Origin of the sequence: Microcoleus sp. MON1_C1 (assembly GCF_036701945.1) — a bacterium.
Taxonomy (GTDB): Bacteria; Cyanobacteriota; Cyanobacteriia; order Cyanobacteriales; family Microcoleaceae; genus Microcoleus.
In genome coordinates, this window is record NZ_JAUBRO010000003.1 from 1 (window position 1) to 57,671 (window position 57,671).

Consider the following 57,671-nt stretch of genomic DNA (forward strand, 5'->3'; position numbering starts at 1 on the left):
TGGTTTACCGCTTTGGGTATCTCCACGATGGCTTTCAACTTGAACGGTTTCAACTTCAACCAATCGATTATCGACTCTCAAGGTCGTGTCATCAACACTTGGGCTGATGTCATCAACCGCGCTAACTTGGGTATGGAAGTGATGCACGAGCGCAACGCTCACAACTTCCCTCTCGACTTGGCTGCTGGTGAAACTACTCCCGTAGCAATGGTTGCTCCTTCTATCAACGGCTAAGTTTTAGCTTTTGATTAACAAAAAGCGCTCCTAGTAATAGGGGCGCTTTTTGTTTGGGGAAAAATATTTTTACTGCGGGGATTGGAAGTATAGCAGTCGCTAAGGCAGTTAGGACGCTTGACCTAAGACATCTTCAATTACCAGAATGTAAACAATCAAACTGTTCCAGTTGTTGGCGGCTTCGACTCTTTAATCAAGACTCTTCTTGGCTCAATCTTCTTTAGGTAGAGGAGAATATGGTGGTAAGTACACTAATGTTTCAAAAAAAATTTTGTTCAATAAATAACCATCAATAGCTGTGCGATCGAGCTTTTTAATTTTCCCATCCCTGAAGTGCTACGAAGCTACTGCAAAATCTGTGTACTGCCGCATCCCAGGCTCGTGAAATGCCAAAACAATATCTTCCTTGGGAACTCCAGCGCGCACCAAATCCGTTGCAATCCCATCTTCAGTCCAGTCTTCCTCAATCCAGAATTTGCGATCGCGAATCCGAACGTACACAGTGATACCGGTAATGCGATCGCCCTTTTGCCAGCCCAGATTCATCCACATATAATTACCGTTTTATTCGTCGGTAATTAAGAATATTTCCTCGCCATCCGGCCCAAGCCTGCATTGCAAGCCCGCATGAGCGAACTGCTCGATCGCCATAAACATGGTATGCTCGATCGCTCGGAAGAAGTCGAACTCGATCGATACTTGCTCCTAGAACATTGGGTGCGTTTAGCCAAAGCTCATGCTTATAAACACTTACAGACAGCAGCATGAGTTCCGAAATGGCACTACCCGTCTTTCTAAAAGCTGTTTTCTTGCTTTTTCAGTAAGCCCTAATTATAATCAAAGTGTCAATGTCGATTGTAAAGAGTAGATTCAACCATTTTACATAAAAAAATTCAGCGCGTAGATAAAGGATTCGATCGATTTATTGGGGAGATATCAACGGGAATATATCGGGAAAACCCTGATTTAAAACTGTTGTTAATTTCGGAACAATGATATTGCATACTGCAACAAATAAAAGTATGAAAGCATTTATAAGTCATAGCAGTGTAGATAAACCATTTGTCGAGCGTCTGGCAACAGATTTACGCACCCGCGAAGGAATTGATGCTTGGTTAGATAAATGGGAAATTCTCCCTGGTGACAAGATACCTGAGAAACTTGAAGAAGGTCTTTCTAGTGCGGACATTTTTATTTTGGTACTGTCACCGGAAAGCGTCAACTCTCAGTGGGTTAGCTACGAGAAGGACGCATGGTTGACTGCACAAGTAAACGAGGAAGTAGCCGCTAAAAAAGAGTCGCGTACCCCCAACCGCCGCTTGATACCTGTCCTTTATAAAGACTGTGAAAAGCCATTTTTTCTCCAATCTTTTTTACACGTAAGCATAAACGACCAAAACTATGAGGATGGTTTTCAACAACTTGTCAGAGGTATTCGGGGTGAGTCTGGCAAGCCACCTCTCAAGGGTGAGACTACGGCTACACCTGTTTCTCCATTACCTGAAGGACAATTTGACTCCGGTGTTGCGCCGAGAATACTAGCTTTTAATCTGCTCAAAAGCCTCTTAACATCGCAGTTTGACGAAGTTATTTTCCGCTACGATATAGACGAATCTCAACTACCAACGAATGTGGCACAAGTGCAAAAGGCTACAGATGTTATTAAATTTGCCCGTCAAAAAGAAGGAGGGTCTCTTTCAGGATTGCTAGATGCTATTTATCAAGTTGCTCCACATTTGAGGAAGTAGGCTGAATGGCCGATCGAAATGAGCTATTAAACCACCTTAAGAAGTTGAGTCCTGCTCAATTTGAGGAAGTGTTGTTCCGTTTAAACATTGACCTCTCGATTATTCCAAGCCCTTGGGCAGAGCAAAGCCTTAGAGCTATCAGAGTCATCCAAAGGCTCGAGCAAGAGCAGGATGGACTCGTTCGCCTAGAAAAAACGCTTGCTGAACCCGCAATCTCAATCGTTGGCAAGCAATATATCGGATATGAGATTGAAGCTCAAGTAAGGCAAATTGTCAGCGATTACACCCAACAGCCATTTGAGGGACGCGAAGAAGAAAAGCGTCAACTAGATGAATTTTTGACAAACAATTCTAGTGGCGTGTTGTTGGTAACGGCTGCTGCTGGCTTTGGGAAATCAGCTCTATTATCTCACTGGCAAAAGACGCGACAGGATGATTTTTTTATTGCCTATCACTGTTTTAGCAACCGTTACGAAAAAACGCGATCGGTTTCTGAAGCCTATCGCCATTTGCTGAAGCAACTTTATTATTATTACAAAATCAGGAACGGGCAGTACCCGAATGATGAGTATAGGATGCGGGATATTCTTGTGGGGATGCTGCGCGAACCTGTTTCGGAAGATGGCAAACGCCTAGTGATAGTTTTAGACGGGTTAGATGAAGCAGACAAAACTTTTGAGCCGTTTTTTACCTCTCTACCTGCTGGTGTATTTGTCATTGCTTCAGCACGAGCCGAAAAAGGGGAGAAGCCAGAATACCTGCGTAACTGGATAGATAATGCCCAGCAGATATTACCCCTTGAGTGGCTACCTCGTGAGGCAATTCCTAAGTGGCTAGAGAAAATCAGCGAGTTAGCTACCTATTCGCAAGATGGCGATTTTGTCGCAAGACTGGCTAAGACAACGGATAGATTCCCGCTCTACCTACGTTATCTCATTGATGATTTGAGACAGGCGGCCATAAAACGTCAGGATGTGCAAGCGGTACTTAAAGATAGTCCAGGAGGCTTCAAAGATTATGTGAAAGAACAGTTTCGGCAACTGGCAAAAATAAAGGAGATAAAGCGGCAACCGGAAGTGCAGGAATTGTTCGCCTTACTGTCAGTAGCACTGGGAGCGCTATCAGAGCATGATATTCAGCATTTAACCAGTCTGACTGTATGGGATTTGGCAGATTTACCCTGGCAGGCAACACGGTGGTTCAGTATTCAAGCAGGTATCTACAGCTTTGCTCACCCATTACTAGCCCAAGAGTTTTGCGGTGTGCTAGGGCCTCAGGCTTCCTCGGCTGAAGGCAAGTTAATTGAATACTGTGCTAAATGGCAGGAAAAGCATAGTGATTATGTGTTGCGGCATTATGCCGAACACCTGAGAAAAGCGAAGCGCTGGGAAGAGTTGTATAAACTCGCACGGGATGAAGAGTTTGCATCTGCCCAATTGCAACAATTACTTGATGAACCCGATCTATCTTTGAAAACTGTGCAAACTGCTTTGCTGGGTGCTGCTGAGGAAGACAAGGCAGAGATAATAGCCGAGTTTTTGCTATTACACGCACGGCTTGTAGATTCGCCAGAATCACCACTAGAGGGGCTACGATCTCGTAGTTTAGAAAGAGCATGGAGACTAGCGGATGGATGGGAAATTGAACGCTGCATCCTGTGGTATCTGCTGCTGACGTGGGAATTGAAGGATGAGGGCAAATTAGAGCAAGCACGGGAGACTTTGGATAGATTGCAGCAGCAGAATTTGCCACGTTTTCAAATAGGGACCGCCACCCATTGGCAAGGTGATTATGCTGCTTATCTTCTAGCCCATATTTTTGAAGTAAATGAGGAAGCCTGTATTGCTTTGCAGCAGAGGCTTTTTCAATATATGACTCGCTACCGACTTTGCCAAATTCTCATCAATCGCGAAAGACTTCAAACGGCGCTGAAAATTGCGGAAGGAATTCTTTTAGAACTTAAGCAGTGGTATCCATTACGAAATATATTAAAAGCGCAAATAGAGAAAGGAAATACTCAAGAAACAAAATCTATCTTGGCAAAATCCCTTGAGATTACTAGGAAAACCTTTCCGAGGCAGTTGTGGCTATGGGGGATGGGTGATGTAGCTAAAGCACAAATGGAAGTGGGACAGATGGAGGAAGCAAAAGCGACCTTTGCCGAAGCTATTGAAACTGCTGAGAATTTAAAGGCAAAGGCTCGAACGAATATCTTGATTGCGATCACAAATTTACAGGCAGATGTAGGATTATTTTTGGATGCCCGCGAAACGCTGCAACGTATTGATATGCAAGGTGCATCCGCAGCTTCCTGGATATCTCTTGCCGAGGTACAAGCAAAAATTAGGGATAAAGAACAGGCAATAACTTCACTGAGTCAAGCGAAACAATTAGCCAGAAATAATGAGGATAAAAACTCCTTTTATCATATTCTTAATACCATAGCCAGCAAGCAGTCACAAATGGGTCGATTGGCAGAGGCGAATGAGACTATTGAAGAACTTGCAAGTCTTCAACCTTTTAACCAACCGCACGATCCGGCTGAAATATTTGAAAAAATTCCAGAAGATCGAGACTCAGCACTGTTGAAAACCGTGCAAGAACATTTAGCAGCAGGACAATTGGAGGAAGCACTTAAAACTAGCAGTGACATTCAAGAACAAAGTACACAAGAGGATGCTGCGGTACAAATAGCCATAGCATACGCTCATGCTAAAAACTTTAGTAAAGCGATCGAGATTGCTAATCAACTATTTAATCAAGTCAAAAAGGTTGAACTTCTACAGTCGATCGCTATAATACAGCTACAAGCTGGCCTAGTCCAAGAATCACGAGATACATTGGCAATGGGAATCAAAGTTTCCTTTGCTTCTGAGCTTTCATATCAACAAGCTTTGGCTTTGGTAAATTTGGCAGATTTGCTTGTAGAAAATCATCACAACAAGCAAGGTATAGATTATGCTAATGATGTCTATAAAATTACCAGTCAAATTCATAATAAGAAAGACAGAGTAAAGGTTCTAGCATTATTAGGCGAAGTATACGCTAAAGCAGGTCAAAAAAATAATGCCAAAGATATCTTCGCTGAGGCGATTGAGATTATACAGACGGTTGAAAAGCAAAATTCTCCCAATTCTGTTAACGAGTCTGTTGTTAAACTGTTTGCAACAATAGGTATAGCACAGGCAAGAGCAAGAGAGTTTAATGGTGCTTTAGAGACAGTACAAAAAATTGAAATTATTGGTATTAAAGCCCAGGTACTTAAAACACTAGCACAGGTACACCCAGATGCAGAACAAGAGGAAATATTAAAGACAGCCCTTGCGACTACTTATGAAGATGCTCTCAGTTCTTTTAGTTTGGTATTTGACCATTTAGCGACAACTCTAAGTTCCATAGCAGTGGCTCAAATGGCACTTGGAGATAGAGAAGTAGCATTAGCTATTTTTTCTGAAGCCCTTGAGATAGTAAAAGAGGATACAGCCCAAGGAATCAAGACAAATCCAGACTCACTTCTATCAAGAATAGCAGCAGACCAAGCAGAGGTAGGAGAGATTACTCTTGCCTTGGAAAATGTTAACAAAATTGAGGATAGATTGGAACAAGTAATAACACTGTATTATAGTGCTGCATTTCAATGGAATAAAGGAGACAAAGAAGAGATATGGAATACACTTAATGCTGCTATTAAAGCCCAAGAAAAAATTACAGATGAAGACAAGCAACTTCAAGCAATTGAGCGGATTGCTTACATACAGGCAATGGCAGGACAAGTGGAACAGGCATTCCGTACAGCAGGAAAAATCTTAACTAACCGTCATCAACTATTGTGCAACATTGCTGCTATCCTTGTCCAAATTCAAGACAAAGATAACTTCAAAAAGCTGTTAATTTCCTGTGTTTACTCCTCCGATACTGCCTATAAAATGTGTACTATTCTAGCGAGGCTGTATCCTAACAAGGCAGAATCGGTCGCTGAGAAAGTAAAAAAATTATCTTGAATTAAATCGATAAAATAGTAAATCTATAAAAGGAATAAACCAATGCCAAAACAAGACCCAGCCAAATTAAAAAAAGTATCTGTCAACCTTCCCTTCGGCATCGGTGGCGCAGAGTGGGAAGCTGATGTAACCGAACGAAAAGCAGCATGGGCGCTTTACGTGGAACTGGTAACTCGCATTACTGTAGAATCGCTTCAATCCGACCAAGGACTGTTACGAGAAGCTCTAAATTCGCTCTACAAAATGTTTGAGATTACACGTCAAATTCTCAGAGAAGCTGGCCCTGATGTAGGCATATCATATAACTCTGTTGGCGGAATTGCTATTGCTGTACTCAATCAAGGTTTGCGTCCATTTCTGTCTAAATGGCATCCTTTACTACAGGCATGGGAGGCACAGTGTCCCCCCAATACTAGCCCTAAAGAACATGAAAAAAACTGGTCACAGGAGCCTCAGTTGCGTCAAGAATTGCGATTACTCAGTGAAAACTTAGATGAATATGTTAAAGCCTTGGCACAAATTGTAGGAGTAAAAAAATAATTTTTTCTATTTCTTTAAATTTATCATCTGTGTTCTAAATCATTCTTTCGTACAGACTCACAGTACACGTCTTTTTAGAAAAGAATGCTTTTGAGCTTAAAATATCCGATCTGGCAAGCTGAATAATCGCATTTACTCAAATAGTCAAAAGGATGCCATTCATTTTTACTAATGGCTTCAAAGTAAGAACCATCTTGCTGTGCAGTATGGGGTTGTATATTGCTAACATCAGCATAGTACATATAGCAAATTTCGTTCGTTTGAGTGCCAACAATATATTTACCTAACGGCACAACCTGAACAGAAAACCCAGATTCTTCATCTACCTCTCTGATTGCTGCTTTCTCTGGTGACTCGCCCGTCTCTATCCCCCCAGTAATGGGGCAAGGATAGAGCGGAAGTTCTTCATTTAGCTCGGAACTATCGATACAGAGGGGTTGCTGTCTAATCAGGACTTCATATTCTATTTCTCTTCCAGCAACATTGCTTTTTCTGACTAAGAATATAGCTACTGAGTCTTTTCCTTTTCTTTCCAAGTAATGAAATCCCCTGGCAGTTTGCTTCACAGTAATCCAATTGGTCGTAAAAATATTTTTTTCCTGGCTCATTTTACTGATTCCAAACTTACCTAAAACAGCAGAAGTCCCGCGCCTAACCGATATAGTACCGCGATCGAAAGCTTTAACGAGGAATAGGTAATTGGCGGCTGTAACAGCCATTACCCATTCCTCATGCTAAACCCTAGCTGCCGCCAATCCGAGCGACATCGCGAGCATTTTCTTCAAATGCAGCCGTCAGCGCATCATCACCGCTTAAACCCGATGCGATCGCCCTTTCAATAGCCTGCAACACCCGCTTATAATCCCTCGGCATCACCTTCACAAACACCGGCACCATCTCATCCCACGCAGCCAGAACCTTCGATGCCTTCGCACTTCCAGTCAAATCAACGTGAGTCTGAAGCATTTGCCGCAAATCGCTAATTTCCTCAACATCCTCCAATTTTTCCAAATCCACCATCGACATATTGCAGCGAGTTGCAAAATCCCCCGCCTCATCCAAAATGTAAGCAACACCGCCACTCATACCCGCTGCAAAATTGCGCCCGGTTTCACCCAAAACTACAACTTTGCCGCCAGTCATGTACTCGCAACCGTGATCGCCCACACCTTCAACTACTGCATTTACGCCGGAGTTACGCACCCCAAAACGTTCGCCCGCCATCCCTCGGATGAAAACCTCGCCGGATGTCGCGCCGTAAAGCACTACGTTACCGACAATCACGTTTTCTTCCGCGACAAAGGTAGAATCTGGCGACGGATATAGGATGATTTTGCCGCCGCTGAGCCCTTTGCCGAGGTAGTCGTTAGCTTCGCCTTCGAGCTCCAGGGTGACTCCCTTGGGCACGAATGCCCCAAAGCTTTGCCCCGCGCTGCCTTGGAAGTGCAGGTGCACCGTGTCATCCGGCAAACCTTCCCAGTTGCGTTTGGTGATTTCGTTGCCGAGAATTGTGCCGACAACGCGGTTGACATTGGTAATCGGCAGTTTGGCGTGTACTTTTTCGCCATTTTCGATCGCACCTTTGCACAAATCCAGCAGTACACTCATGTCGAGAGACTTCGACAACCCGTGATCCTGCGCCATCTGACAATAGCGCCCGACATCCGCCCCAACCTCCGGCTGATAAAGGATTTTCGAGAAATCCAAACCCTTAGCCTTCCAGTGTTCCACAGCTTGCTGAGGTTCCAAAACATCAGTCCGCCCCACCATTTCATTCAGCGTGCGGAAGCCCAACTGCGCCATAATTTCCCGGACTTCCTGGGCGACGAAGGTCATAAAGTTTACCGTGTGCTCGGGGTCGCCGGTAAAGTTTTTCCGCAGCAGCGGGTCTTGCGTCGCCACACCCACCGGGCAAGTGTTCAGGTGGCAAACGCGCATCATGATGCAGCCCAATGTCACCAGCGGCGCGGTCGCAAAACCGAATTCCTCAGCGCCAAGCAGTGCAGCAATTACTACATCGCGGCCGGTTTTCATTTGACCGTCAGTTTCTACGACAATTCGGCTGCGGAGATTGTTGAGAACCAAAGTTTGGTGAGTTTCCGCCAGTCCCAATTCCCAAGGTAATCCCGCGTGTTTGATCGAAGTTTGGGGCGAAGCGCCGGTACCGCCGTCGTAGCCGGAAATCAACACGACATCGGCGTGGGCTTTCGCAACCCCGGCCGCGATCGTCCCGACTCCAACTTCCGACACGAGTTTCACGCTGATCCGCGCTTCCCGGTTGGAATTTTTCAAGTCGTGAATCAATTCGGCCAAATCTTCGATCGAATAAATGTCGTGGTGAGGAGGAGGCGAAATCAATCCCACACCCGGAGTCGAGTTTCGTACCTTCGCAATCCACGGGTATACTTTTTTACCGGGCAACTGTCCGCCTTCACCTGGTTTCGCGCCTTGCGCCATCTTGATTTGCAGTTCCCGCGCTTGGGAAAGGTACAAGCTGGTAACGCCGAAACGCCCGGAAGCAACTTGTTTGATCGCGCTGTTTTTCGAGTCGCCGCGATCGTTCGTCCAAGTGTAGCGTTCCGGATCTTCTCCGCCTTCACCGGTGTTCGATTTGCCACCAATGCGGTTCATCGCTACTGCTAGCGATTCGTGGGCTTCTTTAGAAATCGAACCGTAACTCATCGCCCCAGTTTTGAAGCGTTTGAGAATAGATTCGATCGGCTCAACTTCCTCAATGGGTATCGATTCCCGCTGTTTGAATTGCAACAAACCGCGCAAGGTAAAATGCTGCTGGTTTTGTTCGTTTACGAGTCCAGAATACTGTTTGAAAAGCGTATAACTGCCCTCGCGCACTGACTTTTGCAGCGCGTGAATTGTCTGCGGACTAAACAAATGCGCTTCGCCTTCTTTCCGCCACTGATATTCGCCGCCGACATCGAGAGTATGTCCGCTGGCTGGGCGATCGGGGAATGCGTGATTATGGCGTAAAATTGCTTCTTGGGCGAGGACTTCGAGGTCTACGCCTTCAATCCGCGAGGCTGTCCAAGCAAAGTATTTATCGACTACGGATTTGTTTAAGCCGATCGCCTCAAATATCTGTGCGCCACGGTAACTTTGAATTGTGGAAATACCAATTTTCGAGGCAACTTTCGTCACGCCTTTAGTTGCGGCTTTGATGTAGTTTTTGCAAGCTGTTTTGTACTCGACATTTAGCAGCAATCCTTCGCGGATCGAATCGGCGATCGTCTCAAAGGCCAAATACGGATTAATCGCGCCGCAACCATATCCAATAAGTGTCGCAAAGTGATGAACTTCGCGCGGTTCGCCGGATTCGAGAACGAGTCCCGCCCGCGTGCGCGTACCTTTACGGATCAAGTGGTGGTGCAGGCCCGCAACTGCCAGCAGCGCCGGAATTGCAGCTTTGTCTGGACTGATCCCCCGATCGCTCAAAATGATGATATTCACCCCGGAGGCGATCGCGCTGTCTGCTGCTGCAAAAACCTCTTCTAAAGCCTGTTCAAGACCTTTCACACCGCTTTTGGGGTCAAACAAAATCGGCACGGTGATGGACTTGAAATTGCCCTCATTTACGTGTTGGAGCTTAGCTAATTCTTCATTGCTGAGAATTGGCGTTTTCAGTTCAATTAAATGACAGCTTTCCGGTTCTGGTTTGAGCAAATTGCGTTCAGCGCCGATCGTAGTTTCGGCAGAAGTCACAATTTCTTCGCGGATAGAATCGATCGGCGGATTGGTAACTTGAGCAAACAACTGCTGGAAGTATTCATAAAGCAGTTTTGGCCGATTGGAAAGCACCGCCAGTGGCGTATCCGCACCCATCGCGCCGACAGCTTCCACGCCATCTTTTGCCATCGGTGCTAACAGTAACCGCAGTTCTTCAAAGGTGTAGCCAAAGGCCATTTGCCGCTGCAATAATGTTTCGGGATGAGATTCTGCTACTGCAGGCGCATCTTTGAGTTTGGCGATTTCGACCATGTGCTGGTCGATCCACTGGCGGTACGGGTGTTCTGTGGCGATTTTGGTCTTAATTTCCTCGTCAGAGACGATGCGGCCTTCCTCGGTATTTACCAGGAACATCCGCCCCGGTTGCAAGCGACCTTTTGATACAATTCGTTCTGGGGCGATCGGCAAAACTCCAGCTTCCGATGCCATAATTACCAAGTCGTCTTTGGTAACGCAGTAGCGGGAAGGGCGCAAACCGTTGCGATCGAGCACTGCCCCGATCGAAGTACCATCGGTAAAGGCGATAGAAGCTGGGCCGTCCCAAGGTTCCATCAAGCAAGAATGGTATTCATAGAAAGCCTTTTTCTCGTCACTCATCGACTCGTGGGCTGTCCAAGGTTCGGGAATCATCATCATTACGGCGTGAGGCAAAGAACGCCCGGCCAAAGTCAGCAATTCCAAAGCATTGTCAAAAATCGTCGAGTCGCTGCCTTCGATATTGATTAAATTGGGGATTTTCTTTAAGTCATCGCCGAATAGTTCCGACTCGAACAGCGATTGCCGCGCGTGCATCCAGTTAATGTTGCCGCGCATCGTGTTAATTTCGCCGTTGTGGGCGATGTAGCGGTAAGGGTGCGATCGTTCCCAACTCGGAAAAGTATTCGTGCTGAAGCGCGAGTGAACCAGGGCTAGAGCGCTTTCCATGTCGGGATCGTGCAGTTCGGGATAGTAATCTCCCACTTGCACCGGCATTAACATACCCTTGTAGACGATCGTCCGGCAGGAGAGTGTGGAATTATACCAGTATGGGTCTGTGTTAGTCCTGCGAATCGCATTGTGAGCACGCTTGCGGATGACGTACAGTTTCCGCTCGAAAGCCTCCTCGTCGATACCTGCGGCCCGCCGGAGGAACACTTGCTGCATGAAGGGTTCGCTAGATTTGGCGGTGTCGCCGAGGGACGAGTTGTTGGTGGGAACATCGCGCCAGCCCAGCACTTCCTGGCCTTCTTCTGCGGCGATTTCCTCAAAAATGCGTTTGCCGTTTTCGCGTTCAGTTTGATTTGGCGACGAGTAAATCGCGCCAACGCCGTACTCGCCGGCTTCTGGAAGTTCGATGTTTAGGGCCGCAGTTACTTTCTTGAGAAACTTGTGGGGTACCTGCATCAAAATCCCTGCCCCGTCTCCGGTGTTGGGTTCGCAGCCGCACGCGCCCCGGTGGTCGAGGTTCAAGAGGATTGTCAGTGCCTGCTCGACAATTTCGTGGGATTTGTTACCCTTCATGTGTACGATGAATCCGACTCCGCAAGCGTCGTGCTCGAACTGCGGATCGTACAGACCTTGCTTTTGTGGCAGTCCGTTGCTGTTCATTTTGATGCTCCTGTCAAAGTGGCGAAAAGATGTTGATCTAGAGTAGAGGATGGGATGCCGATCGCTCTAGTATCATGTATTATATGTGGATCTACTCAATTGGGTAGAGCTACCAAAAAATCCCAACTTATTCGATCCGAGTAAAAAAATAGTTAAAGCCGATAACTTAACTATGGAACCCGGAGATTAAAGATTTATGCTTAAAGACTCTTCAATTATTAGCGTATCTCCTGAGATTATGGGCGGAACCCCAGTATTTGCTTGTACGAGGGTTCCGGTACAAACACTTCTGGACTATCTAAAAGCAGGAGAATCCATTGATGATTTTTTAGATGGATTTCCAACCGTAACTAAAGAGCAAGTTATCGCGTTGCTGGAACAGGTAGAAAAACAGCTCGTTGGCATGGTAGCATAACGAATGAAGCTTCTTTTGGATGAGTGTATAGATCGCAGATTTGCCAGAGAATTTGTTGACTATGAGATAAAAACAGTTCCACAAATGGGATGGGCAGGTGTAAAAAATGGTCAACTTCTTGCACTTGCAGAAGCAGAGTTTGATCTTTGCATCACCGTCGATCGCAACTTATCATTTTAACAAAATTTACCACAGTTTGATATTGCGGTAATTGTTCTACAAGCACCATCTAATCGCTTGGCTGATTTGAAGCCTTTAGCTTCAAAAGTTTTAGCGATTTTAGCAAGGGCAACTACTGAACAAGTTACGATTGTCAGTGCATAGTTTTAATAAATACGGTCTATGCAGTTATTCCCAACTACTCAATCCCCGATCGCCAATTAACTCTATCGCACTGTTAGTCCGACTTTATCCTCAGCGTCTGGGTGACATTCTCCACCAGCATTTTGCTTTCTCATCAGCGATGAATGTTTCTGAAAAATTGCAAAAAGTCGATCGACTCAAAGCGTGGTTAGATAGCTTTCGGTCGCTTTCTCCCACCCTGGTTGCAGAATTGAAAAAACTCTATGACGTTTGGTTTACTTATCACTCCAATGCGCTGGAGGGAAATACTTTGACACAGCGCGAAACCGAATTAGTTCTAAAATCGGCATCACTGTAGGTGGCAAAACGAAAGCGAGAACACCTAGAAGTCATCGCACATCGAGATGCGATCGACTACATTGAAATGCTAACGCGATCGGACACTGCGATCGGTGAATGGGAAATTAAACAAATTGACAACTTAATTATAAGGGCGAGCGCCCCGGAGGAAGCTGGACGCTATCGGCAGTTAGAACTCAAAGCCGCCGGTACCGAATACCTCTATCCGCCTCATTATTTGCTTTCGGGTTTGATGCGGGAATTTATCCAATGGCTCAACAGTGATAAAATCAGATCGTTACATCCGCTAGAGTTGGCAGCTAAAGCACATCTTCGCTTTGTTTCGATTCATCCATTTCGGGATGGTAACGAACCCAACGGGCGGCTATTGATGAATCTGCTGCTGTTGCGGGCGGTATATCCCATGGTCATTATCTCTAACCAGATGCTAGAAGTTTGGCAGCAGCAGTCTCAAGAGGTGGAGTAGGATTCACCTTTAATCAATATTCAAGAACCAGCGCCCTTTCTATGAAGATTTGATGTAGATTGGGGCGATCGAGCGAATACCGGGTGACAACAGCTATGTTGGTTTTGCTATGGTTGTTAAGGCAAGTCGATCGGGCCAAGCAGACAAAAGTGCAAAAATCTACAGTCCCCTAAGCGGTTCCCGCAGGTGGGCTTCGGTTTTAACTATAGATTAGTTAATCTCAAAAAACAACGTCCTTTACCAAAGGATTCAGCAAGCAATCCTCAAGGAGTAAAAATCATGGTTCAGATTCAAGAAATTTCTCAAGTATCTACTCTGCACGCACCTGCAGCACCCAACGCAGTAGCCGCTACAGAATTGCGGCCTTGGGGCTCATTTACGACTCTAGAAGAAGGCCCCGGATATAAAATTAAGCGGATCGAAGTTAAGTCAGGACACCGCCTCAGCCTGCAAATGCACCACCACCGCAGCGAACACTGGATTGTGGTTTCTGGTACTGCAAAAGTTACTTGCGGCGAAACTGAACAAGTTCTGTTTACAAATCAGTCTACCTACGTTCCTCAGTGCACTTCTCACCGGCTGGAAAATCCGGGAGTTATCCCCCTGGTTTTAATTGAGGTGCAGAATGGCGAATATCTGGGAGAAGATGATATTATCCGCTTTCAAGATGATTATGCTCGTAATGAAAAGGCTAAGTAACTCAAGTTGCTAAAAATATAGAGGTAACGTGCGCGGCAGAAGTGCACCTTAAATTCTGCGGGTAAGGTATACTTCTGCCGTGTACCCTACATTCTCAAGACTCAACACTACTCCCAAATTACCAATTACCAATTACCAATTACTCATAGTCAGGAACCTCAGCCTAAAGGCATGAGGCTTGAAAGAGAAATCTAACAAGCCATCCTGACGGGCCTAAGTCTTTACTGACTACGTTTTTTGAGTCACGATACCGGAGAATGCGAAGCTAGTTTTCTGCTCTATCGCTTGCAACTAAACAGTCTTAAGGTCACTGAGACAGTGTTGCTAGCCGGCGCAAGCTCACTAAACATTGGCGAAGCTAACTTTACCCCAGAAATGGGAGCTTGAGGCAACCATACCTCACGCCTTGGGGCAACCATACCCCTCCACCCCGCAAGGGGATTCAAATTAAATGTAAAGCCGTGCTAAAAGCACGGGGTTTCTACCCATTTTTCTGATGATTCATCTGAGCAAAACAGCAGCAACAGAAGTAACGCGCCTCAAGTCGAAGCATCCGAACCCCAATGCTTTATTTCGTCTGGGCGTGGAATCGAGCGGCTGCTCGGGTTTGTCTTATACAATGGCATTTGACGATGCGCCAGCCCCAGAAGACGCTGTATGCGAGTCGGAGGGAATTTCCGTTGCGATCGACCCCCAGCACTTAAAATATCTCAATGAGCTCACCTTGGATTATTCAGAAGACTTGATGGGCGGAGGTTTCCGATTTCACAATCCCAATGCCGCCCAAAGCTGTAGCTGCGGCAACTCATTTTCGGCTAAGGAATAATAAATAGGATGACACTCAAAGACTTATAAAAAGTCCAAAAAACCTTCAAATAAGCCGATCGAGACTACCAATATCGACGCCTGTTCAGGATTAGGAATTGACGGCAATATCGCACTCAGAACTCCCGATACTTACCTTATTAGGAGTAAAGCCAACTTTCACAAATAGGGGTTGAAATTTAGGTATGTAGTTGCGCTTCAGCGCTCTTAACTTAGAGAAGAGCGCTAAAGCGCAACTACATACCTTTGTGTAATGTGCCAGTTGCGTAAGTCCTATATACCTAAGTTCCTAGAAAACCATTATGGTAAGGTGCGTCGCCCGAAACAATCTGCAAGTGTCATCGAACATCTAACACTTCTGCACCTACATATAGCCTTTCTCATAAAGATGAGGTACAATAACAGCAGTGAGTAAACCAATTCCAAAGATTTTCTGATGTAACTTCATTAAATGCAAACTCTATGGCTTTTGCTAACTCTTGATAATTAGTCGTCTTGATAGAACGGAGAATATTTTTAAGTTTTGACCATAAATTTTCAATGGGGGAGAAGTCCGGCGAATAGGGCGACAAGTATATTAATTTTGCCCCATTCTTTTTGATGGCTTTTTCTACTTCTCCTCCGGTATGAATAGTACAATTATCCATCACTACACAAGCACCTTTCCATAATTTTGGTACGAGCTTTCGGATGATAAAAGCCTCAAATGTAATTGCATCGGTTGTACCTATTAAATTGACTGATGTTAGGACTTTATTGACCGATATAGCCCCAATTATTGAGACATTTTTTCCGCGTTTATTCGGTTTTGGACCCTTGGCTCTTGAACCTTTTAGAGACCGAGCATATAACCTAACCATTGCCAAGTTAACTCCAGATTCATCAATGAATATTAAGTCTTTGAAACAAACTTCTCGGATTTTTTGCCAGAACTCATATCGCAGGTTCCGAACTCTCTCAGTACCTTTATCTGAGGGGAAAAGACTTTTTTTTTAAAGTTATGTTTAAGAGTTTTGCCATTCTTCCCATCGTTGCTATGCTGATGGTAAAACCAATTTTTTGGTACAGTAAATAACGGAGCTCGTCGAGAGTTGCATCATTATTTGCTTCAATCAATTCCGCTAAAATCAGCAGTTGTTCTGCATTCAGTTTTAATTTGACTCCGCATCGCTCAGTTCGAGGAGCAATATTTTGGGTTTCACGATACTGTTTAATCAGTTTTTGGACGAAACTAAGGGCTACACCAAAACGGTTGGCTATTGCTCTTTGTGACAGCGGTTCATTATGGTACACATCCATAATTTTTTGTCTAAAATCAATCGAATAAGTTTTCATTTTTACTAATGTGTGATACTTTCTACAACCATTGATAGTTGTCAGTCGAGTGAATGCTGTGGGTCGAGCCAATGCTGTGAGCGCTCATTTAATTAGAGCTGCATGACATTTTCGGGTTCTATATTTTTTACTTCGTTCAAGTCAGTTACATGATACCTCATCTTTCTGATAAAGGCTATATCAGCACCACATAATATATCCTTGATGAGTACAATTAGGTGTATCTCACCTCCCTGAAAAGCGCTATAGATTGTTGGTAAAACCCGCGTTTACGATCGCGCAAATTATACTATCACGAATCAACCAAGAATGATATAAAAGCTCGCTCGACTATCAACACAATCAAGCTGGCGTACCGAGAATAGTCCACTGCATTAACTGCTGCCACTCGCGAGATTGAGCTAATAAATCTGCATCGAATTCATTTCCCGCATCCTGCGAAAACTCGGCGAAAGCTTCCGCCCAATTAATTACTGTTTCCACAGGCAAATAAGGCGTATAATTCCAAGAACGCTGCAAAAACTCTACCATCTCAACAGAATGACCGGTGCGGTACAAGTACCAAGCAATCCAAACTAAGGTACTGTACTTGATTTGCTTTTCCAACAAACGTATTTTATCCGGCAACTCGGGGCGGGCAAAAAAATTGTCCATCACTGCGGCGAGGGATTTAGCCTGCGGTAAACCTTTGTACATGGCGCTTTGTTCGTGCTGGCGGTAGCAAACAGTTACTTGCTGCAGCCACTCTGCTTCGCATCCCATTAAGGCTAAACGCAGCACTAAATCTGTATCTTCCGCCGGTGGAAATCGAGGATCAAATCCGCCAGCGCGCTCTAACCACTGACGGCGAAATACCATCGCGCTGGGTAAAACTGGTTTCCACCGCAGCCACATTTCTAAGTCTAATTTAGGGACATTTTGCCAGGGTTTGACATCTTTTAGGGGTTCGCCTATACTATTAACTAGACGCCAGCCGCTGTGGACTATTCCTAGATTTGGTTGCGCTGCAAATACAGCCATTTGTGCTGCTAATTTGTCGGGAAAAAAGTAGTCGTCAGCATCGAGAAAGGCGATAAATTCTCCTCGCGATAGCTGGATACCGTGATTCCTGGCAATCGAAACTCCTTGATTTTGTTGGTAAATGTAGCGAATTCGATCGCCATATTTCTCTAAAACTAACTTGGTATCGTCTCGGGAGCCGTCGTCTACGACAATAATTTCCCAGTTAGCATAGGTTTGGTGCAGAACGCTATCTACGGCTTGGCCGACGTAAGCAGCGCAGTTGTAAGCCGGAATTACTACGCTCACCTGCGGGGTGCGATCGCTCATAATTAATATCAAGTTTTATGGATTATACCATTTTAGATTTTAGATTTTAGATTTTAGATTAAAAAACTGGAAATGACTGATGAGCATCTGGCTTGGAACTTGCCTACAGTTGCATTCTTTTTGTCAACTGGTTGGAACTGGTATTATAATCAATACGCGCTGAGCTGGTTTACGGAAATCCGCGCTTTGAAATCAAGAAAAACCATGCAACCGCTCCTACAAGATTTATTGGTAAAATCCGGTTGCGTCTTTATTGTACAATACTTATCGGGTGACCCGGAGGCTCACGCACCCGATAAGTGAGGCTTTATGAGCATAATTTGCGTTCAAGAATTTGCCAAGGTAAGTTGTCGTGAATTGAGTAAATCTTGGGGGCGAATTGCTGAAGGGTAGGAATCGCCTTTTACCTTCAAATACTTGTCAACTATTTGCACAACCTGTTCGGGATTGGCTGGCTTGCTCAAAAAATCGGAAGCACCTGTCAATTTCGCTCGCGTGCGGTCAATTATACCGTCTTGACCGGTCAAAAACACGATCGGAGTTTCCCGAAAAGCAGGCGTCTTCCGCAAAAAATTGCACAAAGCAAAGCCACTTGTCTTCGGCATCACCACGTCCATAAAAATTAAAGCCGGCTTTTGTTTGGCGAGGATGCCGACTCCCTGCATGGGGTCTTGAATTTTTAGGACTCGATATCCCTCCGGCAATAAAATTTGCTCTAAAAATTCGCACACTGTCGGACTGTCATCGATACAGGCAATCAAAGGGCGACCCGGCCCAGCGATCGCCGCGGCAAGGCGCCACTGTTCTATAGGCGACGGCAAGTCTGGTACTGTTCGGAAATTTACTAAACCCTGCTTGATGTAATTAACTAAACCGCGAGTTGCCACTGTCACGCACTGCTTTTTCTTAAATGCAATATCCCAAAGAGTATTCTCGCCGTTGAATACGTTACCCAAAGCGATCAAAGAATTAGAACTAAATCGATTTTGCTGCAACTGGGCCGACGGTTTTAAAAGCGGTGCTTGTTCTGGATCTACCAACCACAAACCCATTCCTTTCCACTTCTGCCAAATTTCTTCTGTACAACACAGAACTTTCTCTACTTCTGTTAAAGACAGCAGCAAAGAAGAGGTAATTGTAGAAAAATATTTCTGGGACGGACGCCACTCCCGGCGCAAACCCGATTGACCGATCAGAGCAAATAACACTTCGGAAAGGCTGGTGTGGACGATCGCCCTAGCTTGTTCGAGACTCATTTCGCTGGCTGCTATCCCTCGCTGAAGCAGTTGATATTCCCACAGTTCTCCAGCATCGAGGTTTCTGAGATCCACTTGAAAGTTTCGACAGTGTTGCCCGATCGCTCTGTACCAGCGCCTCGATCTGTGCGCTCCTCCCGTGGCATACACCAAACTACCCTGAAAAAAGTAAAGTTGCCATTGTTGCTCCCCTTGCTCTAACAGCAGTTTCCCCGTTGCTTGTTTCTGGCTGAGTACAGCCAGAGTATGGGACAACATTTTGTATCCGATTGCGGTAGCAGACATATCAACTCGCATCCCCTGTACTCTGTTTGTACCATTATATAGCTGCTGAGTTTTGAAAGATAACAGTAATATTACTGAAGTTAGGTTAAAAAACACCACTAATCCTGCGAATTTAACCGTCTTAGGGAGTGATTCCCCTCGGTAGTTTTAGCCATGAGGATGCAACGCCTATTTGCACTATTAACTAATAACTAAAATACTGTTTGTGACTAATAACTAATTGCCCTCGCTATCTTTGGGAGGTACTGGATCGTAACCCCCTGGATGAAAAGGATGACAGCGCAAAATCCGCTTAACCGCCATCGAGCTGCCGCGGGCCGGCCCAAATCTTTCTATTGCTTCGATCGCGTATTGGGAACAAGTTGGCTGAAATCTACAGGCGTTAGGCAGGTAAGGAGAAATCCCCATTTTGTAGCCTCGGATTAATCCGATCAGCAATATTTTCACAATTTTTACCTCAGCGATTGATTAGATTAATAGCAAAATATCGTCGCGTACCGCTGTAAGCTAGGTGAATCTAGGGCATTCCCAGCGGTTAGACTTATGCCAACTTTTACAGTACCAATTATACCTATTTTCATTTTTATTTTAGATAGTTAAAGCACAATTTGAGGAGATAATATGGTACTTGTCTCTGAGTTCGCTACTTGACCGATACCTAAAAAATTGCCGTCTCGATCGTAAACCTGCAACGGATAGGGAGGTTGGGGTATTGGGTTGTGGGGGGGATTGTTCGTACTTTTCTCCTCTCCCCCGATCGGCGTTTCTGGAATCGGGAGGCGCTGTCCTTGAAACCAGCGTTTGGTATATTCAGGGGAAAGGACGATCGCCCCTAAATGCCCCAAAACCGCTGATGGCAAAATCGGGCAGAATTTATTCTCCTGCAATTGCAGTTCCAATTGTTCAAAACTGAGACTTTCCTCGATCGAAAAACCGCTACTTTCGGTGCGAGTCAAACAAGCCAAAGTACCGCCTGCATTCAACACAGCGCCCAAATCCCGCGCGATCGCCCGAATGTAAGTACCCGCCCCGCAGGCGATCGACAAATCCAATTCAGGAAAATCCCCCGATCGCCAATCCAAGATTTCCAGCCGAAAAACCTCGACATTCCTAGCAGCAACTTCTACAGCTTCCCCTTTTCTAGCTAACTCATAAAGGCGTTTTCCTCCCACCTGAACCGCACTAAAACTCGGCGGAAATTGCTCGATTTTTCCTAGGAATTTTGGTAGTGCAGCTTGCACTTTTTCCAAACTCAACTCTGGCACCGGTCGAGAATTGATAATTTCTCCTTCTAAATCGTCAGTAGCAGTAGTTAAGCCAAACCGAATCGTGCCTCGGTAAGCTTTATTGTGTTGGAGATATTGCAGCAGTCTGGTTGCTTTGCCCAGGGCGATCGGTAAAACGCCAGTCACAGCAGGATCGAGGGTTCCTCCGTGTCCGACTCGCTTCAGTTTCAATAGCCGGCGCACTCGCCCCACGCAGTCGTGAGATGTCATGCCGGCAGGTTTGTTGAGATTGAGAAAACCGTCAGTAGTCATTAGGAAGAAGGAAGAAGGAAGAAGGAAGAAGGAAGAGGCAAGAAGGCAACGAAGCAGTGTACGGCATTTAACGGAGAGAAGGAAGCAGGAAAAAGGAAGATGAAAAGTTTTGAGATTGCTTTATTTGGGAACGCTAAAGCTAACGTTAATCACAACGCTACAGCGGTTTTGAGTTAAAAAGTTCAACATTGAAAACTTAAAACTAATAAAGTACCCGCCAGCCCAATTATCAATTCCCAATTCCCAATTCCCAATTACCCATTAAAGAATAAAGTCCGCCTGACTGATAGAAGTGCGGGCAACTCCGAATAAAGTAGCCAGAGTTTCCTTGGTGCTTGTAAGCTGAATAATTGTACTCGGCGAAGTTCCGGCCCCAGTGGAAATGGTGAGTTCGCCAAAGGTGAGGCCGGCAGTCAAGCGAATTTGATCGATACCATCTGTAAAGTCTGTAATCACATCACCATCTGCCAAACGCCCGATCGCAAAAGTATCGTTTCCGGTGCCGCCAGTTAAAGTATCTCGCCCGCGATCGCCCGATAAACAGTCATCGCCGATGCCACCAAACAGCGAGTCATCGCCGGCACCCCCAAAAAACGTGTCATTACCCGCGCCGCCCAACAAAGTATCGGTGTCTCGCTGGCCAAACAGCAAATCATTGCCGTCCTCGCCTAGCATTGAGTCAGAACCATTGCCGCCGTAGAAAGTATCGTCGCCGACGCCGCCCAAAACGCTGTCGCGGCCGGCACCGCCGAACAGCAAATCATTGCCAACGTCGCCCAGCAGTGAGTCATCGCCGTCCCCGCCGTAGAGGCTATCGTCTGCGCCTAAGCCCAAAATGCTATCAGGGCCACCCAAACCAAATATCAAGTTAGCGCCCGCAGTACCTCTGAGGGAGTCAGGGCCGGTGGTGCCCCGAGTGCCGCCAGGTGATCCTCCGGGACTGGTACCGTTGGTGGGGGTTGGGGTTGTGACGGGAATTGGTCGAATTGGCACTGCTGTTGGCATGATTCTGAAGATGGGTAGAAATTTGCAATTCTAACTTAGCTTAAAAGCGGAGGTGATAAGCTCGCCAACCGCCCAGATCAGAAATATCGATCGCATCCGCCACAGCATAAGGTTCGCACAAAAAGCCCTGCACCGTGGAGCGGTCCTCCAACACCAGCGTACCAATTCCCAGGGGCGGGGGAATTTTAGCGACAAATCCGCCGAAAGCGGAGATCGACAGCTCCCAAACTTCCACCTCGATCGCGCTACCGCCCTCTATCTGACGCACCAATCCCGGCTTGCCAAGAGCAGTACCCGTTAAAGCATACAGCTTGTAAATCGGGCTGGTACGGCAGGAACGAACCAAAATTCCTCCCCCCTGGATTAGTTGATAATTCAGCGGCTCACCGCTCAAATGAGCGCCAACTACGGCTATTTTGACTCGTTCTTCTGAGGAAGATTTGGCGGCGCTGGCGGGTTCTGGGACGGTTGGCAGCGGTAGGTTGGTTGCGCCCAAAGTTCCCCCCAAGCTAGCGTGGAAAGCAGCTCCCAGGCTGCAGAGCGATAAATCGTGCCACGCAGGAGCCATCAGTGTCAATCCTGCGGGCAATCCGCTGCTTTGAAACCCGCTGGGAACTGCGATCGCACACAAATCGAGCAAATTCGCAAAGTTCGTGTAGCGCCCGAGATTGGTGTTGAGCGCGATCGGCTCGGCTGCAACTTCTGCGACAGTATAAATCGTGCCTGTCGTGGGAACCGCCAACACATCCATTGACTGCCACTGAATTTCTGCCTGCTGGCGGAGCTCGGCCAACCGATAGGACGCGCGGTAGGCAGAGACGGCATCGTAGCGTTTGCCGCCGCTGATAATTTCGTAGACGATCGGATCTATATCCTCTGGGTGCGCGTCGAGGAAATCGCCGATCGCGGCAAACCTTTCTGCTACCCAAGGGCCGCCGTAGAGCAGTTCGGCAGCATCCGCAAAGGGTTTGAAGTCAATAGGTGCGATCGTGCAGCCCAAAGATTGCAAGCGCGCGATCGCCTCCCGGTAGCGCTGTTCGGCTTCTGCATTCCCAAAAAATTCGAGTTCGCCGTCTCCGGGAACCCCCACCCGCAAGCGGGATAAATCCGGCAAAACTTTCGTTTCAGGGTGACGAGAAAACGCATCCTCAGCGTCAAAACCGCTGGCTACTTGCAGCACGGAGGCCGCATCCGCACAGGTGAGAGCGAACACAGAAACGCAATCGAGCGATCGCACCGCCGGCAGCAGGCCGCGAGTGCCGATCGATCCGCAACTTGGCTTCAGCCCGACAATGTTGGTAAAAGCAGCGGGAACCCGCCCCGATCCTGCGGTATCGGTACCCAGAGCAAAACTCACCAATCCGGCCGAGACTGCTGCTGCGGAACCGGAACTCGATCCGCCCGGGATGTAGCGCGAATCGAAGGGATTGCGGCAAACTCCATAAGGCGTGCGGGTTCCCACTAATCCTGTGGCAAACTGATCCATGTTTGTTTTGCCGATCGCGATCGCACCTGCCGCGCACAGGCGCTCTACGACTGCGGACGATCGCGCTGGAGTGCTAGCAAACGGAGGACATCCCGCCGTAGTCGGAACGCCCGCCCAATCGAGATTATCTTTGATCGCAAAAGGTATCCCGTAGAGCGGCAATTGTTGCGGGTCTAGGTTTTGCAAGGCTTTGGCGCGTTCGAGGGTTTCCGCCAGCGGTGCTAAATAAATCCATACTGCCGGATCTGCATAGCGTTCGATCCGATCGTACACGCTCGCGATTACATCTGCAGGCGCGATCGAGCCGGTGCGGTAGCGATCGAGCAGCGAATGAATGTCGAGACTGTTGCTGTAGTTAAATTTTTCCATAATGCACCGTCAGTCGATTTTAGATTTTAGATTTTAGATTTTAGATTGAACAATTGAGTTTACAGGCTTTGCTGGGCGATCGTTATTACTCACGCCCAGAGTACCATTCTCAAGAACAGGCTGTCCGGCCTGTTCCACAAAGAGTGTATTTCTTTCTTGTTGTGGGGTGGGCATCCTGCCCGCCCATAAAAGGCTTATTGAGAATGGTGGAACATCTCAGTTATTACAAATAGGATGTTAGTTTACCGCATTGGCATCGTACTCGCATCCAGTCTAGGACTCGAACTATTTCTTGAGAAATATTCAACCCTGACCTTGCGGGTTTCGTCTTTGTGGGCAGGCCAACTTGGCGATTTCCCATCGCCCCGTCTCATCGCCCGGTTTAATCTTCCAAAAATTTTAATTTTACAAATTCCAGAAAAACCGTTTTTTGTAACATTTTACACATTTTCGCATCAAGTTTGCTGTTACCGTTTGAAACGTAGCAATCTAGTAAGATTGCAAACTACAGTATGCTTACCTTTCAAAAAGCTAAGTGCATTGCTGTTACTGACAGTCTCGAATAACTCCTTGGGTTGCAAACAGGACTTATACAGACAAAAACCGAAAAAATTAACCGCTTCTAGGGTTCCGATTTGAATCACTTTCTAACTCCGTTTAGAAAGTTCAGGTGCTGGTCCGAGAGAAGCAGACTGGTTCTCCCAAGATTTTAATTTTAGGGAAACACTAGCCAGTTACACGGCGGGATAAAAGCCCGGGAGAAACGCGATCGGTCATCAAGACTCGGTTCGTTAGCTCTCGGGCTTTATCCTTGTATATCAGGGGGGTTTGCGGAAGCTAAGGAAGCCAAAGAAGGTGCAAAAGCTCGATCGATATATTCACCTCTAACCAGCAACCAGAACCTGCTATGAATATCCCATATTGCTCCCCCAAAATAACGCGATCGCCCTTATCCTACTGCGCCCTATTTGTCATCACCTTGTTTTTTGCTGTCGGCTGCGTCAACCCGGCAATTTATATCAAAACCACGACAGAAACCGAAGCAGCTTCTTCAGTAAGTGCTAACGCAGTTCGCCTCGGATTCAGCGCGTGGCCCGGCTGGTTTCCTTGGCAAATTGCCAAAGAACAAAAGATATTTGAAGTCAACAATGTTCCTGTAGACTTAAAATGGTTTGACGGCTACTTAGAATCGATCAGCACCCTCACAGCAGGACAGATAGATGCTAACAGCCAAACCCTCGGCGATACAGTAAACTCGATATCGGGCGGCGCCGACCAAGTAATTGTTTTAGTCAACGACAACTCGACGGGCAATGACAAAGTGATTGTCGCTGAAGGCATCAATTCCGTTGCCGATTTGAAAGGTAAAAAAGTGGCGGCAGAGGAAGGTACAGTCGATCACTTTCTATTACTGTTAGGGCTGAGGAAAGCAGGTTTATCAGTGCGGGACATTCAATTTGTACCGCTGGAAACCGGCAAAGCTGCGGCGGCTTTCGTCGGAGGGCAAGTTGATGCGGTGGCAGTATTTGCGCCGTTTACCACGCAAGCATTAAAACGCTCGAACAGCAAGGAACTGTTTAGTTCCAAAGATTTTCCAGGGGCGATTTCCGACCATTTGGTATTCACCCGAAAGTTTATCGACGAACACCCCGATCGAGTGCAAGCCCTGGTCAATTCATGGTTTGCAACATTGGAATACATGAAAGCAAATAAAGAGAAATCTTACGAAATTCTCGCAAACCGCGCCGGAGTTAGCGTTGAGGAATACAAAGAATATGAAAATGGCACTAAAATATTTACGATTGAGGAAAACTTGAAAGCCTTTCAACCGGGAAATGACATGACATCATTGCAGTTTGCTGCGGCAGAAATGACTAAATTCCTCGTCGATGTAAATTTAGCCAAAACCCAACCAGATATCAGCACATTATTTGACGATCGCTTTATCAAAGCTTATGCAGAAGGTAAAAGCTAAAAGGCATAATTTACGATTGTGCAGACACAAAAAACCTAAAAAAAAATACTTTTTATAATCCCCAAAATCTACTTCAATTACTCGCTAAACTGTTCTGCCATTAAATCATGCCACCAAATCCCGAACCCCGATCGATCCAATCCCACCTCAAGCAAAAAAGCCTAAATCCCACCGTTTTCTGGCGGATTGCGGAAGAGATACCACAACCCCTCAATATTGGGTTAACGGTAACATCGATCGCACTGCCGGTGCTGCTGTGGTGGCTAGTAACAACTTTCGCCAACGTAGACCCCAAATTTTTGCCTTCCCCCGGCAAAGTTTTAGAGGCATTTGGTCGGCTGTGGAACACTCGCGAACTTTTGAAAGATACGGTAGCGAGTTTGTGGCGGGTGGGAGTGGGCTTTCTGTTCGCCTTGGTTTTTTCCATACCAATTGGCGTGCTGATGGGCAGTTTTTCCAGTATTCGTGCCTTGCTTGAACCCATGTTCGGCTTGATGCGATATATGCCCGCACCAGCATTCATTCCCCTACTAATTCTTTACTTGGGCATCGGCGAAGAACCCAAAATAATGCTGATATTTATCGGCGTCTTTTTCTTCAATTCGCTGATGGTGATGGATACGGTCAAGTTTGTTTCAAAAGACTTGATCGAAGCTACTTATATGTTGGGGGGGAATCGCTGGGAAATCCTAACTCAAGTTATTTTTCCCCACGTTTTGCCGGGAATTCTTGATGCTAGCCGCATCAACCTAGCTGCGGCTTGGCAATTGGTAATCGTTTCGGAGTTGATTGCGGCAACCGAAGGCTTAGGCCGCCGGATTAGTGTCGCCGGTCGATTTCTCCGAACCGAGGAAATATTTGTGGGGCTGATTGTCATTGGGGCGATCGGACTGACTTTTGACTTGCTTTTTCAATATCTGCTGCGGGTTTCTTGTAAATGGTCAATTCAGAAACAGTAAGCAGATTTTGAAGGAAGAAGGAAGAAGGAAGAAGGAAGAGGGAAGAAGGCAGTGGTGTCAAATAAAAATGAAACCCACGCTAGCTATCGTTTTTAGTCCTAAAGTTTACAGATTTTGGGAATGAAAAAATCAATTTTTTACTTACAATACAGAGGATAAACTCATGTTTCTACAAATCAACAACCTGCACAAAAACTTTGAAACTAAAAACGGTAAATTAGTTGTCCTCAAGGACATCAATATGAGCATTAAGCAAGGCGAATTTATCTGCGCGGTAGGGGCATCAGGTTCGGGTAAATCAACTCTGTTGAGGCAGATTGCGGGATTGGACAAGCCGACAACAGGGGAAGTGAAAATTGACGGCAAGGAAGTTGTTTCGCCTGGGCCGGATCGAGGTATGGTATTTCAGCATTACACTCTTTATCCTTGGATGAACGTGCAGGAAAATGCCGAGTTTGGCCTCAAACTTCAAGGCGTGTCGAAGAAAAAGCGGCGCGAACAAGCGAGCTATTATTTGAGTGTGGTAGGATTGACGCAGTTTGCTTCGTCGCTGCCGAAGGAATTGTCGGGCGGGATGAAACAGCGGGTGGCGATCGCCCGCGCCCTCGCTTCTGAACCTAAAGTGTTATTAATGGATGAACCTTTCGGCGCATTGGATATCCACACTAAAGAATCGATGCACGAATTCATGCTCGATTTGTGGCGCCGCACTCAGATTACAATCTTTATGATTACCCACGATGTCGAAGAAGCGGTGTTTCTTTCCAATCGGATTTATGCTTTGGGCGCTCGTCCCGGTACAGTGAGAAAGGAAATGTCGATTAATTTGCCCGATCGCACTCCCAGCATTAAACGGCACGCCAAATTCCACGATTACCGCGACGAACTCATGGATTTGATGCGGAAACACGGACAAGAAGCAGTTGCAATGGCTGCTTAAATAGAAATAGGTTTGTATTTGCACTTTTTGGGCGGGCAGGATGCCCACCCCACAAGAAAACTCACTCTTTGTGGGACGGGCATCTTGCCCGTTCTTGAGAACGGTGCAAGATGTAAACGGACAGGAAGCAGTTGCAATGGCTGCTTAGATAGAAATAGGTTTGTATTTGCACTTTTTGCACCCGCGCCAACAGTACAACGGCCAACCTAAGTAAGTGGAAACTTAACATCTTGCACCATTGTCAATTACCTATTTAGGAACGGGCAAGATGCCCGTTCCACAAAATTCAATATTATTGTGGAACGGGCATCTTGCCCGTTCTTGAGAATGGTGCAAGATATCAGTAGAGATAAATATTACTTTGGGAGAGGGTAAGTTTTGCCACTACAAAATACTATTGTTTTGTTTCGCTGACCCCCCCAAATACATCAAGAGGAACTTATGGTGCAACTATCATCGATCGACACAAACTCAGAAATCGATTCAAGCCTCGTATTAATGCAAGAAACCGTACCGGGCGGCGCGTACTGGTCGGGGGTCATCAAGCGGGGAAACACCCTGCGAATCACCGATTTAGAAGGCTCTCGCGGCGTTTCCATGCTGTGCTACAACGCTGACAATGCGATCGAACGTTTCAACGCAGCAGACACCGCCAAAATTCAATTCAACGCCTTTCTCAAACAAGGCATGGTGATCTACACAGACATGGGACGCATCCTATTTTCCATCACCCAAGACACCTCCGGCTGTCACGATTTGTTAGGAGGATGCAGCAACGCCGTTAGCAATACCAAAAAATACGGCGAAGGAGACTGGAAAAACTCCCGCGACAACTTCCTCAAAGCCCTAACTCGGTGGGGATTGAGCAAAAAAGATATTATGCCCAACCTCAACTTATTTACTCGCATTGCCGTCAAACCCGACGGCACGATGGAGTTTCGCGAAGGCTGCGAAAAACCGGGAAGTTTTATCGATTTGCGAGCAGAAATGAACGTATTGACAATTATCTCTAACTGCCCCCACATCCTGCATCCTGGTTCAATTTACGATCCAAAACCCATCCAAATTCAGATTGTGAAATCCCCCGCACCCGCACCAGACGACTTGTGCCGCACCGCCAACCCGGAAGCCGTGCGCGGGTTCATCAACACCGATGCTTTGTTCGTGCAATAAACCCTCGATTACACAACTCAATCTTGTCCGCATCAATCTGCGGTGAAATATTCTACAATTTCCTCACAAAAAGTGAACCATGACTGCAACTACCCAACAACTTCTCGATCCAAAAACTGCAATTTATAACGAAGTTTTACCAGCCACATATCCCTGGGCTCGTGTCATCAAAAAAGGACAGATTCTCCGCATTGTAGATTTAGGCGGAAATCAAGCAGTAGATTTTTTAGTTTACAATGCCGATGACCCTTCCGAACGCTACAGCGCCCCCGATACGATCGTCAATCAAGGCAACATCTTTGTCACTACAAACAGCCAACTCATTTCCAATGAAGGGCGAGCCATGATGACCATAATTGCTGACTCCTGCGGGCGGCACGATACCTCCGGCGGCGCCTGTAGCTGCGAGAGCAATTCGGTGCGGTTTGGGCTAGATAAAAAATACCAGCACGCCTGTGTTGAAAATTTCCTCGCCGCAATTCTTCCCTACGGTTTGGGTAAGCGAGATTTAGTCAGCAATATCAACTTCTTTATGAATGTTCCGGTTAGCGAAGATGGCACGCTTGAAATTGTTGACGGCATCTCCGATCCGGGAAGTACAGTTGATTTGCGAGCCGAAATGAACGCGCTGGTTGCTATTTCTAACTGCCCGCAAATGAACAATCCTTGCAATGCTTACAATCCTACGCCGATTCAGTTGATAGTTTGGGATGCGGTATAGGTTGTAGCTGCATACCCGCCAGAAACCGCCAGGGATTTAAACCCCTGGCTAATAGCTAAAGTCCTCTAAAGAGGACTGAAGAATCGATTGCCCATTAGCAATTATCAATTATCAATTAGCAATAACCAATTAGCAATAACCAATTACCTAAATGTTTAACAAAGTTTTGATTGCAAATCGCGGTGAAATTGCCTGCCGAATTATCCGCACGCTCGATCGCCTCGGAATTGCTTCAGTAGCAGTATATTCGGAAGCCGACGCCCACGCCAAACACGTTTTCGCCGCCAGCGAAGCCGTTTGTATCGGTGCAGCCGCCGCAGCCGAGAGTTATTTGCGGTTCGATCGCATTCTCGAAGTTGCGCGCCAAACAAAAGCTCAAGCTATTCATCCGGGTTACGGCTTTTTGAGCGAAAATGCTGAATTTGCCGAAGCTTGTGCAAGCGAAAATATTGCATTTATCGGCCCGACTCCGAGTCAGTTGCGCTGCTTTGGATTGAAGCACACCGCGCGGGAAATAGCCGCTGCAAATCAAGTGCCGCTAACTCCCGGAAGCGAACTTTTAGCAAGTTTAGAGGATGCCCAAAAAGCGGCTGGGGCGATCGGCTATCCGGTAATGCTCAAAAGTACCGCAGGCGGCGGCGGCATCGGTTTGCAGGCTTGTTTTGGCGATCGAGATTTGGCAGAAGCATTTGAAAAAGTACAGCGTTTGAGTCAAAGCAATTTTAAACAAAGCGGCGTTTTTTTAGAGAAATACATTCAAACAGCCAGGCACATTGAAGTCCAAATCTTTGGAGATGGCAAAGGAAATGTTATAGCCTTGGGCGAGCGAGATTGTTCGGTGCAGCGGCGCAATCAAAAAGTAATTGAAGAAACCCCCGCCCCTGCTATTAGCGACGAACAGCGAAATCAGTTGTACTGTGCAGCAGTGCGGCTGGGAAAAGCGGTAAATTACCAGTCAGCCGGTACTGTTGAATTTGTCTTTGATGTCGATGCGAAACAGTTTTATTTCTTGGAAGTCAACACGCGCTTGCAAGTTGAACACGGTGTCACTGAAGCTGTCAACAACATCGACCTCGTTGAGTGGATGGTAAAACAGGCTTCTGGAGATTTGTTCCCCCTGGAAGAGTACCGCTATCGGCCGCAGGGACACTCAATTGAGGTGCGAATTTATGCGGAAGATGCCGGCAAGAATTTTCAGCCGAGTTCCGGGTTGCTGAATCAAGTTGCCTTTCCCGAAAACGTCCGCTGCGACAGTTGGATAGAAACCGGCACGGAGGTTACTCCTTTTTACGATCCGCTGCTAGCCAAAGTAATCGTTTGCGGGGATAATCGAACGCAGGCGATCGCTCAACTCAAAGCTGCTTTAGATGCCAGTGAAATAGCAGGAATTGAAACTAATTTAGATTACCTCCGCCAGATTTTAGACGATTCCAGATTCAACCAAGGTGAACTGAGCACGCGCTTTTTAAACTCTTTTGAATACGCACCTTTAACGATCGATGTATTGGATGGGGGAACCTACAGCAGCATTCAAGATTATCCGGGGCGGATTGGCTATTGGGATGTTGGCGTGCCGCCTTCTGGGCCGATGGATCATCTGGCATTCCGATCGGCAAATCGTTTAGTAGGAAATCCCGAATCGACAGCAGGATTGGAATTCACAGCTACAGGTCCAACTCTGCGCTTTAATGCCGATACAGTTATTAGTTTGACCGGTGCAACTATGAAGGGAACGCTAAACGGCGAATCGGTGCCGTTTTGGACGGCTGTTCCCGTCAAAGCGGGCAGCATTCTTAAGTTAAAAGGCATTCAAGGCGGCGGCTACCGCACTTATTTAGCGGTAAAGCACGGCTTTAATGTCCCCGATTATTTGGGCAGCAAATCAACTTTTGTACTGGGCAAATTTGGCGGACACGCGGGCCGCACGCTGCGTCCGGGAGATGTGCTTAAACTGCTTCAAACTGCAATTCTGGAAGCGGAAATATCTTTGCCTCCCGAACTAATTCCCACCTACAGCAATAATTGGGAAATCGGCGTTTTGTACGGGCCTCACGGCGCGCCGGATTTCTTTACTGAGTCAGACATCGAAATGTTTTTCTCCACAGAATGGCAGGTGCATTATAACTCGACGCGGACGGGCATTCGGCTGATCGGCCCGAAGCCGACTTGGGCGCGTCAAGACGGAGGAGAAGCGGGTTTGCACCCGTCTAACATTCACGATAATGCTTACGCGATCGGCACGATCGATTTTACGGGGGATATGCCTGTAATTCTCGGTCTAGACGGCCCGAGTTTGGGAGGTTTTGTGTGTCCTGCTACTATTGTGCAGTCGGAATTGTGGAAAATCGGGCAACTAAAACCGGGGGACAGCATTCGCTTTCACTGTTTGAGTTTTACTGAAGCTTTGCAGCGGGAATTAGCACAAGATAAGCAAATTGCTACTTTTTGTTTGCCTGTTTTTGGGGAAAATGCGGAGGAATTGCCCGCCGTTTCCGCCTCTCCAATTTTGCACGAAATTTCCGAATCTCCGCGACAGGTTGCTGTTACGTACCGTCAAGCTGGTGATAAATATATTCTAGTTGAATACGGCCCGTTGGTGCTGGATTTAAATTTGCGTTTTCGGGCGCACGCCTTGATGGAACAGTTGAAAGCAAATCCGTTGCCTGGTGTTATCGAATTAGTGCCGGGAATGCGATCGCTCCAAATTCACTTTGACAGTCGCCAGATTTCGCAACAGCAGCTAATGCAGGCGCTGATTGCGGCTGAGGCGGAACTTCCGGCGATCGAGGATTTGGAAGTGCCGGCGCGAATTGTGCACTTGCCTTTATCTTGGGAAGATGAATCGACGCTGTTGGCCATTGAAAAATATATGCAGTCTGTGCGATCGGATGCACCTTGGTGTCCCAGCAATATTGAGTTTATTCGCCGCATCAACGGGCTTGACAGCATCGAACAAGTCAGAGAAATTGTATTTAATGCTAGCTATTTAGTGATGGGTTTGGGAGACGTTTATTTAGGCGCGCCCGTCGCAACTCCCCTCGATCCGCGCCACCGTTTGGTTACTACTAAATACAATCCCGCCCGCACTTGGACTCCTGAAAATGCCGTTGGTATTGGCGGCGCGTATTTGTGCGTTTACGGGATGGAAGGGCCGGGAGGTTATCAATTTGTCGGCCGCACGGTACAAATGTGGAATCGGTTCAAAAAAACGGCGGATTTCCAGTCTGGTAAACCTTGGCTTTTGCGCTTTTTTGACCAAATCAGATTTTATCCGGTTTCTCATGAGGAATTGCACCGCTGTCGGGAAGAATTTATTGAAGGTAAGTTTAAATTAAAGGTTGAGGAAATCACTTTTAATTTGAGAGAATACAATGAGTTTTTGCATTCTATTGCGGGCAGTGCTGCTGAGTTTAAAGCGCAGCAGCAGGCGGCATTTAATGCAGAGCGCGATCGCTGGGCCGCATCCGGGGAATTTGAAGCTGAATCTGCCCCAGAAGCCTCGGCGGATGTGGGTTCTGAAACGGCGGCGGAGGTTACTTTGCCGATCGGTAGTGAGGCAGTTGTCGCTCACGTTTCGGCCAATGTTTGGCAGGTGCTAGTTAATGTTGGAGATGCGGTTGCTGAGGGCGATCGCCTGTTAATTTTGGAAGCGATGAAAATGGAAATTGCTATTACTGCTGATGTTGCGGGCACTGTTGCCAAGTTGTTTTGTGAAAAAGGGCAAACGGTGACAGCCGGACAAATTTTAGCGGCTGTTCAACCGAATTAATCCCTGTGTTGTCAGTTCGGGGACAGGGAGAAGCTAGGCAGCAACCAAATCAGTAACTACTCGGCGTTGCATAATTGCGGGATGATTTTGATTGTTTTGTGGGATGGGATATCGTAGCCCGAAGGCGTGTATTTTCACAGCAGGCGGGACACCCCACAAGAATCATCATCAAATTGTGCAACCCCCGCTCATTTAATGAAGGTTTAGCAGCAGTTATGGCTTCAAAAGGGTGGGGAGATATCAATCAAGCAGGTCAGTGGGCGATCGCCCCCCAATTTTCGGCTGCGGGGAGTTTTTCGGAAGGCTTAGGCGCTGTCAAGCGCGATGGCAAATCTGGCTTTATCCATGAAACTGGAAAGCTAGGCATTTAGCAGGTTGGGGCTTTGTTTAGGCTTTAAATTTGTTGAAGTTTCGTTAACTTAACTCCAGCAGCCCAGAATTGACCGGCCAACCATCCTGAAATACCAGCAATTCTCCCGGCTGAATTTGCGTCCAAACTTCGTTATCTGTCAGCGGAAAAGTGGCAATAACAGCCACGCGATCGTCCTCCTTGGTCAATTCCCGAAAATCGACAGTTACATCTTCGTCGATCGAGTGAGCGCTAGCAAAAGGTGCTTGTCGCACAATATAATGCAGATTAGTAGAACAGTGGGTGAACAAGTGTTCTCCATCGGAAAGTAAATAATTAAAAATTCCGTGTTCTGCCAAAGTCTTAGTAATTTCATCCAGTACCGGGTAAATTTCCGCTAAAGCAGGCTTACTTTGAGGAAAAGTGGAGCGCAGCTTTTCTAATATCAAACAGAATGCTTTTTCGCTGTCAGTTTTGCCAACAGGTTTGTAAACTCCGGCACATTCTGGATCAAAGTTTTCGAGATTTCCGTTGTGAGCAAACACCCAATAACGTCCCCAAAGTTCCCGAATAAAAGGGTGGCAGTTTTCCAGAGCAATTTCGCCTTGCGTAGCTTTGCGGATGTGAGCAATGACGTTAGTTGAATGAATGGGATAGCGACGCACTACTTCTGCAACCGGAGAAGCAATCGCCGGTTTAGAGTCTATAAAAAGGCGACATCCCAAACCTTCAAAGAAAGCAATTCCCCAACCGTCTTGATGAACGTCTGTTTTGCCCCCCCTTGCAGAAAAACCCTCAAAAGAAAAGCAAATATCTGTCGGAACATTGCAGTTCATTCCCAGTAATTGGCACATAGCTTTTAAGTCTCTGGAGTGTGGATCGATCGCGCAGCCATTGGCAGCTACAGATTTGCGGTGATAATATTATAGTATTAAGGGCTTCAATAAGTTAAATATACTTAATATTTTTGCGGGGTCAACGGTAATGATACTGAAGCCAAAAACTTGGCGAGCGCTAAAAAAATCGCTCGTGTTTCCCTCGGAACGATGTTAACCGATAAATCGCTGTACACTTTTTCCCGTGTTGACAGCGAGTATAAAATGTTAGCCGATATCCGGGAAGGAATTGATAGGACTTTGATGGTTTGGCAGCACCGTTTGAAGGCATATAACAATCAGCCGGTCATTCACATCATCAAAAATTATGGAAAGATTAGTTTGCTTAAATGCTCTGGGAAATGAATCTGGTGTTTATGAGTGGTGCTGAAAAAAAAGATATATACTGTATAAAAAGCTAAGCAATGGTGTATTTTGGTTTAGATTATATCCGCCCCCCACACCATTAATATTACTACTTAACTATCCGAGCGAGAGCGAGATGTTTTGATTAAAATTAAAGGCAATGACATAGGAATGTCTGAGGAAATAATATTGCAGATTTTTGATTTTTCCTTCATTACAAAATCTTTAAAAAAAACGGGAACCGGATAGTCAATCAGGCGTCACATAGGGGAAGAAACCGAGGACGGCACTGTGACTTGTTCGTCGGTTTTGGGAGAAGTAATGCAATTTACGATCGCCCTTCATCTCGAATAGTGCGTCAAGCGTAGCTATCCCGTAGGAAATCACGCTTTGTCTCACTTTTTGGGCTTTTTTCTCACACAGTATAAACAGCAGGAAAAATCATAAGTGCGATCGACAAATTTGGAAAATCCTTAGCAGCTTAATACTAGGATTGGGATGGCAGGCATTATTCAGCATTCCAGCCTTAGCAGAAACGACTGATCCTGAAACAACAGCAAATAGTGCAAATTCGGAAGCTCCAGTTAATGAATGGTATCAATTACCCGCACCGACAAATAATCTAGCGGATAATTTCGATCGTAATCCCGATCGCAAATTAGTCGAAAAAGCTGACAATGTAGAGGAAACTTCACCGATAAACCCCACATCGGAGCCACCCGTACCTATCGCCAGTGAGATAGAAACTCACCTCTCGGAAGCCACCGAAACGCAGCCCGCCCCAATACCCGCATTAGTTGAAGAAAATAAATTAGAAAATCCCCCATTAGTTTACCCTGGTGACAACTCACTAGAACAAGTTACATCAGTTTCCCAACTCAGCGACGTACAGCCAACAGACTGGGCATTTCAAGCATTGCAATCCTTAGTAGAAAGATACGGCTGCATAGCTGGATACCCCGACGGAACCTATCGCGGAAACCGCGCTATAACGCGCTATGAATTTGCAGCCGGAGTCAATGCTTGTTTAGATACAATCCGCGAGTCCATCGCCAAATCAACTGAAAGTCTAGCTAAGCGAGACGACTTAATAAAACTACAAAAATTGCAAGAATAATTTGCCGCCGAAATGGCCACAATGCGAGGCCGAGTGGATGTGCTAGAAGCGCGAGCTACCGAACTAGAAGCCAATCAATTTTCAACAACAACTAAGCTATCAGGATTCACCGTTTTTGGAATACAAGGGCGCACTCCCAACCGTGCAGATCGCGCTCCCAGAGACGGCAAAAGGGATACCGAAGACCCCGGTACAAATGTCAACTCGATCAACTTCACTCAATTATATTTAACCACCCAATTTAGTCCTAGAAGTAACTTATTAATCGGTTTTTACAACCAGAACGGAACCAATTCACCACAATTAACCGAAGACGTAAACGTTGCTTATAATTTAGGAGAAACTCCTGGATTTACTATCAGCGACCTCAACTACCGCTTTCTGGTCGGTGACAAATTGGCAGTGTTTGCAGGGACAGCAGGAGTTAACATGGTAACTGGTTTTCGAGGGCCGAATCGGGCCGAAAGTGCAGCTTCCGGTTTCCTTTCTGCGTTCGCCCAAAGAAACCCAATTTTGAACACTGGTTTGGGTTTAGGCGGCATCGGCATTGACTGGCAATTTGCGAATCGAGCCAGTTTGCAAGCAGTTTATTCTACTAACATTCCCGGATTTTTCGTCAGTTCTAACGGGTCTCAAGGCCACAATACATTGGGCGTACAACTAACTTTAACGCCAGCCGAGCCAGTAGATGTTACTGTCTATTATGTTAACGATTATTCGCCCGATGGTAATTTGATTAGTTTGGCAGGCGATCGCCAATTGACTGCTATCAATCCTAGCACAAATAAGTCCGAACCTTTGCAAACAAATGCAGTGGGAGCCCGTTTAAATTGGCGCATTTCATCGCGAATTTCTTTGGGAGGTTGGGCTGGTTATACTAATTCCCGCATTCCGGGTCAATCTGGTACAGTAGCAACTACAAATTATATGGTTTTTGTAAATTTTCCCGATTTGTTTAAAGCAGGAAACTTAGGAGGAATTTATATCGGGCAACCGCCTAAAATTGTCAGCAGCAATTTACCTACAGGCAATAACGTTCCTGATTTTTTAGATACGGGTTTAGGGCGATCGGGCGGCCAACCCGGAACGACTACTCATGTAGAGGTATTCTACCGCTGGCAGGTGAATGATAATATCAGCGTCACCCCTGGATTGATCTTGATTTTTCAACCCGGTCACACTCCCGATAGCGACCCGATCTCAGTTGGTGTATTGAGAACTTCATTCTCCTTTGAAGAGTTTAATCCTGTGGGGCCGGGTTTAGTAGATCGCCCACTGCAAACAATTTTGGCGAACCCGCCCCACAGGAACGAACCACAAGAAAATTTAATTTTGTGGAATCGAAATCTTGCCTGTTAAGCGAGAAAAGTGTTTTTCGGTCAGCCGACAGTAATTAAAACCCCAGCGGGATGTCCTAATATTTTTTCTCAGTAAAAACCCCCTATCTTTACTCAAACTTTACACTTAATAGTAATTTCTCCGTTTGTATCGTTTTTCCCTCCCTACAAATACGTAATTATTAAGTTTAAAAAAATACGCATTAACACGCTTCAAGTATAAGTTTTTCTAACTTAATCTATTATTAAGAAGCAGTAGTAATACTTCTTTAAGTTTAGGTTTAGATAAATATGATTAAATCCACGGGCTATTTTTGGTGTCTGAGCTTTGCTGTAATTTCTGCTATAGCTGCCTATCCGTGTCAGGCACAAACGACGGTAAAATCGCCGATAAATGTAACTAAAACACAGGATCTCACCAGTACCGAGTCACCCGAGGTTACTAACAGTTCTGTTAGCAACCTCGGCAAAACTCCTAACAATTCTAAATCTTTTACCGTCTCAGAATTGAATAGCACACCTCCTAACTCTAGTTCTCCTATAACAACTCCTCAAAATCAATCTGCACGCACAAATCCATTAGGATGCAGATTTTTTGATATTCCTTCAATGCAACAATAAATTTTCCTGCATCTCTTGATAAATAGAATACCCTAGCTGAATAGAGGGCAATTGTTTTTGAGCATCGCCCTCTCTTTGCGCGATCTTACTTGCTAAGAAAATTATATGTAGTAAAAAGGATTGATGAAATTAACTCTAGTTTAAATATTATCGGGGAAAGTCTGAAAGTTGTTTGATATCCTTCAAAACTATTTGAGGCTTCCCTTTGTACTGTTCTACCTTCCCACTGACATACACATATCCCCGTCCCAGACCCGCATAACGCTTCTCGATTAGCCGCTTTAAGGGAGCTCTTTCATCAGTTTCAGCATCTGGTATCCACAAATCTAATTTATGATACACTGAACCAGCATAAATTAGAGCGCTGCTGCCGATCCATTTATTAATTCCCGCCTGCAAATCGCAGAAAATAGTAATAGATTTAGCCCTCTCAGAAGCCGCTAATATTTTCGGGTAGTGCAACCTCAAAGAAAGCGCTCCTCCTGTTGCTTCCGACAACCGAAACTCTTCAACAATTGAGGCTCGCATCGACCACCAAGGCAGTAAATTAGCATAGTTGCGAGAGGGGATTTTGGCATTGATAATCGGATTCCAAATCATCAGATTGTAAGCTTTTGCTGCCGATTCTGCCTCAGTCATTTGGCGGTGATACAGTCTCGATCGCCCGTATTTCACAAAGTAGGGACTCCAGCCTTCTGCAATCAGTTTCAGATTATAATTTTCTCCCTCTTTATGCACGTAACAGAGGAGACGCCCGTAGTTATCGCGGTGTTTTTCCACCGCAATTTCTATTTGGTCATCTGTATCAAATTCTATGTCAACTGTAGCAAGTCCGCCATCTGCTGTGGCGAAGTATTTTTTAGCCATTTCCGAAGCTGCTTTACCCGCCGCAGTTATAGGTTTGGAGCCTCCCGAATGACTTTCTTCGGTATCGACGCAAATCAGGCGCAGAGACTCGGTTTTTCCGTTGAGAAAAATTTTGATGCTGTCGCCATCAACTACTTTAGTTATTTGCAGGTTCGGAATTCTGGTTGCCATATTTTGAACCCTGTTGCATTTGAGATTTCATGCAGGTATCGCTTGGATTATACACGAGTTCGTTATCACTAGCAACTGGAATTTGGGTTTTTTATATTAAAATTTGCCAACAGTCGCGTATTTTATCAAGTCTGGAAAAAAATCACGAAAATCCGATTCTAAGCGTTGATAGTTAGCTGTCAAATCTTCTATGCCGCTTGCCAAGTTATTTGTGCGTTTGACTCGCGCCGACATTCTTGTAAGAGTGATGCCGATTTCGGCAATTTCCTGATAAGATGAAAGCAAGTCGCGGGCAATTATTGTGGGCAGCACCCGCTGGAGAGAGTCAGGTAATATATCGCGATTGTCTTGCAGGATTTTATAGACATCCTGAGAAAAATCCCGGAGCGGAATTTCTGAATATTCCAGCCAATTTTTAGCTAAGAAGTGGTCGTAAAACACGTCAATCAAAACTCCAGCAAACCTTCGTCTGTGGGAAGAAACAAGGCTTTTACTCGATCGCACTATTGGGTGAGAGTCCGTGTAGCTATCTACTTTGCGGTGCAAATCAATGCCCTTTCTAATTTCCTCGGGATAAAGGTTGACTGCCGTTCCTTTGACAAAATCTCCTAAGAGGTTGCCAATCAAGGATTCTGGGGTGCCTTCTGATAAGAATAGATGAGCCAAATAATTCATTGCTACAGTAAAAATATCTAAGATAGCATAAGGAGAAACAGTAAGGTGCGGCGAGTCGTGCACCCTACTGCTATTAAGAACCTGCCCTGAAAAAAATCTCCCTACGAACCGCCGCGCAATTTATCCAAAACCGTCCGGTCTTCCAAGGTTGAAGTATCTCCAGAAACCTCTTCTCCCGCAGCTAAAGAACGCAGCAAACGCCGCATAATTTTGCCGCTTCGCGTTTTCGGCAAAGCATCGGTAAATCGAATTTCGCCGGGACGGGCGATCGCCCCAATTTCCTTAACAACGTGCTGCTTCAATTCCTTAGCCAATTCATCGCTAGGTTGCTGCGAGTTGTCCAGCGTGACAAAAGCCACAATGTCCTCACCTTTAATCTCATCCGGTTTACCAACAACCGCAGCTTCCGCCACCGCTGGATGCGATACCAAAGCTGACTCGACTTCCATCGTGCCGAGTCGGTGTCCGGCCACATTAATTACATCGTCAACGCGGCCCATTACCCAGAAATAACCGTCTTTATCCTTGTGCGCGCCGTCCCCTGCAAAGTACACAAATTCGCCATCTTTCGGGTGCAAATATTCCCAATAAGTGCGGCGGAAGCGATCGGGATCGTTGTAAAGTGTACGCATCATTCCCGGCCAAGGATGTTTCACCACTAAATAACCGCCACTTTCGTTAGTTACTGGTTCGCCATCTTGGTCAACAACATCGACCACAATTCCAGGGAACGGTAGGGTTGCAGAACCGGGTTTTGTAGGAATTGCACCGGGCAAAGCGGTAATCATAATTCCCCCGGTTTCTGTTTGCCACCAAGTATCGACGATCGGACAATTCGAGTTGCCAATTACTCGTTGATACCACATCCAAGCTTCAGGATTGATCGGTTCGCCGACGGTTCCTAACAATCGTAAAGATGACAAATTGCGCGCGTTGGGCAAGTGTTCGCCCATTTTCATGAATGTTCTGATCGCAGTGGGTGCAGTGTAGAAAACGGTGACGCCGTATTTTTCGATCACATCCCAAAAACAGCCTGGGTTGGACGCGCGGGGCGCACCTTCGTACATGATTGTGGTCGCGCCGTTGGAAAGCGGGCCGTAGACTATGTAACTGTGGCCTGTAATCCAGCCTACGTCTGCGGTGCACCAGTAGACATCGGTATCTTGAAGGTCGAAGATCCACTTGGTTGTCATGTGGGTGTAAAGGTTGTAGCCACCTGTGGTGTGGACGACTCCTTTCGGTTTGCCGGTACTGCCGCTGGTGTAGAGTACGAACAGCATATCTTCGCTGTCCATTGGTTCGGCGGGGCAGTCGGCGGATGCGTCTTTTTGCAAGTCGTGCCACCAAAGATCGCGCCCGGGTTCCATGTGCACTTGCTGTTTGGTACGCTGGACGACGATAACGTTGGTAACGCTGGGTGTGACGTTGTTGGCGAGGGCTTTGTCTACTTGTTCTTTGAGGCCAACTGCTGCATCTTTGCGGAAGCCACCGTCAGCGGTGATCACGAGTTTTGCTTGGCCGTCGTTAAGCCGATCGCGCAAAGCTTCTGCACTAAAACCGCCAAAAACAACGCTGTGTACTGCACCGATTCTGGCGCAGGCTAGCATGGCGATCGCAGCTTCGGGAATCATGGGCATATAAATGCCAACGCGATCGCCTTTTTGGACTCCCAATTGTTTGATGACGTTCGCCATTTGGCAGACTTCGCGGTGGAGTTGCGCGTAGGTGAGGGTGCGGGAGTCTCCGGGTTCGCCTTCCCAAATCAGGGCGGCTTTATTTTTGCGCCAAGTGGTTAAGTGGCGATCGAGACAATTGTAAGAAATGTTAATTTTGCCGTTGACAAACCATTTAGCAAAAGGCGGCTGCCAGTCGAGCACGGTATTCCAGTTTTGGAACCAGTGCAATTCTTGGGCGGCGAGTTCTGCCCAGAATGCTTGGGGGTCAGCTTTGGCTTTATCGTAGAGGGCTTGGTACTCTTCTAGGCTTTTGATGTGAGCTTTTTCGGAGAATTCAGCGGGCGGCTGAAATAGCCGTTTTTCTTGCAGAATTGATTCGATGGTATCTTGTGACATCGTTCTTAACTTTTATTTCGGTTAGTCTTTGTAACTATTGTTTGCATAAGTTGGGGCCGAAGTATGTTTATTTTCCTTAAGACTTTGGGAAATTTTGTAATAGGTTGAGTGGTTGTTCTTTTTTTGCTCGCCGATGAATGCCGATTAATGCAGATGAGGAGGATTATTTAGCCTATTTAATGCTTAATTATTATTAGTAACAATTGTGCTACAAGTTTTGAAATTGTACTTTTGTGTAAATTATCTCAGCTATAATTAGGTAGTTAGTTAAATTTAATTAAATGAAAGCTATTACGCAAAATTTAGAAGCAAGCCAACTTTCTCTAAACGACGTTCGCCGCATTTTCAAATTGGAAAGACAAACAGGAGGAGGTTTTACTGATTTTTTCTCTCTGGAACCTCTGACGGATTTTGAACAGCAGGAATTATTGCTAATCGGTAATCACTTTTGGCGTCATCTAGAAGCAGGGAAAGTTTCTGCAAAACTGGTTAAGTTTTTAGTGCTTTCACCATTAATGAGATTAGCAGGATTTTTTGATATTTCGCTCGTGCTGACAATGGAAGATAGCATCCCGATCGAGGTTGAGGATGGGGATACTTTAATTAAAGGGCGGTTGGATATCTTAGCCGTAAATCAGCCGGATGCAGAACTCGCGGCGGCACAGTTTTGGATTTTGGTAGTCGAGGCGAAAAATAGTGCGATCGATCCTTGGGCCGGTTTGCCGCAATTGCTGACTTATGCTTATAAAAGTTTGCAGCAGCAATCGTCTGTTTGGGGATTGACGACGAATGGACGTAACTATCAGTTTGTGTATCTGACGCGGGGCAATCCTTGCACTTATCAGATTTTACCGGAATTGAATTTGATGGACAAAGAGCGATCGCTCTTGTTGGCGCAAGTCTTGAAAGCTATTTGCAAGTTGCAGAATGTGCAGTTGCAGTTGGCTTAACAAGGGCGATCGCATCCCCGATTTACGGTGAGGGTGGAGTTGTGCGATCGATCGGTGGAACCTTTTGTACAGGAGTTGGCGGTTGTTCAGTCCGCAAAAGTCCGATCGTACTTGGTGTTAAAGGAATCGTCACTAGGAGGATGGGTAGAAAAAATTTCTCTAACAACCATTTGATATCTGACTTAGACAGCTTCTTCAAAAAGTTCAGTCTATTATTCGGTTTTTCTGGTTTCATTTTTTTTGATCTCTATTTATTTCCACTTCCTACGATATCTGGATTTTTTGTGTTCGCGGGCGATCGTCAATTTAGCCTCCCAAATTAGTTTTTAAGTAAAGTTTTGAAGAGATTGTGAGTTGCGATTGAATGATTTGTGAAAGAGTTTGTGAGAAAAAACTCACAAATCACTTTTGGCTTAGAAATTTGTGAAAATTAACTAGGAATTGAATGAACAGCTATCCTAAAGCTCTGAGTTATGCTAATTTAAGAGAAATTAGGCAGGTTTGAGGCTGAGGTGGAATGGAGAAGATGACTAAACAGGAGCTTGAGGCTATCTATACAGACAAGCTTACAACAAAACAGCGTCGAGTGCTAAATGAGTTCTTGAAAAATAAGCCCGACCAACAAATCGCTAACTCTCTCTCCCGAAAAGTAACGAGGTCGTGTGTCAGCGTTCATATTTCAAAGATTTGCCAGTCATTTAATATCAAAAATGAGCCGAGTGTAGGATATACGCAACGTGACGAGTTGATTGAATTATTTGTCAAATATAAACCTGACTTAGTTTGCCCAGAGTTATTAAAGGAATTCGGGGAAAGAACCCCTGAAGCTCCAAAAGCATTAGAATTGCCAGAAGGGCCAGTGCGATTAAATTCTGAGTTTTATATAGAGCGTTCCCGAATGGAAGCTGACTGTTATGAGCAGATTTTAGGACGGGGGTCAATGATTCGCATTAAAGCTCCCAAGTTAATGGGAAAAACTTCTCTATTAAATCGCATCATCGAACGCGCAAAAACGCAGGATTATCGATTAGTGCGTTTAGATTTTAGAGATGCTGAAACAGAAATTTTTAGTAACTTAAATAAATTTTTCCACTGGTTTTGCTTGAATATCAGCCAACAGCTCAAACTAGAATCTAATATCGATAAATATTTACAGGGGCGCGGCGGAATTCTCGTAAATTGCAAAAACTACTTTCAAGCTGAAGTTTTAGAAGCTATAGATTGTCCTTTAGTCTTGGCTTTAGAAGAAATAGACTGTATTTTTTCTTATGAGGAAATTGCCCGAAACTTTCTGAGTATGTTACGAAGCTGGTTTGACGAAACTACGAAAACAGACATTTGGGAAAACTTGCGAATGGTGCTGCTCCATTCTACAAATGTGTACGTGGAATTACCTGTTAATCAATCACCATTTAATGTCGGGTTTTCAGTAGACTTGACCGAATTTAGCCAGCAAAATATTCTCGATTTAGCCCGCCGCCATCAATTATTTTGGGGAACTGATGAAGTGGCGGCATTGATGGCAATGATAGGCGGTTATCCTTATCTGGTACGCAAGGCGCTTTATCATTTGAAGGATTCCAATCTATCTTTAGCAGAAGTTTTGCAAAATGCAGCTACAGATGTGGGAATTTACCGCCAGTATTTGCAGAGTCACTGGGCAAATTTGCAAAATTATTCTGAACTCAAAGCGGCTCTCCAACAAGTTGTTTGTGCAGACAGTGCGGTCAACTTAGAACAGGTGCTAGAATTTAAGTTATTGAGTATGGGTTTAGTCAAGCAAAATCAGCATGGTATCACTCCTAGCTGTCGGTTATATCGGGATTATTTTGCAGAAAAATTTCTAGATTAGAGTCGGGAGTAAAACCCTATTATGGCGGTTTCTCAATATCAAGTTGGTGGCTCTTTAAAGTACGAAAATCCTACCTATGTTGAGCGTCAGGCCGACAGCGAACTTTATGACAGTTTGATAGCCGGAGAATTTTGTTATGTGTTGAACTCCCGACAAATGGGCAAATCTAGCTTGCTAGTAAAAACGATGAAACGCTTGCGCGAAAAAGCAGGCTTTAAATGTATGGCGATAGATTTAACAGATATCGGTAGGGAGACTTCAGACTGCTGGTATTTTGGGATTATTTCTGAGTTAGTTCGGGGTGGCGCACTCTCAAGAAAGGTGGATGCTGACAGTTGGTGGCAGCAACGACAATTGCTGTCGCCATCTCAACGATTGAGTCAGTTTATTGAAGATATTTTACTAACAGAAATTTCGCAAAATATTGTTATTTTTATTGATGAAATTGATTCGATTTTAAAGCTGAGCTGGAAAGATGACTTTTTTCTTTTAATTCGAGCTTCTTATAACAAAAGAGCCATGAATTCTGAATATAAGCGCCTTGCCTTTTGTCTTTTGGGAGTTGCGACGCCAGCAGATTTGATTCGCGATAAAGACCGAACACCCTTTAATATTGGCAAAGCTATTGATTTAACAGGGTTTACTTTTGATGAAGCTCGACCTGCTTTAATCCCTGGCTTAATGCTAGAGCGCTCGGAGGAAATATCAGAGAAGATATTAGCTGAGGTTTTTTATTGGACAAAGGGGCAACCTTTTTTGATGCAAAGACTGTGCCGACTGATGGTCTATCAATCGGCCCGTGGGACTTCTGATGTGGAAGTTTTAGTGCAAAAGTACGTCATTGATAATTGGGAAGCGAATGACGAACTAGAACATTTAAAGACAATTAGAGATCGCTTGCTGCTTGACTATCAAGACCGCACGGCGCTACTGCTCGGTATTTATCAGCAAATACTGACGGATGCGGAGCAGAAAATCTCTGCTGATAATAGTCTCGATCAAAGAAGGTTACAACTCTCAGGATTGGTCGTCAAACGCAACGGATATCTACAAGTTTATAACCCGATATACGCAGCTATTTTTAACCTCGATTGGGTACAGAAAGAATTAGCGAAACTCCGCCCCTACCAGGAAAACTTCGCCGCTTGGATTGCCTCAAATCGTCAAGATACTTCCCGACTGTTGCGCGGCAAAGCGTTGGAGGATGTGTTGGAGTGGAAAAAGGGGAAAGGTTTAAGCGAGGAGGATAATGATTTTTTAGATGCCAGTCAAGCTGATGAACTGCAAGAACTGAGAACATCTAACCAATTCTTCAAACAAATCCGCAGAAAAGTCAGGGAAATTCTTAAAATCGAAGAAGCTGGACACATGGCGTTAAATCTTTTTCAGTCGGAGGGAAAGCAAATAGAAGCCTTGCGGGCAGCTATCAAAGCCGGAGAAGATTTAAAGAAGTGGATACCAGATAATCCCCCGCTTTCCGAATATCCCGTTACCAATCCTCTGTTAGTTTTGCAGAATATTCTTGCTAAAATCCGCGAAAATTACCAGTTTGTCGGACATAATGACTCGGTAAATAGTGTCTATTTTAGCCCGACTGGAAATGCGATCGCTACTGCCTCAAATGACGGCACAGCCAAATTGTGGGACTTGCAGGGTAACTGCTTGGTAACATTCACCGGACATAATAACTGGGTAAGAAGTGTCTGTTTTAGCCCGACTGGAAATGCGATCGCTACTGCCTCAGATGACAACACCGCGAAATTGTGGGACTTGCAGGGCAACTGCTTGGTAACATTCACCGGACATAATAACAGGGTAACAAGTGTCTGTTTTAGCCCGACTGGAAATGCGATCGCTACTGCCTCAAATGACGGCACAGCCAAATTGTGGGACTTGCAGGGCAACTGCTTGGTAACATTCACCCAACATAATTATTCGGTAACAAGTGTCAGTTTTAGCCCGACTGGAAATGCGATCGCTACTGCCTCATCTGACGGCACAGCCAAATTGTGGGATTTGCAGGGTAACTGCTTGGTAACATTTACCGGACATAATAACTCGGTAACAAGTGTCAGTTTTAGCCGGAATGGGGATGCGATCGCCACTGCCTCAAATGACGGCACAGCCAAATTGTGGAACTTGCAGGGTAACTGTTTGGTAACATTCACCCAACATAATTATTCGGTAACAAGTGTCAGTTTTAGCCCGACAAGAGATGCGATCACTATTGCCTCATCTGACGGCACAGTCAAATTGTGGGACTTGCAAGGCAACTGCTTGGTAACATTCACCGGACATAATAAAGTGATAACAAGTGTCAGTTTTAGCCCGACAAGAGATGTGATAGCTACTGCCTCATATGACAAAACTACCAAATTGTGGGACTTGCAGGGCAACTGCTTGGTAACATTCACCGGACATAATCACTTGGTAAGAAGTGTCAGTTTTAGCCCGACAAGAGATAGGATCGCTACTGCCTCAATTGACGGCACAGCCAAATTGTGGGACTTGCAGGGCAACTGCTTGGTAACATTCATCGGACATAATAACTCGGTATGGAGTGTCTGTTTTAGCCGGAATGGAGATGTGATCGCCACTGCCTCATATGACAAAACCGCCAAATTGTGGGACTTGCAGGGTAACTGCTTGGTAACATTCACCGGACATAATAACTCGGTAAATAGTGTCATTTTTAGCCCGACAAGAGATGCGATCGCTACTGCTTCAGATGACAGAACTGCCAAATTGTGGGACTTGCAGGGCAACTGCTTGGTAACATTCACCGGACATAATAACTCGGTAACAAGTGTCAGTTTTATGCCCACAGAAGATAGGATAGCTACTGCCTCAAATGACGGCACCGCCAAATTGTGGGACTTGCAGGGCAACTGCTTGGTGACTTTCACCGGACATTATGCCTCGGTAAGAAGTGTCTGTTTTAGCCCCAGCCGCACAGAGGATGTGATCGCCACTGCATCACAAGACGGCACTGCCAAATTGTGGGACTTGCAGGGAAATTTACTGGCTGACTTTAGCGGCTATAAAGGCAATTTGCTCAAAGGTGAGGCAGATTTTGTGGAGTTGAAAAGTCCGATTTATAGTATTTGTTTTAGTCGGGACGGGAAGTTGTTGATAACAGGTGATGCGGATGGAAAGGTGCGGTTTTGGCCGATCGAAAGTTTGGACGAGTTGTTGGCGAGGGGGAGGGAATGGCTGGGTGAGAATTTTTAACCGCCGATCCACGCGGATGATTTGAATTTAGCAACGATTTTACGATTCTTTTTCACTTGTTCAAACTGCTATTAGCTTTACCCACTTTAGACACCAGAATTATTGAATAATTCTGGTATCTAGCAGACTACAAGCCGGAAATTTAAAAGTCAAGATTTATTAAGATTTTACAAGAAAGCGATGACAAATTACAAATCATGTATCTAAAATAAGAGACAATTTGACCCGGAAACTGAAGGTAAGAAAATGTCTGAACTTAGACAAAATCTAATTACCAGAGATTGGGTAATCATCGCCACCGAACGGGCGACAAGACCGGATCAATTCGCTAACAAAAAAAAGTCGGCCGCAGTAGTGCCACCGCACCGTGCCGATTGCCCGTTTTGCGTGGGAAATGAGGAAGACGGAACCTTAGAAACTTGCCGCTTGGGCGATCGCACTGGGTGGAAAGTCAGGGCAATTTGCAACAAATATCCCGCCCTCTCCCCGACAGCAGAATGGATGAGGATATCATCGGGAATTCACCGCACGATGGCGGGAATCGGCTTTCACGAAGTAATTGTCGAACATCCGCGACACGATTTGACGACAGCTTTGTTGAGTGTTGAAGAAGTTGAAAACATACTTTTAGTATACCGCCAGCGCTATGTAGAAATTAGGAAAAATCCCCACATTGAAACCATTATTATCTTCAAAAATCACGGGGAAACTGCCGGAACTTCTCTCGAACACCCCCACTCGCAGATAGCAGCGACACCCGTTGTACCCAGCCAATTCCGCAGTCGCATCGACGAAGCTATTAGATATTTTGACGACACGGGAGAATGTCTGTTTTGCCGGACTTTGGAAGATGAATTAGCGGCAAAGGAAAGAGTGATTTGTGAGAGTGAACATTTTGTAGCTTTTATCCCTTACGCTGCACTTTCACCGTTTCACACTTGGATTTTTCCGCGCCGGCATTCCTCTTCGTTTGATGAAATTACTGATGCGGAAATTACCGATCTGGCTGATACTTTGAAAACTGTACTGGCTAAGTTTTATTACGGATTGAACAATCCCGATTACAACTATAATATTCGCTCGGTGCCGATCGCCCAACGGGCAACAAAATACTTTCACTGGTATATTGCAATTATTCCCAGAGTCACCAAGCAAGCTGGGTTTGAGTTGGGCAGCGGGATGTTTATCAATACTGCTTTGCCCGAAGAAAGTGCGGCGTTTTTGCGATCGATCGACATTCCTAGCGACAGTAATTTCCCCCCCATCTAAAGTATCCTACATCACAGTACGTCAAATTTACGTCAAATTGTAGGGGAAATGCACGCAGCCACTCTGATTTGCGAGTCTGTCTTGGGGGAGAAGTGAGATTATTTGAGATTTAATATTTGAGATTAAAAAATTGGGGAGAACGAATGATCTAAGGGTTTAGATCACCCGTCTACAGTTGCATTCTTTTGTGAAACTGGTATCATTTACGAGCTCAAGTTATGAAGGTACAAATACTTAGGGATTGTACCAAACTCACAATAAACTTTCGACATACTGCCAGCCGTCGTCGCTAAAAGTAGCTCTCAACATATCTCTAATTTTGGCATCGATCGATAATATCCCCTCGCCCGACTCACCATTCTCGCCGATTTCGCAACTGTCTTCAGACATATGTTCTTGGATATGGGCCAGAGTATGAGCGAAATTAGCCAGAAAATAATGTTCGTGCACCCACGCTGTCGGATCTGGTATTTCTGCACTCCCAAAAGCTCGATCGACTAAATCTTTTTTGGCAACATCGTCAGTCTGGTTTTTCATGTTGAGTTCGATTTAGGTAGAACTGGTAACTTATCTTATTTTAAGCTTAATTGTCAACAGGATTGCGATCCTGATCGACCACAGCAGTGACAAATTTGTGTAGTTTGTGCGATCGCGATCTTAAGTTTTTTGTCGATCGCGTGTTACCATACTACCTCAAACTCGGTGACCAATAATTTTCACCGCCGGCAAAATACACTTTGGCATCATTCCGTGAACTCCTTTTTGGGGATTGTTGACAGCCTGCGTAATCCGAAAATTTACCGCGATGGAACACAAAACATAAGCATCTTCTTCTTTGAAACCTGCAAATTTTTGCAGCCAATAAACCGTCTGTTTTACCGCCATCTCAAACGCTTCATCTAATGTTCTACCGAATCCCATAATCACAATATGAGTGGGCGTTTCTGCAAACGGAAATAGCAGAATAAAATCCTTGCGTAAGATGATTTGAATAGTTCCCTTCATCGAAGTTTCAATGGCAGTACCGTCAACTTCACCGTCTCCTTGTGCCGAATGTCCGTCGCCGATGGACAGTAAACCGCCACGCATAAAAACAGGTAAAAATAACCGCGTTCCTGCTTGGAGTTCCTGATTGTCCATATTGCCGCCGTAGCGCTCTGGAGGAATAGAAGAACGGTTGATTTCGGCATTGGCGACGCCGATAATGCCAAAAAAAGGATGCAGGGGAATCCGAATGCCGCTACCTGCGGGAAATTCAGCAATTTTTTGCTCTAAATCTAGCCGAATAAACCGCAATTTAGGTTCGGAGAAATACTCCGGTAAAGCTCCCCACCCGGCGCGAATTGCATTAAATCCGACTGGTAAACTCGGGTAAACATCCTCAATGTGAATTTCTAAAACGTCTCCCGGTTCGGCATTGTTAACATAAATCGGGCCTGTCAACAAGTGGGGCCCGGGGCCAACTTTGCGGTGGGGAGGCAAATTCTGACAAATATCTAAAAATTCCGGCGTCAGAAATTCCGGCGGGGCTTTGTCAGCAACATAATATCCTGAATAGGTTTCGATGTCGATGCGATCGCCCGAATCCACCCTTAAAGCAGGTTCGATATTCGGAGAAAAACCGCCCAAGTGTACGGTGTTGCAGTTAGCCTTGAGAAGGTGGCGAGTCATGGGATTTTAGATTTTAGATTTTAGATTTTAGATTGAAGGAAGGGTGTTAAGAATGTTATATCGCAAGTCTCAAGCATTTGTGAGAAAGATTTTTTTTTATGAACCGCAGAGGGCGCAGAGGGCGCAGAGAAAGAGAATTGAGAGATAAGAAGAGGTGAAAAAATGGTTCAAGTTTGTTAGATGTGAGATATTTTACTAATTTCTTAACTTGTTGATAACCTTGGTAGTTTAAAATTCCCAGTCTAGAATCTAAAATCGATGGCTGTTTTTTCTTCAGACTAATGACTAATAACTAATGACTAATGTTGACACCCTTGCCAGATCAATTAAAAAATTCTAGAGATTTGCCCCGCAATCCCTGGTTTTTTGCTGTTTTGATTTTGATTGTCCTACTGCTAGGTTTCATGATGCAATCATACCTTAATCAACCTCAGCTTTTAACCGATCCGTTTTTGCAACTCCCAACAGTAAACTCGGTGCGAGTTGTCTGGTTTACCGAGTTTGCTGGTACTCGCAACACTGTTGCTTACGGCGAAAATTTGAATCAAACTGTGAGGGCAAATACTACCAAGCTGAGCCGCACTCGCGAAGACAAAGACTCTCACATTTCCGATGAAATCAAACAAAGCATAATTGACAGCAATCCAATTGTCCGCGACATCTGGCGCCACGAAGCAGAAGTGCCCAATTTAAGGCCGGGTGTTCGCATTCCTTATCGAGTCACCAGCGAAAGGAAAGACAGCGCATCTGTCAGCAGCAAAGTTTTCACTCTTTCTCCGAGACCAGCAGCAGGAATTGCGCTCAAAATCCTCCTCACTTCCGACCATCAATTGATGCCTATGACAGCAGCAAATCTGCAGAAAGTAGCTGAAACAATTGGGAGAGTTGACGCGGTTTTTATGGCAGGAGATTTAATTAATATACCCGATCGCGCTTCTGAATGGTTTGACGACTACCGAGGCCGCGCCTTCTTTCCCGCGCTGCAAGGTCGCGCATTTTCCGAACTCGACAAAAACGGCATCAAAACCGTTTACAGCGGCGGCGAACTGATCCAACACGCGCCTTTATTCCCCGCCATTGGGAATCACGAAATCATGGGTCGCTTTGCAACCAACAGCACACTCGGTGACCAATTTAACGATCCTTTTCCCCGCGCCGCTGCCGAGAAAATATACGCTCAACGTGCTGCATCTTTGAATCCAAATAATGACTCTTCAGTGCGGGAAATATGGCTGAAAAACAATACTTTTAATAGCGATACCTATGACGAAATTTTCAATTTGTCGGGGGGCAAAAAATACTATGCTGTGACTTTTGGGGACGTGCGGTTAGTTACTTTGTATGCCACGAATATTTGGCGGACTCCGAATTTAGATCCGGGTGCCAGAGGCAGGTATCGCGAACGGGACGAAGATTTTAATAATCCCGAAAAGTGGGGATACGGACAGCATATTTTTGAGCCGATTGTCAAGGGCAGCGCTCAATATAATTGGCTGCAACAAGAGTTAAAAAGTGCGGAATTCCAGCAGGCAAAATATAAAATTGTGATGTTTCACCACCCGCCGCATTCTCTGGGCGACAATATTGTACCTGCTTATACTGACCCAGTGCAAATAGTCGATCGCGGTGAGAATGGCGAGATTAAAATGGTGCGTTACGAGTACCCGAAACAGCAAGATTATCTGATTCGGGATGTAGTGCCGCTACTAGAAACAGCGGGGGTGCAGTTGGTATTTTACGGACATTCGCACTTGTGGAATCGATTTGTAAGTTCCAGCGGAATGCACTTTTTGGAGACTTCTAATGTGGGTAACAGTTACGGTGCTTTTGCGGGGGAAAAGCGCCGATTTGTGCCGCCGGGATATCGGGAAGATTACAGCGCTATTGGAGACCCGAACGGATTGGAACCTGTGGTGCCGACTGTTGCGCCTTTGTTGGCAGAAGACGGGCGGCCGCTGCCGTATATTGATAGCAACGATATTACGGCTTTTACTATTTTTGATACGGGTAGTGGTGTTGTGAGTAGCTACTATTTTGATACGCGGAAACCGGAGTCGGAAGTGGTAAAGTTTGATGAGTTTAAGTTGAAAAATTCGCCATCGAGCTTAAAAATACGTAAAAATTAAAAGCGCTCGTTTTCATAATCGATAAATTAGTTACTGCTATGATAACTTAAGGCTTCTGACTTCTGCTATACTTAGGTATCTGTATCCAAATTAAACTTACCCAGTAGAGCGCGGTCATGCCTGAACTAAACCTCTTAGAAAAACAAGAAGAAGTAAGCTTTGATGAGGAAGATGAAGCTCTCGATTATGAGCTTGAATTTAATGGTAATCCCAAATCAGTATTAGACGAAATTTCCGAAATAATTGTAGCGGGAAATGACTGGACCACAGCCACCATACTCGATCAACTTGTTCGTGACAATATTCAACTTAATCCAAGATTTCAAAGACGAGATGCTTGGGATATAACTCGCAAAAGCAGGTTTATTGAATCTATTTTTCTAGGATTTCCCATTCCAGATATAGTTTTGGCTTCTCAAGATAAAAAGCGCGGAAAATTTGTAGTTCTTGACGGCAAGCAACGCTTGCTTACGATTCTGCAATTTTATGGAAGGAGCGAAACTCCCAACGATAGTTTTGCTTTGAAAAACTTAGAATTTAGACCTGAACTCAATGGTTGTACGCATGAGGCTCTAAAAAACGATCTTCTCCATAGTTCTGTACTTGATGCACTCGATAATCAAACTCTTCGTACTACATTGATTCGGAATTGGCATACAGAAAGTTTACTCTACAAAATTTTTCTCCGTCTGAATGTAGAAAATACTCCGCTATCTCCCCAAGAACTCAGGCAAGCATTGCATCCAGGTGATTTCATCAATTTTTTAGATGACGAATCAATTAAAAATCAGGCTTTAAGAAAAATACTTAAATCCCAAAATCCCGATCCTCGAATGCGCGATGTCGAATTATTACTGCGATATGTAGGATTCCATCATTTTTTATCCGATTATCGCGGTAATCTTAAAGTGTTCCTGGATATGACTTGCAAAAAGCTCAACAAGGATTGGAAAGAGAAAGAAACTGAGGTCAGATATACAGTTAGCCAATTTGAAAAGGCAGTGCAAACAACCACTAGAATATTTGGAGAAGAAAATATATTTCGTGTGTGGTTGAGTAGTTATAATACTTACCGAGGCAAGTTTAATCGAGCTATTTTAGATGTAATGGTTTTTTATTTTTCAGATCCAGTTATTAGTGAAGCTGCTGAGAAGAATCCGGCGGGTGTGGAAAAAGCTTTTAAAGAGTTATGTTCATCATCTAATAGCGAATTCAGAGAAGCTGTTGAGAAAAGCACAACTAGCATTCGCGAAACTCATACTCGTCTCTCACTGTGGGGCCAAGCTTTGTTAAAGGTTTTGGATGTAGAGTTTAATGTACCTGAACTCGTAGATAACCATATTATCTTTAACGGTTTGAGGTAAGTTATTGAGAGGTATGCCAAAATCAGTTAGATTTCGTACTCTAACCCAACAGTTAAATAGGTTAAAAAAACAATTTTTTCCTAAGATTAATCCTCTAGGTTCATATTCCGAGCGGCAGCTAGCCTTAACTCTTGCCTACAGAGTTTTAGTTCATGCCGAAATTGAGGCTTATTTTGAGGACAGAGTTTGGGAAGTAGCCCTTAATGCTAAGAAGAATTGGGATAGTCAGGGTAAGACTTGCCGTACTTTAATCTGCTTGCTTGGCTTTTCTGGTCAAATGATGGAAGCACCACCAGATACACTGAGTCCAACTAAGGGAAGTAAAGCTTTGCCACCGGAAAAAATAAAAGTCAACAAAAAAATAGATTTAGCTATTAATAGTTTTAAGCGAAGCATTGACTCGAATCATGGAATCAAAGAAGCTAATCTTCTGGCGTTGCTTTTGCCAATAGGAATAGATACCGATGATTTAGATCCTGCTTGGCTGGCTACCATGAATACGTTTGGGGAAGAAAGAGGTGTTGCGGCACATACTTCAGCTACATCCCCGAAAACTATTAGAAGCCTAAATCCTATAAATGAACTGCGGAGGGTAGAGCAAATTATTCAAGAACTTTTGAGGGTGGATGAGCTGATTGATAATTTAATGAGATAAATGAATAAACCGACACCAATTGTCAAGAGTTTAATCTTTTTGGTAGGCTTCTAGCCGGAACGGGCATCTTGCCCGTTCCACAATACTTTATTTTTTTGTGGCACAGGCAAGATGCCTGTGCTCAAACAGCTTATTCAGAATGGTGCAAAATTTCAGATTAAACTTTCTCTTTTGCAGGCGGAACTAAACCTGTTTTATTCAAACCCGCATCAATCTGCCTGAGCAATTTAAAATCGTCTTCGGGTAAAGAATTAACAGGCGAGTGTTTTTCCAGAAACGAGAATGCTTGCCGAAATTCACGCGGCCGGGAGTCGATCGCACTATCGAAGTGACAAGGTACAATTTTTTCAAAGTCCCAACTCGCCACTCGATCCACCCAATCGAGAGTTTCCCTCGGGGCGCGGTTGAGAATCAATGTCTGCAAAATCGGCGCCACAAACAACCGCCCTCCTCCCCGCAAAGCCTCAAACGATCGCTCCCAATGTGTTTTCCACTTGAACGGATACAACCCGAAATAAGCTTTTCTAGAGCGTTCTGGCGCTTGGCGCGCGCTGGCAAATATCTGCGACCACGGCGGCACTTCCAGCACGCTAGGCGTAAAATACATGGCAAATAAGGCGATTCTCTGCCACCCTTTGCGCCGATTTTCGTGGGTGTCTGCCACCGTGTCCAAGGCGCTGTCTTTGGCGTGAAATAGCAGCGGGTACGAGTCGAGTTGGACGATCGCGGGCGGATTTTCGGGAATCGAAACTATGGAATCTGTTAACATCAGCGTGCGCGATCGCCTGTGAAATAACGCAACTTCAGCAAATCTGCCCAAACCGAGATCCAGCGGGCCGAGAATTGCCCAGTCAAATTGATCGGCTAACGGCGTGTTGCTGCTGTCAAATGGCAGTACAGAAGTGCGTTTCGCCGGCAAACCCAGCCAACTCAGCGGCAAATTCACAGGGAAACTCCACTGCTGCGGGGCGACCAACACCTGCGCTTGGGGAAAACTCCTCGCAAAGGGGCCGACAAAAACTTTGTGCTCGATGCCCGAAACCGTTGTCAGCAGGATGTACTTCACCTCGCCGTGCTCTGCTACTAACTCTTTTACCAAGCGGATGCACTCAGGAGTCGGTGCAACGGGGGCGTAGACGAGAAGGCCTTCGGGTTCTAGTTTAATTACTGTCATCCGAATCGGGACGACTACGTAGAAAATGCCTTGTAGCTGGTCAAAAGTCCAGATTGTATCCTTAACTATTTCCTTGCGGATGGTGCGCCGCTTGCTGTAGGGATAGAGGGGGACGACTGGCCAAAAGGCCCAAGAATAGTCCCGAGAATCAATCTGTGCTGATGTTGGTATGCCTTCGCCCTCTGCCACTGCGCGACTCCTTGCCGATGTTTTTGTACGTGCGTGCGATCGAACTATTGTTAGTTATAGATTAACTTATCGTCTCGATCAATCGGCTGTTGAAACCGCTGTCGAGAGTCAAACGAAGTCTGCCTCTGCGGACTAAGAGATCGAGAATGAATTTTTAGCTGACTTGTCCTGATACAATGATAAGCTCGCAAAAATTTCTCAACTTAGTAGATATGACTCAAAACTACCGCATCACTCTTTTACCAGGAGACGGCATCGGTCCTGAAATTATCGCTGTGGCGGTAGATGTCCTGAAACTTGTCGGTCAACAATTGGACATCGGCTTTGAATTTCAAGAAGCTTTAATGGGCGGCGCTGCTATTGACGCAACAGGCAATCCGCTACCCGAAGAAACACTGGAAAAATGCCGCAACTGCGATGCAGTATTGTTAGCAGCAATTGGCGGTTACAAGTGGGATAATTTGCCCCGCGAACAGCGCCCGGAAACGGGATTATTAGGACTGCGCGCCGGATTGGGATTGTTTGCAAATTTGCGTCCGGCGACTATTTTACCGCAGTTGGTTGATGCTTCTAGTTTGAAACGGGAAGTTGTCGAAGGCGTGGATATTATGGTTATCCGCGAACTCACAGGCGGCATTTATTTTGGCAAACCGAAAGGTATTTTTGAGACGGAAACAGGCGAAAAACGCGGTGTCAATACGATGGCTTACACCGAGTCGGAAATTGACAGAATCGGGCGAGTGGCTTTTGAGACGGCCAGGAAGCGCGGGAAAAGGCTGTGTTCCGTTGATAAAGCGAATGTTTTGGATGTTTCGCAACTGTGGCGCGATCGTATTATTGCCCTTTCTTCAGAATACCCTGATGTCGAACTTTCTCACCTCTACGTTGACAACGCAGCCATGCAGTTAATTCGCTGGCCGAAACAGTTCGATACAATTGTCACCGGCAATTTATTCGGCGACATTCTTTCCGATGCCGCGGCGATGCTAACTGGTAGCATTGGGATGCTGCCTTCTGCTAGTTTGGGAGCAAGCGGGCCGGGAGTTTTTGAACCCGTGCACGGTTCCGCACCAGACATCGCCGGACAAGATAAAGCAAATCCCATCGCCCAAGTTTTAAGCGCGGCAATGATGCTGCGCTACGCCTTAAATCAGCCGGAAGCTGCTAATAAAATCGAGCAAGCAGTTGTCGAAGTTTTGGATCGGGGTTATCGCACTGGTGATATCATGTCGGAAGGCATGAAACTCGTCGGCTGTCGGGCAATGGGCGATGCTTTAATTGAAGTTTTGCAAGGTTGATCTATTTACCTTTACTCGTTCCCAGGCTCTGCCTGGTAACGCATTTGAGGAGGCTCTGCCTCCACTAAAACAAGGCAAACGAGACAGAATTTTGGAAACCGAGCCTCCGGATATTAATTACCAGGCAGAGCCTGGTAACTAGAAAACGAGACAATTAATTTACTCGTTACCAGGCTCTGCCTGGTAACGCCTTTCAGGAGGCTCTGCCTCCATTAAAACAAGCCAAATGTACATTAAGGTTTACAGCTTGGTGGGGGCGGGTTTATGAGATTATTAATTTTTGGCGTAGATGGTTGGTAAAACCCGCCCCTACAGGAATTGGGGTTTAATGTTCCGGTTTCAAAAGATTGAATTGCTCGGTATCAATTCGATTTGCTTGATAC

General features: G+C 45.5%; 46 protein-coding genes, 2 pseudogenes and 1 riboswitch (1 of these 49 running past the window's edge). Of the genes and pseudogenes, 29 read left to right on the forward strand and 19 right to left on the reverse strand.

Going from position 1 to position 57,671, the window contains the following annotated elements; all coding sequences use genetic code 11:
- Positions 1–234 (forward strand): annotated as a pseudogene (locus tag QUA62_RS02250) (photosystem II q(b) protein); the annotation flags it as partial.
- Positions 235–570: 336 nt separating this feature from the next.
- Here the strand turns inward: QUA62_RS02250 and QUA62_RS02255 are convergent.
- Positions 571–786: a XisI protein gene (locus QUA62_RS02255; RefSeq protein WP_333402191.1), complete on the reverse strand. Its 216-nt coding sequence runs from the start codon at positions 784–786 to the stop codon at positions 571–573.
- A 75-nt stretch (positions 787–861) separates the two neighbouring features.
- Between QUA62_RS02255 and QUA62_RS02260 the strand changes: the two genes are divergently transcribed.
- The 4 genes from QUA62_RS02260 (at position 862) to QUA62_RS02275 (ending at position 6,523) form a co-directional block, all read left to right on the forward strand.
- Positions 862–1,002, forward strand: coding sequence for a hypothetical protein (locus QUA62_RS02260; RefSeq protein WP_333219580.1), 141 nt, complete (start codon positions 862–864; stop codon positions 1,000–1,002).
- A gap of 254 nt (positions 1,003–1,256) precedes the next feature.
- On the forward strand, positions 1,257–1,982 hold the full coding sequence (locus tag QUA62_RS02265) for a toll/interleukin-1 receptor domain-containing protein (RefSeq protein WP_333402192.1): 726 nt from the start codon (positions 1,257–1,259) through the stop codon (positions 1,980–1,982).
- A 5-nt stretch (positions 1,983–1,987) separates the two neighbouring features.
- Positions 1,988–5,983 carry an AAA family ATPase gene (locus QUA62_RS02270; RefSeq protein WP_333402193.1) on the forward strand — a complete coding sequence of 1,332 codons (3,996 nt, stop codon included), beginning with the start codon at positions 1,988–1,990 and terminating at the stop codon, positions 5,981–5,983.
- A gap of 42 nt (positions 5,984–6,025) precedes the next feature.
- On the forward strand, positions 6,026–6,523 hold the full coding sequence (locus QUA62_RS02275) for a hypothetical protein (protein ID WP_333402194.1): 498 nt from the start codon (positions 6,026–6,028) through the stop codon (positions 6,521–6,523).
- Between the two features lie 74 nt (positions 6,524–6,597).
- Here QUA62_RS02275 and QUA62_RS02280 read toward each other — a convergent pair whose 3' ends face one another.
- Together QUA62_RS02280 and gltB are read right to left on the reverse strand one after the other, a co-directional pair.
- Complete coding sequence (locus QUA62_RS02280) at positions 6,598–7,242, reverse strand: NUDIX domain-containing protein (protein WP_333402195.1); 645 nt, start codon at positions 7,240–7,242, stop codon at positions 6,598–6,600.
- A 22-nt stretch (positions 7,243–7,264) separates the two neighbouring features.
- Positions 7,265–11,851: a glutamate synthase large subunit gene (gene gltB / locus QUA62_RS02285; protein WP_333402196.1), complete on the reverse strand. Its 4,587-nt coding sequence runs from the start codon at positions 11,849–11,851 to the stop codon at positions 7,265–7,267.
- A 196-nt stretch (positions 11,852–12,047) separates the two neighbouring features.
- On the opposite strand from gltB, the gene QUA62_RS02290 reads away from it, so the two are divergent.
- The 6 genes from QUA62_RS02290 (at position 12,048) to QUA62_RS02315 (ending at position 14,920) form a co-directional block, all read left to right on the forward strand.
- Positions 12,048–12,266: a DUF433 domain-containing protein gene (locus QUA62_RS02290; protein WP_333206888.1), complete on the forward strand. Its 219-nt coding sequence runs from the start codon at positions 12,048–12,050 to the stop codon at positions 12,264–12,266.
- A gap of 3 nt (positions 12,267–12,269) precedes the next feature.
- Positions 12,270–12,446, forward strand: a complete 177-nt coding sequence (locus tag QUA62_RS02295) for a DUF5615 family PIN-like protein (protein WP_333402197.1) — start codon at positions 12,270–12,272, stop codon at positions 12,444–12,446.
- Between the two features lie 130 nt (positions 12,447–12,576).
- Positions 12,577–12,927, forward strand: coding sequence for a hypothetical protein (locus tag QUA62_RS02300; protein ID WP_333402198.1), 351 nt, complete (start codon positions 12,577–12,579; stop codon positions 12,925–12,927).
- Positions 12,928–13,395 (forward strand): Fic family protein, encoded by a 468-nt coding sequence (locus QUA62_RS02305; protein WP_333402199.1) that lies wholly within the window; start codon positions 12,928–12,930, stop codon positions 13,393–13,395.
- A gap of 279 nt (positions 13,396–13,674) precedes the next feature.
- Positions 13,675–14,094 (forward strand): cupin domain-containing protein, encoded by a 420-nt coding sequence (locus QUA62_RS02310; RefSeq protein WP_333219561.1) that lies wholly within the window; start codon positions 13,675–13,677, stop codon positions 14,092–14,094.
- 496 nt (positions 14,095–14,590) lie between these two features.
- Positions 14,591–14,920 (forward strand): iron-sulfur cluster assembly accessory protein, encoded by a 330-nt coding sequence (locus QUA62_RS02315; RefSeq protein ID WP_333070615.1) that lies wholly within the window; start codon positions 14,591–14,593, stop codon positions 14,918–14,920.
- A gap of 379 nt (positions 14,921–15,299) precedes the next feature.
- Here QUA62_RS02315 and QUA62_RS02320 read toward each other — a convergent pair.
- The 5 genes from QUA62_RS02320 to truB all read right to left on the reverse strand — a co-directional run bounded on the left by QUA62_RS02320 (position 15,300) and on the right by truB (position 20,662).
- Positions 15,300–16,254, reverse strand: a protein-coding gene (locus QUA62_RS02320) for an IS630 family transposase (protein WP_333402200.1) whose coding sequence is annotated in 2 segments (ribosomal slippage) — positions 15,300–15,903 and positions 15,902–16,254 — 957 coding nt in all. Because the reading frame shifts where the segments join, the coding sequence is not laid out codon by codon here.
- Positions 16,255–16,596: 342 nt separating this feature from the next.
- The gene (locus QUA62_RS02325; RefSeq protein ID WP_333402201.1) at positions 16,597–17,583 is read right to left on the reverse strand and encodes a glycosyltransferase; all 987 of its coding nucleotides are present in this window, start codon (positions 17,581–17,583) and stop codon (positions 16,597–16,599) included.
- 326 nt (positions 17,584–17,909) lie between these two features.
- Positions 17,910–19,124, reverse strand: a complete 1,215-nt coding sequence (locus QUA62_RS02330) for a response regulator (protein WP_333219555.1) — start codon at positions 19,122–19,124, stop codon at positions 17,910–17,912.
- A gap of 216 nt (positions 19,125–19,340) precedes the next feature.
- Complete coding sequence (gene yidD, locus QUA62_RS02335) at positions 19,341–19,571, reverse strand: membrane protein insertion efficiency factor YidD (protein WP_190655801.1); 231 nt, start codon at positions 19,569–19,571, stop codon at positions 19,341–19,343.
- 149 nt (positions 19,572–19,720) lie between these two features.
- Positions 19,721–20,662, reverse strand: a complete 942-nt coding sequence (gene truB, locus QUA62_RS02340) for a tRNA pseudouridine(55) synthase TruB (protein WP_333402202.1) — start codon at positions 20,660–20,662, stop codon at positions 19,721–19,723.
- Between truB and QUA62_RS02345 the strand changes: the two genes are divergently transcribed.
- Positions 20,619–20,765 (forward strand): hypothetical protein, encoded by a 147-nt coding sequence (locus QUA62_RS02345; protein WP_333402325.1) that lies wholly within the window; start codon positions 20,619–20,621, stop codon positions 20,763–20,765. The two genes, truB and QUA62_RS02345, sit on opposite strands and share 44 nt — an antisense overlap.
- 158 nt (positions 20,766–20,923) lie before the next feature.
- Here QUA62_RS02345 and QUA62_RS02350 read toward each other — a convergent pair whose 3' ends face one another.
- Both QUA62_RS02350 and atzF read right to left on the reverse strand, forming a co-directional pair.
- Positions 20,924–21,667 (reverse strand): calcium-binding protein, encoded by a 744-nt coding sequence (locus QUA62_RS02350; RefSeq protein ID WP_333402203.1) that lies wholly within the window; start codon positions 21,665–21,667, stop codon positions 20,924–20,926.
- A gap of 40 nt (positions 21,668–21,707) precedes the next feature.
- Positions 21,708–23,522, reverse strand: coding sequence for an allophanate hydrolase (gene atzF / locus QUA62_RS02355; protein WP_333402204.1), 1,815 nt, complete (start codon positions 23,520–23,522; stop codon positions 21,708–21,710).
- 611 nt (positions 23,523–24,133) lie between these two features.
- Positions 24,134–24,285: riboswitch (guanidine-I (ykkC/yxkD leader) on the forward strand.
- Between the two features lie 144 nt (positions 24,286–24,429).
- On the opposite strand from atzF, the gene QUA62_RS02360 reads away from it, so the two are divergent.
- The 7 genes from QUA62_RS02360 (at position 24,430) to QUA62_RS02390 (ending at position 33,430) form a co-directional block, all read left to right on the forward strand.
- Positions 24,430–25,497, forward strand: coding sequence for an ABC transporter substrate-binding protein (locus QUA62_RS02360; protein ID WP_333402205.1), 1,068 nt, complete (start codon positions 24,430–24,432; stop codon positions 25,495–25,497).
- A gap of 107 nt (positions 25,498–25,604) precedes the next feature.
- Positions 25,605–26,456: an ABC transporter permease gene (locus QUA62_RS02365; protein ID WP_242716821.1), complete on the forward strand. Its 852-nt coding sequence runs from the start codon at positions 25,605–25,607 to the stop codon at positions 26,454–26,456.
- 163 nt (positions 26,457–26,619) lie between these two features.
- Positions 26,620–27,396, forward strand: a complete 777-nt coding sequence (locus tag QUA62_RS02370) for an ABC transporter ATP-binding protein (protein ID WP_006630934.1) — start codon at positions 26,620–26,622, stop codon at positions 27,394–27,396.
- A gap of 441 nt (positions 27,397–27,837) precedes the next feature.
- Positions 27,838–28,569 carry an urea amidolyase associated protein UAAP1 gene (locus QUA62_RS02375; protein WP_333402206.1) on the forward strand — a complete coding sequence of 244 codons (732 nt, stop codon included), beginning with the start codon at positions 27,838–27,840 and terminating at the stop codon, positions 28,567–28,569.
- A gap of 79 nt (positions 28,570–28,648) precedes the next feature.
- On the forward strand, positions 28,649–29,290 hold the full coding sequence (locus tag QUA62_RS02380; protein WP_006630936.1) for an urea amidolyase associated protein UAAP2: 642 nt from the start codon (positions 28,649–28,651) through the stop codon (positions 29,288–29,290).
- A gap of 151 nt (positions 29,291–29,441) precedes the next feature.
- Positions 29,442–33,059 carry an urea carboxylase gene (gene uca / locus QUA62_RS02385; RefSeq protein WP_333402207.1) on the forward strand — a complete coding sequence of 1,206 codons (3,618 nt, stop codon included), beginning with the start codon at positions 29,442–29,444 and terminating at the stop codon, positions 33,057–33,059.
- A 215-nt stretch (positions 33,060–33,274) separates the two neighbouring features.
- Positions 33,275–33,430, forward strand: a complete 156-nt coding sequence (locus tag QUA62_RS02390) for a WG repeat-containing protein (RefSeq protein WP_333402208.1) — start codon at positions 33,275–33,277, stop codon at positions 33,428–33,430.
- A 43-nt stretch (positions 33,431–33,473) separates the two neighbouring features.
- On the opposite strand, the gene QUA62_RS02395 is transcribed toward QUA62_RS02390, so the two are convergent.
- A complete protein-coding gene (locus QUA62_RS02395; protein WP_333402209.1) occupies positions 33,474–34,262 on the reverse strand; it encodes a class II glutamine amidotransferase in 789 nt (262 codons plus the stop codon).
- Between the two features lie 192 nt (positions 34,263–34,454).
- Between QUA62_RS02395 and QUA62_RS02400 the strand changes: the two genes are divergently transcribed.
- Both QUA62_RS02400 and QUA62_RS02405 read left to right on the forward strand, forming a co-directional pair.
- A complete protein-coding gene (locus QUA62_RS02400) occupies positions 34,455–34,649 on the forward strand; it encodes a hypothetical protein (RefSeq protein ID WP_333402210.1) in 195 nt (64 codons plus the stop codon).
- Positions 34,650–35,073: 424 nt separating this feature from the next.
- Positions 35,074–36,999 (forward strand): annotated as a pseudogene (locus tag QUA62_RS02405) (iron uptake porin); the annotation flags it as partial.
- An 872-nt stretch (positions 37,000–37,871) separates the two neighbouring features.
- On the opposite strand, the gene QUA62_RS02410 reads toward QUA62_RS02405, so the two are convergent.
- The 3 genes from QUA62_RS02410 to acs form a co-directional block, all read right to left on the reverse strand.
- On the reverse strand, positions 37,872–38,762 hold the full coding sequence (locus QUA62_RS02410; protein WP_333402211.1) for a thermonuclease family protein: 891 nt from the start codon (positions 38,760–38,762) through the stop codon (positions 37,872–37,874).
- 96 nt (positions 38,763–38,858) lie between these two features.
- Positions 38,859–39,500, reverse strand: coding sequence for an ACP phosphodiesterase (locus tag QUA62_RS02415; RefSeq protein WP_333402212.1), 642 nt, complete (start codon positions 39,498–39,500; stop codon positions 38,859–38,861).
- Between the two features lie 38 nt (positions 39,501–39,538).
- Positions 39,539–41,509, reverse strand: coding sequence for an acetate--CoA ligase (acs, locus tag QUA62_RS02420; RefSeq protein WP_333402213.1), 1,971 nt, complete (start codon positions 41,507–41,509; stop codon positions 39,539–39,541).
- A gap of 281 nt (positions 41,510–41,790) precedes the next feature.
- Here acs and QUA62_RS02425 point away from each other — a divergent pair, with 281 nt between their 5' ends.
- A complete protein-coding gene (locus tag QUA62_RS02425; protein WP_333402214.1) occupies positions 41,791–42,459 on the forward strand; it encodes a restriction endonuclease subunit R in 669 nt (222 codons plus the stop codon).
- Positions 42,460–42,481: 22 nt separating this feature from the next.
- Here the strand turns inward: QUA62_RS02425 and QUA62_RS02430 are convergent, their stop codons facing one another.
- Positions 42,482–42,694 carry a hypothetical protein gene (locus QUA62_RS02430; protein WP_333402215.1) on the reverse strand — a complete coding sequence of 71 codons (213 nt, stop codon included), beginning with the start codon at positions 42,692–42,694 and terminating at the stop codon, positions 42,482–42,484.
- A gap of 291 nt (positions 42,695–42,985) precedes the next feature.
- Here QUA62_RS02430 and QUA62_RS02435 point away from each other — a divergent pair, with 291 nt between their 5' ends.
- The 3 genes from QUA62_RS02435 (at position 42,986) to galT (ending at position 48,811) form a co-directional block, all read left to right on the forward strand.
- Positions 42,986–44,311: an AAA-like domain-containing protein gene (locus QUA62_RS02435; protein WP_333402216.1), complete on the forward strand. Its 1,326-nt coding sequence runs from the start codon at positions 42,986–42,988 to the stop codon at positions 44,309–44,311.
- A 21-nt stretch (positions 44,312–44,332) separates the two neighbouring features.
- Positions 44,333–47,542 (forward strand): WD40 domain-containing protein, encoded by a 3,210-nt coding sequence (locus tag QUA62_RS02440; RefSeq protein ID WP_333402217.1) that lies wholly within the window; start codon positions 44,333–44,335, stop codon positions 47,540–47,542.
- A gap of 246 nt (positions 47,543–47,788) precedes the next feature.
- Positions 47,789–48,811 carry a galactose-1-phosphate uridylyltransferase gene (gene galT / locus QUA62_RS02445; protein WP_333402218.1) on the forward strand — a complete coding sequence of 341 codons (1,023 nt, stop codon included), beginning with the start codon at positions 47,789–47,791 and terminating at the stop codon, positions 48,809–48,811.
- Between the two features lie 252 nt (positions 48,812–49,063).
- Here galT and QUA62_RS02450 read toward each other — a convergent pair whose 3' ends face one another.
- Positions 49,064–49,348 (reverse strand): hypothetical protein, encoded by a 285-nt coding sequence (locus QUA62_RS02450; protein WP_333041379.1) that lies wholly within the window; start codon positions 49,346–49,348, stop codon positions 49,064–49,066.
- A 156-nt stretch (positions 49,349–49,504) separates the two neighbouring features.
- Entirely contained in the window at positions 49,505–50,482 is a 978-nt protein-coding gene (locus QUA62_RS02455; protein WP_333402219.1) for an acetamidase/formamidase family protein, read from the reverse strand.
- Positions 50,483–50,784: 302 nt separating this feature from the next.
- Here QUA62_RS02455 and QUA62_RS02460 point away from each other — a divergent pair, with 302 nt between their 5' ends.
- The 3 genes from QUA62_RS02460 to QUA62_RS02470 all read left to right on the forward strand — a co-directional run bounded on the left by QUA62_RS02460 (position 50,785) and on the right by QUA62_RS02470 (position 54,627).
- Entirely contained in the window at positions 50,785–52,608 is a 1,824-nt protein-coding gene (locus QUA62_RS02460; RefSeq protein ID WP_333402220.1) for a metallophosphoesterase family protein, read from the forward strand.
- A gap of 116 nt (positions 52,609–52,724) precedes the next feature.
- Positions 52,725–53,972, forward strand: coding sequence for a DUF262 domain-containing protein (locus QUA62_RS02465; RefSeq protein WP_333402221.1), 1,248 nt, complete (start codon positions 52,725–52,727; stop codon positions 53,970–53,972).
- Positions 53,973–53,985: 13 nt separating this feature from the next.
- The gene (locus QUA62_RS02470; protein WP_333402222.1) at positions 53,986–54,627 is read left to right on the forward strand and encodes a HEPN domain-containing protein; all 642 of its coding nucleotides are present in this window, start codon (positions 53,986–53,988) and stop codon (positions 54,625–54,627) included.
- 157 nt (positions 54,628–54,784) lie between these two features.
- Here the strand turns inward: QUA62_RS02470 and QUA62_RS02475 are convergent, their stop codons facing one another.
- A complete protein-coding gene (locus QUA62_RS02475; RefSeq protein WP_333402223.1) occupies positions 54,785–55,990 on the reverse strand; it encodes a DUF4336 domain-containing protein in 1,206 nt (401 codons plus the stop codon).
- Between the two features lie 212 nt (positions 55,991–56,202).
- Between QUA62_RS02475 and leuB the strand changes: the two genes are divergently transcribed.
- A complete protein-coding gene (gene leuB / locus QUA62_RS02480) occupies positions 56,203–57,288 on the forward strand; it encodes a 3-isopropylmalate dehydrogenase (protein ID WP_333145250.1) in 1,086 nt (361 codons plus the stop codon).
- A 325-nt stretch (positions 57,289–57,613) separates the two neighbouring features.
- On the opposite strand, the gene QUA62_RS02485 is transcribed toward leuB, so the two are convergent.
- Positions 57,614–57,671, reverse strand: partial view of a bifunctional orotidine-5'-phosphate decarboxylase/orotate phosphoribosyltransferase gene (locus QUA62_RS02485; RefSeq protein WP_333402224.1) — the final stretch only. It continues 1,421 nt past the right edge of the window; the window shows 58 of its 1,479 coding nt (coding positions 1,422–1,479); the start codon falls outside the window, past its right edge; its stop codon occupies positions 57,614–57,616.

What these genes read in the sequence shown, in the direction of transcription:
- QUA62_RS02255 (WP_333402191.1), bottom strand. Translation starts at nt 786, where the DNA reads ATGTGGATGAATCTGGGCTGGCAAAAGGGCGATCGCATTACCGGTATC.
- QUA62_RS02260 (WP_333219580.1), top strand. Translation starts at nt 862, where the DNA reads ATGAGCGAACTGCTCGATCGCCATAAACATGGTATGCTCGATCGCTCG.
- QUA62_RS02265 (WP_333402192.1), top strand. Translation starts at nt 1,257, where the DNA reads ATGAAAGCATTTATAAGTCATAGCAGTGTAGATAAACCATTTGTCGAG.
- QUA62_RS02270 (WP_333402193.1), top strand. Translation starts at nt 1,988, where the DNA reads ATGGCCGATCGAAATGAGCTATTAAACCACCTTAAGAAGTTGAGTCCT.
- QUA62_RS02275 (WP_333402194.1), top strand. Translation starts at nt 6,026, where the DNA reads ATGCCAAAACAAGACCCAGCCAAATTAAAAAAAGTATCTGTCAACCTT.
- QUA62_RS02280 (WP_333402195.1), bottom strand. Translation starts at nt 7,242, where the DNA reads ATGGCTGTTACAGCCGCCAATTACCTATTCCTCGTTAAAGCTTTCGAT.
- gltB (WP_333402196.1), bottom strand. Translation starts at nt 11,851, where the DNA reads ATGAACAGCAACGGACTGCCACAAAAGCAAGGTCTGTACGATCCGCAG.
- QUA62_RS02290 (WP_333206888.1), top strand. Translation starts at nt 12,048, where the DNA reads ATGCTTAAAGACTCTTCAATTATTAGCGTATCTCCTGAGATTATGGGC.
- QUA62_RS02295 (WP_333402197.1), top strand. Translation starts at nt 12,270, where the DNA reads ATGAAGCTTCTTTTGGATGAGTGTATAGATCGCAGATTTGCCAGAGAA.
- QUA62_RS02310 (WP_333219561.1), top strand. Translation starts at nt 13,675, where the DNA reads ATGGTTCAGATTCAAGAAATTTCTCAAGTATCTACTCTGCACGCACCT.
- QUA62_RS02315 (WP_333070615.1), top strand. Translation starts at nt 14,591, where the DNA reads ATGATTCATCTGAGCAAAACAGCAGCAACAGAAGTAACGCGCCTCAAG.
- QUA62_RS02325 (WP_333402201.1), bottom strand. Translation starts at nt 17,583, where the DNA reads ATGAGCGATCGCACCCCGCAGGTGAGCGTAGTAATTCCGGCTTACAAC.
- QUA62_RS02330 (WP_333219555.1), bottom strand. Translation starts at nt 19,124, where the DNA reads ATGTCTGCTACCGCAATCGGATACAAAATGTTGTCCCATACTCTGGCT.
- QUA62_RS02345 (WP_333402325.1), top strand. Translation starts at nt 20,619, where the DNA reads ATGCCGGCAGGTTTGTTGAGATTGAGAAAACCGTCAGTAGTCATTAGG.
- truB (WP_333402202.1), bottom strand. Translation starts at nt 20,662, where the DNA reads ATGACTACTGACGGTTTTCTCAATCTCAACAAACCTGCCGGCATGACA.
- QUA62_RS02350 (WP_333402203.1), bottom strand. Translation starts at nt 21,667, where the DNA reads ATGCCAACAGCAGTGCCAATTCGACCAATTCCCGTCACAACCCCAACC.
- atzF (WP_333402204.1), bottom strand. Translation starts at nt 23,522, where the DNA reads ATGGAAAAATTTAACTACAGCAACAGTCTCGACATTCATTCGCTGCTC.
- QUA62_RS02360 (WP_333402205.1), top strand. Translation starts at nt 24,430, where the DNA reads ATGAATATCCCATATTGCTCCCCCAAAATAACGCGATCGCCCTTATCC.
- QUA62_RS02365 (WP_242716821.1), top strand. Translation starts at nt 25,605, where the DNA reads ATGCCACCAAATCCCGAACCCCGATCGATCCAATCCCACCTCAAGCAA.
- QUA62_RS02370 (WP_006630934.1), top strand. Translation starts at nt 26,620, where the DNA reads ATGTTTCTACAAATCAACAACCTGCACAAAAACTTTGAAACTAAAAAC.
- QUA62_RS02375 (WP_333402206.1), top strand. Translation starts at nt 27,838, where the DNA reads ATGGTGCAACTATCATCGATCGACACAAACTCAGAAATCGATTCAAGC.
- QUA62_RS02380 (WP_006630936.1), top strand. Translation starts at nt 28,649, where the DNA reads ATGACTGCAACTACCCAACAACTTCTCGATCCAAAAACTGCAATTTAT.
- uca (WP_333402207.1), top strand. Translation starts at nt 29,442, where the DNA reads ATGTTTAACAAAGTTTTGATTGCAAATCGCGGTGAAATTGCCTGCCGA.
- QUA62_RS02390 (WP_333402208.1), top strand. Translation starts at nt 33,275, where the DNA reads ATGGCTTCAAAAGGGTGGGGAGATATCAATCAAGCAGGTCAGTGGGCG.
- QUA62_RS02395 (WP_333402209.1), bottom strand. Translation starts at nt 34,262, where the DNA reads ATGTGCCAATTACTGGGAATGAACTGCAATGTTCCGACAGATATTTGC.
- QUA62_RS02400 (WP_333402210.1), top strand. Translation starts at nt 34,455, where the DNA reads ATGTTAACCGATAAATCGCTGTACACTTTTTCCCGTGTTGACAGCGAG.
- QUA62_RS02410 (WP_333402211.1), bottom strand. Translation starts at nt 38,762, where the DNA reads ATGGCAACCAGAATTCCGAACCTGCAAATAACTAAAGTAGTTGATGGC.
- acs (WP_333402213.1), bottom strand. Translation starts at nt 41,509, where the DNA reads ATGTCACAAGATACCATCGAATCAATTCTGCAAGAAAAACGGCTATTT.
- QUA62_RS02425 (WP_333402214.1), top strand. Translation starts at nt 41,791, where the DNA reads ATGAAAGCTATTACGCAAAATTTAGAAGCAAGCCAACTTTCTCTAAAC.
- QUA62_RS02430 (WP_333402215.1), bottom strand. Translation starts at nt 42,694, where the DNA reads ATGAAACCAGAAAAACCGAATAATAGACTGAACTTTTTGAAGAAGCTG.
- QUA62_RS02435 (WP_333402216.1), top strand. Translation starts at nt 42,986, where the DNA reads ATGACTAAACAGGAGCTTGAGGCTATCTATACAGACAAGCTTACAACA.
- QUA62_RS02440 (WP_333402217.1), top strand. Translation starts at nt 44,333, where the DNA reads ATGGCGGTTTCTCAATATCAAGTTGGTGGCTCTTTAAAGTACGAAAAT.
- galT (WP_333402218.1), top strand. Translation starts at nt 47,789, where the DNA reads ATGTCTGAACTTAGACAAAATCTAATTACCAGAGATTGGGTAATCATC.
- QUA62_RS02450 (WP_333041379.1), bottom strand. Translation starts at nt 49,348, where the DNA reads ATGAAAAACCAGACTGACGATGTTGCCAAAAAAGATTTAGTCGATCGA.
- QUA62_RS02455 (WP_333402219.1), bottom strand. Translation starts at nt 50,482, where the DNA reads ATGACTCGCCACCTTCTCAAGGCTAACTGCAACACCGTACACTTGGGC.
- QUA62_RS02460 (WP_333402220.1), top strand. Translation starts at nt 50,785, where the DNA reads ATGTTGACACCCTTGCCAGATCAATTAAAAAATTCTAGAGATTTGCCC.
- QUA62_RS02465 (WP_333402221.1), top strand. Translation starts at nt 52,725, where the DNA reads ATGCCTGAACTAAACCTCTTAGAAAAACAAGAAGAAGTAAGCTTTGAT.
- QUA62_RS02470 (WP_333402222.1), top strand. Translation starts at nt 53,986, where the DNA reads ATGCCAAAATCAGTTAGATTTCGTACTCTAACCCAACAGTTAAATAGG.
- leuB (WP_333145250.1), top strand. Translation starts at nt 56,203, where the DNA reads ATGACTCAAAACTACCGCATCACTCTTTTACCAGGAGACGGCATCGGT.